The sequence below is a fragment of the Corynebacterium suedekumii genome, assembly GCF_030252185.1.
Lineage (GTDB): Bacteria > Actinomycetota > Actinomycetes > Mycobacteriales > Mycobacteriaceae > Corynebacterium > Corynebacterium suedekumii.
The window spans coordinates 740,977-796,708 of record NZ_CP126970.1 but is presented as its reverse complement, the minus strand read 5'-3'; the positions used below and the strand labels follow the sequence as shown (position 1 = coordinate 796,708).

54 protein-coding genes, 1 pseudogene and 1 riboswitch (2 of these 56 running past the window's edge) are annotated in these 55,732 nt (G+C 68.9%); of the genes and pseudogenes, 22 read left to right on the top strand and 33 right to left on the bottom strand.

Annotated elements, in window-relative coordinates; all coding sequences use genetic code 11:
* The 3 genes in view from QP029_RS03885 to QP029_RS03875 are tightly spaced (at most 14 nt apart) and all read left to right on the top strand, a layout consistent with a single transcriptional unit that may run on beyond the window.
* Positions 1-738, top strand: the 3' portion of a protein-coding gene (locus tag QP029_RS03885) for a ParA family protein (RefSeq protein WP_284875549.1). It extends 228 nt beyond the left edge of the window; only the last 738 of its 966 coding nucleotides appear in the window; the start codon falls outside the window, past its left edge; the stop codon is at positions 736-738.
* Positions 735-1,889 carry a ParB/RepB/Spo0J family partition protein gene (locus QP029_RS03880; protein WP_284875548.1) on the top strand — a complete coding sequence of 385 codons (1,155 nt, stop codon included), beginning with the start codon at positions 735-737 and terminating at the stop codon, positions 1,887-1,889. The genes QP029_RS03885 and QP029_RS03880 overlap by 4 nt, the downstream gene beginning before the upstream one ends.
* 14 nt (positions 1,890-1,903) lie before the next feature.
* Positions 1,904-2,566, top strand: coding sequence for a hypothetical protein (locus QP029_RS03875; protein ID WP_284875547.1), 663 nt, complete (start codon positions 1,904-1,906; stop codon positions 2,564-2,566).
* Here QP029_RS03875 and QP029_RS03870 read toward each other — a convergent pair whose 3' ends face one another.
* From QP029_RS03870 to QP029_RS03840, 7 genes are all read right to left on the bottom strand, one after another.
* Positions 2,567-3,748 (bottom strand): N-acetylmuramoyl-L-alanine amidase, encoded by a 1,182-nt coding sequence (locus QP029_RS03870; RefSeq protein ID WP_284875546.1) that lies wholly within the window; start codon positions 3,746-3,748, stop codon positions 2,567-2,569.
* A 96-nt stretch (positions 3,749-3,844) separates the two neighbouring features.
* A complete protein-coding gene (trxA, locus tag QP029_RS03865; RefSeq protein WP_284875545.1) occupies positions 3,845-4,174 on the bottom strand; it encodes a thioredoxin in 330 nt (109 codons plus the stop codon).
* A 16-nt stretch (positions 4,175-4,190) separates the two neighbouring features.
* Positions 4,191-5,126: a thioredoxin-disulfide reductase gene (gene trxB, locus QP029_RS03860; RefSeq protein ID WP_284875544.1), complete on the bottom strand. Its 936-nt coding sequence runs from the start codon at positions 5,124-5,126 to the stop codon at positions 4,191-4,193.
* A gap of 117 nt (positions 5,127-5,243) precedes the next feature.
* The gene (locus tag QP029_RS03855; RefSeq protein WP_284875543.1) at positions 5,244-5,801 is read right to left on the bottom strand and encodes a sigma-70 family RNA polymerase sigma factor; all 558 of its coding nucleotides are present in this window, start codon (positions 5,799-5,801) and stop codon (positions 5,244-5,246) included.
* 109 nt (positions 5,802-5,910) lie between these two features.
* On the bottom strand, positions 5,911-9,186 hold the full coding sequence (gene murJ, locus QP029_RS03850) for a murein biosynthesis integral membrane protein MurJ (RefSeq protein ID WP_284875542.1): 3,276 nt from the start codon (positions 9,184-9,186) through the stop codon (positions 5,911-5,913).
* 35 nt (positions 9,187-9,221) lie between these two features.
* Positions 9,222-9,650 carry a DUF6049 family protein gene (locus QP029_RS03845; RefSeq protein WP_489886007.1) on the bottom strand — a complete coding sequence of 143 codons (429 nt, stop codon included), beginning with the start codon at positions 9,648-9,650 and terminating at the stop codon, positions 9,222-9,224.
* 2,113 nt (positions 9,651-11,763) lie between these two features.
* Positions 11,764-12,573, bottom strand: coding sequence for an NUDIX hydrolase (locus QP029_RS03840; protein ID WP_284875540.1), 810 nt, complete (start codon positions 12,571-12,573; stop codon positions 11,764-11,766).
* Between the two features lie 75 nt (positions 12,574-12,648).
* Here QP029_RS03840 and QP029_RS03835 point away from each other — a divergent pair, with 75 nt between their 5' ends.
* From QP029_RS03835 to QP029_RS03820, 4 genes are all read left to right on the top strand, one after another.
* Positions 12,649-14,142: a CCA tRNA nucleotidyltransferase gene (locus tag QP029_RS03835; RefSeq protein ID WP_284875539.1), complete on the top strand. Its 1,494-nt coding sequence runs from the start codon at positions 12,649-12,651 to the stop codon at positions 14,140-14,142.
* Positions 14,143-14,224: 82 nt separating this feature from the next.
* A complete protein-coding gene (locus QP029_RS03830) occupies positions 14,225-14,767 on the top strand; it encodes a YqgE/AlgH family protein (protein ID WP_284876142.1) in 543 nt (180 codons plus the stop codon).
* A complete protein-coding gene (locus QP029_RS03825; RefSeq protein ID WP_284875538.1) occupies positions 14,767-15,471 on the top strand; it encodes an AzlC family ABC transporter permease in 705 nt (234 codons plus the stop codon). Before QP029_RS03830 ends, QP029_RS03825 begins: the two co-directional genes overlap by 1 nt.
* Positions 15,468-15,815, top strand: coding sequence for a branched-chain amino acid transporter permease (locus tag QP029_RS03820; protein ID WP_284875537.1), 348 nt, complete (start codon positions 15,468-15,470; stop codon positions 15,813-15,815). Before QP029_RS03825 ends, QP029_RS03820 begins: the two co-directional genes overlap by 4 nt.
* On the opposite strand, the gene QP029_RS03815 is transcribed toward QP029_RS03820, so the two are convergent.
* Positions 15,812-16,132 carry a hypothetical protein gene (locus QP029_RS03815; RefSeq protein WP_284875536.1) on the bottom strand — a complete coding sequence of 107 codons (321 nt, stop codon included), beginning with the start codon at positions 16,130-16,132 and terminating at the stop codon, positions 15,812-15,814. The genes QP029_RS03820 and QP029_RS03815 overlap by 4 nt on opposite strands.
* Before the next feature lie 34 nt (positions 16,133-16,166).
* Entirely contained in the window at positions 16,167-17,126 is a 960-nt protein-coding gene (locus QP029_RS03810) for a bile acid:sodium symporter family protein (RefSeq protein WP_284875535.1), read from the bottom strand.
* A 41-nt stretch (positions 17,127-17,167) separates the two neighbouring features.
* Between QP029_RS03810 and QP029_RS03805 the strand changes: the two are divergent.
* Positions 17,168-18,263, top strand: a pseudogene (locus QP029_RS03805) (NADH:flavin oxidoreductase/NADH oxidase).
* Here the strand turns inward: QP029_RS03805 and QP029_RS03800 are convergent.
* The 12 genes from QP029_RS03800 to QP029_RS03745 all read right to left on the bottom strand — a co-directional run bounded on the left by QP029_RS03800 (position 18,260) and on the right by QP029_RS03745 (position 30,269).
* Positions 18,260-18,604 (bottom strand): Rieske (2Fe-2S) protein, encoded by a 345-nt coding sequence (locus QP029_RS03800; RefSeq protein ID WP_284876141.1) that lies wholly within the window; start codon positions 18,602-18,604, stop codon positions 18,260-18,262. The pseudogene QP029_RS03805 and the gene QP029_RS03800 sit on opposite strands and share 4 nt — an antisense overlap.
* Positions 18,605-18,797: 193 nt before the next feature.
* Positions 18,798-19,352, bottom strand: coding sequence for a hypothetical protein (locus QP029_RS03795; RefSeq protein ID WP_284875534.1), 555 nt, complete (start codon positions 19,350-19,352; stop codon positions 18,798-18,800).
* Positions 19,353-19,377: 25 nt separating this feature from the next.
* A complete protein-coding gene (locus QP029_RS03790; RefSeq protein WP_284875533.1) occupies positions 19,378-20,952 on the bottom strand; it encodes a hypothetical protein in 1,575 nt (524 codons plus the stop codon).
* Entirely contained in the window at positions 20,949-21,839 is an 891-nt protein-coding gene (locus tag QP029_RS03785; RefSeq protein ID WP_284875532.1) for an ABC transporter ATP-binding protein, read from the bottom strand. Before QP029_RS03785 ends, QP029_RS03790 begins: the two co-directional genes overlap by 4 nt.
* Entirely contained in the window at positions 21,836-22,681 is an 846-nt protein-coding gene (locus QP029_RS03780; protein WP_284875531.1) for a MerR family transcriptional regulator, read from the bottom strand. Before QP029_RS03780 ends, QP029_RS03785 begins: the two co-directional genes overlap by 4 nt.
* A gap of 186 nt (positions 22,682-22,867) precedes the next feature.
* A complete protein-coding gene (trpA, locus tag QP029_RS03775) occupies positions 22,868-23,713 on the bottom strand; it encodes a tryptophan synthase subunit alpha (RefSeq protein WP_284875530.1) in 846 nt (281 codons plus the stop codon).
* A 2-nt stretch (positions 23,714-23,715) separates the two neighbouring features.
* Entirely contained in the window at positions 23,716-24,951 is a 1,236-nt protein-coding gene (trpB, locus tag QP029_RS03770; RefSeq protein ID WP_284875529.1) for a tryptophan synthase subunit beta, read from the bottom strand.
* Entirely contained in the window at positions 24,948-26,393 is a 1,446-nt protein-coding gene (gene trpCF, locus QP029_RS03765; RefSeq protein ID WP_284876140.1) for a bifunctional indole-3-glycerol-phosphate synthase TrpC/phosphoribosylanthranilate isomerase TrpF, read from the bottom strand. Before trpCF ends, trpB begins: the two co-directional genes overlap by 4 nt.
* A complete protein-coding gene (gene trpD, locus QP029_RS03760; protein WP_284875528.1) occupies positions 26,380-27,408 on the bottom strand; it encodes an anthranilate phosphoribosyltransferase in 1,029 nt (342 codons plus the stop codon). The genes trpCF and trpD overlap by 14 nt, the downstream gene beginning before the upstream one ends.
* Positions 27,409-28,056, bottom strand: coding sequence for an anthranilate synthase component II (locus tag QP029_RS03755; RefSeq protein WP_284875527.1), 648 nt, complete (start codon positions 28,054-28,056; stop codon positions 27,409-27,411).
* Entirely contained in the window at positions 28,053-29,609 is a 1,557-nt protein-coding gene (locus tag QP029_RS03750) for an anthranilate synthase component 1 (RefSeq protein ID WP_284875526.1), read from the bottom strand. The genes QP029_RS03755 and QP029_RS03750 overlap by 4 nt, the downstream gene beginning before the upstream one ends.
* 204 nt (positions 29,610-29,813) lie before the next feature.
* Positions 29,814-30,269, bottom strand: a complete 456-nt coding sequence (locus QP029_RS03745; protein WP_284875525.1) for an SdpI family protein — start codon at positions 30,267-30,269, stop codon at positions 29,814-29,816.
* Between the two features lie 104 nt (positions 30,270-30,373).
* Here QP029_RS03745 and QP029_RS03740 point away from each other — a divergent pair, with 104 nt between their 5' ends.
* Both QP029_RS03740 and QP029_RS03735 read left to right on the top strand, forming a co-directional pair.
* Positions 30,374-31,612, top strand: a complete 1,239-nt coding sequence (locus tag QP029_RS03740) for a dicarboxylate/amino acid:cation symporter (protein WP_284875524.1) — start codon at positions 30,374-30,376, stop codon at positions 31,610-31,612.
* 159 nt (positions 31,613-31,771) lie between these two features.
* The gene (locus QP029_RS03735; RefSeq protein WP_284875523.1) at positions 31,772-33,088 is read left to right on the top strand and encodes an HNH endonuclease signature motif containing protein; all 1,317 of its coding nucleotides are present in this window, start codon (positions 31,772-31,774) and stop codon (positions 33,086-33,088) included.
* On the opposite strand, the gene QP029_RS03730 is transcribed toward QP029_RS03735, so the two are convergent.
* Both QP029_RS03730 and QP029_RS03725 read right to left on the bottom strand, forming a co-directional pair.
* Entirely contained in the window at positions 33,085-33,459 is a 375-nt protein-coding gene (locus QP029_RS03730; RefSeq protein ID WP_284875522.1) for a hypothetical protein, read from the bottom strand. The genes QP029_RS03735 and QP029_RS03730 overlap by 4 nt on opposite strands.
* Before the next feature lie 21 nt (positions 33,460-33,480).
* Positions 33,481-33,600: riboswitch (SAM riboswitch) on the bottom strand.
* A gap of 36 nt (positions 33,601-33,636) precedes the next feature.
* Positions 33,637-34,977: an MFS transporter gene (locus QP029_RS03725; RefSeq protein ID WP_284875521.1), complete on the bottom strand. Its 1,341-nt coding sequence runs from the start codon at positions 34,975-34,977 to the stop codon at positions 33,637-33,639.
* Between the two features lie 91 nt (positions 34,978-35,068).
* Between QP029_RS03725 and QP029_RS03720 the strand changes: the two genes are divergently transcribed.
* A complete protein-coding gene (locus QP029_RS03720; protein ID WP_284875520.1) occupies positions 35,069-35,383 on the top strand; it encodes a Rieske (2Fe-2S) protein in 315 nt (104 codons plus the stop codon).
* On the opposite strand, the gene QP029_RS03715 is transcribed toward QP029_RS03720, so the two are convergent.
* Positions 35,367-35,723: a YbaN family protein gene (locus QP029_RS03715; protein ID WP_284875519.1), complete on the bottom strand. Its 357-nt coding sequence runs from the start codon at positions 35,721-35,723 to the stop codon at positions 35,367-35,369. The genes QP029_RS03720 and QP029_RS03715 overlap by 17 nt on opposite strands.
* A 20-nt stretch (positions 35,724-35,743) precedes the next feature.
* Positions 35,744-36,391 carry an MOSC domain-containing protein gene (locus QP029_RS03710; protein ID WP_284875518.1) on the bottom strand — a complete coding sequence of 216 codons (648 nt, stop codon included), beginning with the start codon at positions 36,389-36,391 and terminating at the stop codon, positions 35,744-35,746.
* Positions 36,392-36,469: 78 nt separating this feature from the next.
* On the opposite strand from QP029_RS03710, the gene QP029_RS03705 reads away from it, so the two are divergent.
* Genes QP029_RS03705 through QP029_RS03695 form a run of 3 tightly spaced genes read left to right on the top strand, consistent with a single transcriptional unit; the run spans position 36,470 to position 41,648 of the window.
* Positions 36,470-37,159, top strand: a complete 690-nt coding sequence (locus QP029_RS03705) for a DUF998 domain-containing protein (protein WP_284875517.1) — start codon at positions 36,470-36,472, stop codon at positions 37,157-37,159.
* Between the two features lie 48 nt (positions 37,160-37,207).
* Positions 37,208-40,045: a leucine--tRNA ligase gene (gene leuS / locus QP029_RS03700; RefSeq protein ID WP_284875516.1), complete on the top strand. Its 2,838-nt coding sequence runs from the start codon at positions 37,208-37,210 to the stop codon at positions 40,043-40,045.
* A gap of 4 nt (positions 40,046-40,049) precedes the next feature.
* Positions 40,050-41,648, top strand: a complete 1,599-nt coding sequence (locus tag QP029_RS03695; protein ID WP_284875515.1) for a thiamine pyrophosphate-binding protein — start codon at positions 40,050-40,052, stop codon at positions 41,646-41,648.
* Here QP029_RS03695 and QP029_RS03690 read toward each other — a convergent pair.
* Positions 41,617-42,105 (bottom strand): TspO/MBR family protein, encoded by a 489-nt coding sequence (locus QP029_RS03690; protein WP_284875514.1) that lies wholly within the window; start codon positions 42,103-42,105, stop codon positions 41,617-41,619. The genes QP029_RS03695 and QP029_RS03690 overlap by 32 nt on opposite strands.
* A gap of 42 nt (positions 42,106-42,147) precedes the next feature.
* Positions 42,148-43,152: an MDR family oxidoreductase gene (locus tag QP029_RS03685; RefSeq protein ID WP_284875513.1), complete on the bottom strand. Its 1,005-nt coding sequence runs from the start codon at positions 43,150-43,152 to the stop codon at positions 42,148-42,150.
* A gap of 44 nt (positions 43,153-43,196) precedes the next feature.
* On the opposite strand from QP029_RS03685, the gene QP029_RS03680 reads away from it, so the two are divergent.
* Entirely contained in the window at positions 43,197-43,742 is a 546-nt protein-coding gene (locus tag QP029_RS03680) for a VanZ family protein (RefSeq protein WP_284875512.1), read from the top strand.
* Positions 43,743-43,799: 57 nt separating this feature from the next.
* Positions 43,800-44,138 (top strand): cupin domain-containing protein, encoded by a 339-nt coding sequence (locus QP029_RS03675; protein ID WP_284875511.1) that lies wholly within the window; start codon positions 43,800-43,802, stop codon positions 44,136-44,138.
* Here the strand turns inward: QP029_RS03675 and QP029_RS03670 are convergent.
* From QP029_RS03670 to QP029_RS03660, 3 genes are read right to left on the bottom strand one after another with little or no spacing between them, the layout of a single operon-like run.
* Positions 44,135-45,085: an FAD-dependent oxidoreductase gene (locus tag QP029_RS03670; RefSeq protein ID WP_284875510.1), complete on the bottom strand. Its 951-nt coding sequence runs from the start codon at positions 45,083-45,085 to the stop codon at positions 44,135-44,137. The two genes, QP029_RS03675 and QP029_RS03670, sit on opposite strands and share 4 nt — an antisense overlap.
* 10 nt (positions 45,086-45,095) lie before the next feature.
* The gene (locus QP029_RS03665) at positions 45,096-45,626 is read right to left on the bottom strand and encodes a response regulator transcription factor (protein ID WP_284875509.1); all 531 of its coding nucleotides are present in this window, start codon (positions 45,624-45,626) and stop codon (positions 45,096-45,098) included.
* Positions 45,623-46,822 (bottom strand): sensor histidine kinase, encoded by a 1,200-nt coding sequence (locus tag QP029_RS03660; protein WP_284875508.1) that lies wholly within the window; start codon positions 46,820-46,822, stop codon positions 45,623-45,625. The genes QP029_RS03665 and QP029_RS03660 overlap by 4 nt, the downstream gene beginning before the upstream one ends.
* Positions 46,823-46,957: 135 nt before the next feature.
* On the opposite strand from QP029_RS03660, the gene QP029_RS03655 reads away from it, so the two are divergent.
* Entirely contained in the window at positions 46,958-47,965 is a 1,008-nt protein-coding gene (locus QP029_RS03655; protein WP_284875507.1) for an ABC transporter permease, read from the top strand.
* Positions 47,965-48,636, top strand: coding sequence for an ABC transporter ATP-binding protein (locus tag QP029_RS03650; protein ID WP_284875506.1), 672 nt, complete (start codon positions 47,965-47,967; stop codon positions 48,634-48,636). The genes QP029_RS03655 and QP029_RS03650 overlap by 1 nt, the downstream gene beginning before the upstream one ends.
* Here the strand turns inward: QP029_RS03650 and QP029_RS03645 are convergent.
* Positions 48,633-49,355: an SDR family NAD(P)-dependent oxidoreductase gene (locus QP029_RS03645; RefSeq protein ID WP_284875505.1), complete on the bottom strand. Its 723-nt coding sequence runs from the start codon at positions 49,353-49,355 to the stop codon at positions 48,633-48,635. The two genes, QP029_RS03650 and QP029_RS03645, sit on opposite strands and share 4 nt — an antisense overlap.
* Before the next feature lie 143 nt (positions 49,356-49,498).
* Between QP029_RS03645 and QP029_RS03640 the strand changes: the two genes are divergently transcribed.
* A complete protein-coding gene (locus QP029_RS03640; protein WP_284875504.1) occupies positions 49,499-50,464 on the top strand; it encodes a winged helix DNA-binding domain-containing protein in 966 nt (321 codons plus the stop codon).
* Between the two features lie 284 nt (positions 50,465-50,748).
* Here the strand turns inward: QP029_RS03640 and QP029_RS03635 are convergent, their stop codons facing one another.
* Positions 50,749-52,470, bottom strand: a complete 1,722-nt coding sequence (locus QP029_RS03635) for a bifunctional ADP-dependent NAD(P)H-hydrate dehydratase/NAD(P)H-hydrate epimerase (RefSeq protein WP_284875503.1) — start codon at positions 52,468-52,470, stop codon at positions 50,749-50,751.
* Between the two features lie 42 nt (positions 52,471-52,512).
* Here QP029_RS03635 and QP029_RS03630 point away from each other — a divergent pair, with 42 nt between their 5' ends.
* On the top strand, positions 52,513-53,232 hold the full coding sequence (locus QP029_RS03630; protein WP_284875502.1) for a YwaF family protein: 720 nt from the start codon (positions 52,513-52,515) through the stop codon (positions 53,230-53,232).
* Here the strand turns inward: QP029_RS03630 and QP029_RS03625 are convergent.
* Complete coding sequence (locus tag QP029_RS03625) at positions 53,171-53,983, bottom strand: Fpg/Nei family DNA glycosylase (protein WP_284875501.1); 813 nt, start codon at positions 53,981-53,983, stop codon at positions 53,171-53,173. The two genes, QP029_RS03630 and QP029_RS03625, sit on opposite strands and share 62 nt — an antisense overlap.
* Before the next feature lie 101 nt (positions 53,984-54,084).
* Between QP029_RS03625 and QP029_RS03620 the strand changes: the two genes are divergently transcribed.
* Complete coding sequence (locus QP029_RS03620) at positions 54,085-55,578, top strand: DUF1846 domain-containing protein (protein ID WP_284875500.1); 1,494 nt, start codon at positions 54,085-54,087, stop codon at positions 55,576-55,578.
* 72 nt (positions 55,579-55,650) lie between these two features.
* A protein-coding gene (locus tag QP029_RS03615) for an RNA/DNA-binding domain-containing protein (protein ID WP_284875499.1) crosses the window boundary here: on the top strand, positions 55,651-55,732 show its beginning. Its footprint extends 1,679 nt past the window's final position; the window shows 82 of its 1,761 coding nt (coding positions 1-82); the start codon lies at positions 55,651-55,653; its stop codon lies off the right edge, out of view.

Below are 55,732 nucleotides of genomic sequence, written 5' to 3'. Positions count from 1 at the left end.
GAACACCGGGCCGGAACGACCTCGAGCTACGAGATGCTCATCGGTGAGGCGACCGCCGATGAGGCGCTGCAGCAGTCGCCGTTCAACGAGAACCTCTACTGCGTCCCCGCCACCATCGATCTCGCCGGTGCGGAGATCGAACTGGTCAGCCTGGTCCGCCGCGAGTACCGGCTCCATGATGCACTCCGGGGGAAGTTCATCGAGACCCACGGATTCGACTACGTCATCATTGACTGCCCGCCCTCCCTCGGCCTGCTCACCATCAACGCCATGACCGCCGTCGACGAGGTGCTCATCCCCATCCAGTGCGAGTACTACGCACTCGAGGGCGTGGGCCAGCTGCTCAACAACATCTCGATGATCCGGCAGCACCTCAACACCAATCTGCACATCTCGGCGATCCTGCTGACCATGTACGACGCCCGCACGAAGCTCTCCGAGCAGGTGGCCACCGAGGTCAAGGACCACTTCGGCGACGTGGTGCTCACCAACGTCATCCCCCGGTCGGTCAAGGTCTCCGAGGCGCCCGGCTACGGCCAGACGGTCATCGAGTACGACCCCTCCTCCCGCGGCGCGCTGGCCTACCTCGACGCCGCGCGCGAGTTCGCCAGCCGCGGTGACTACCAGCCGGTCGAGTCCACCGGCCCCATCGGCGTCAGCCCCACCACCGCCGCCCGACTCATCGCGGAAGCGACGGCGGAGGCAGAAGAACCACAGGAAGAGACGGAGGAGCAATGAACCAGGAAACTCGCAAGGGTGGCCTCGGCCGGGGTCTCGCCGCCCTCATCCCCTCCGGTCCCTCCAACGGCTCACCCCGTCTCGGTGACGGCGCGGCCGACGTCATCCTCGGCGGCACCAAGGGTGCCAAGGGTGCCCGGGACACCGCCGCCGAGCGCGTCCCCGGTGCCCCGAAGCCGGGCCTGCCGGGCACCGGTCCGACACCGGAGACGGTGAAGGAATCCGCGAAGGAGCCGGGCAAGAGCAAGCCGAAGAAGAAGCAGAGGCAGGCGGCGGAGAAGGGGCCGGAGAAAGGGGCGGACCACGGCGGCGTCGATACGCCTGCGGCGGTCGAGTTCGGGGCCACCTACCGCGAGATTCCCCTCGGTGACATCGTCCCCAACCCGCAGCAGCCACGCACCACCTTCGACGAGGAACCGCTCGAGGAGCTGGTCCACTCCATCCGTGAGTTCGGGCTCATGCAGCCGATCGTGGTGCGCCGGTCCCCCACCGGCACCGGCTTCGAGCTCATCATGGGTGAGCGCCGCTGGCGGGCGTCCGCGAAGGCGGGACTGGAGTCCATCCCGGCGATCGTCCGGGAGACGGAGGACGGCGCCATGCTGCGCGACGCCCTCCTGGAGAACATCCACCGCGTCCAGCTCAACCCGCTGGAAGAGGCCAGCGCCTACCAGCAGCTGCTCGAGGAGTTCGGTGTCACCCAGGGCGAGCTTGCCGACCGGATCGGCCGTTCGCGCCCGGTGATCACCAACGCGCTGCGCCTGCTCGCACTGCCCGTCCCGGTGCAGCGTCGGGTGGCGGCGAACGTGCTCACCGCCGGACACGCCCGGGCACTCGCCGGCGTGAAACTCGGTGAGGACACCGCGGCCGCGCAGGAGCAGCTCGCCGACCGCGTCGTCGCCGAGGGGATGAGCGTGCGTGCCACCGAGGAGGCTGTCACCCTGCTCAACCGCTCCGGCCTGCCCGAGGCGAAGAAACCCACCGCCCCGGCCCCGCAGGCCGAGGTGTTCACCCGCGCGGCCGACCGCCTGGCCGATGAGTGGGACACCCGCGTCACCGTCACCATGGGCCGTCGCAAGGGCCGCATGGTCGTCGAATTCGGGGACGAGGAGGACTTCCAGCGCATCCTCGGCCTCATCGAGGGTCGGGACTAGGGACGGGGCCGGCGGTGTACACGTCACTCGTCCCCCTGAGCCAGGACACCCTCGGGCAGATCCACGCCCAGGCCGCGCGCAGCATCTTCTGGGAACTCGACGCGGACACCGCCACCACCGTGCTCAGCACCGGCGATCCTGCCTTCGAGAAGGAGGCCTGGCTCGCCCGGATCCTCATGGACTACGGCTGCTGCGGTTTCTCCCTGGTCCGCACCGAAACCCGCCACACCATCGCGACGATCCTCTACTGCTCGCGTACCGACGCCCCCGGTGCCAATCAGCTGCCCACCGCCCCCGTCTCCGACGACGCCGAGCTCCTCACCTCCCTCTACATCGATCCCGGCTTCGCCGGCATCGGCCTGGAGAGCGTGCTTCTCGACGCCGCGATCATGGAACTGACCGACAAGGACGCCTCCGCCGTGGAGGCGTTCGGCTGGCGCAGTGACTTCTTCGCCCGCACCGACGTGGACAGCCTCCTGTGCGGCCCCGTCGGCGACCTGCTGCGTTCCGCCCCGGAGATCGGCCTCATGTCCGTCCCCGTGCTGGAGGCCGCCGGATTCCGCGTCGTCGCCGACCATCCGGTCCTGCCCCGCCTGCGACTCGACCTGCCCCCGCAGCACGACCTGCTCAGCGCGGCCGACGTGGAGGAACTGCTCACCCGGGCGAGCGTGTGCTGACTACAGGCCGTTCTCGGCCTTGAGCAGCTCCGCGAACTTGAAGGTGCCGGTCGGCTGATCGTCCTCGTCGAGCAGGTACAGGCGCTTGACCGCCACGACCATGGCCTCGGCGATGGCGTCACGCACCGACGGGTCGGTGAGCTTCTCCACGTCCCCGGGGTTGGTGAGATAGCCGGCGACGACCTCGATGGTGGGCATCTGCGTCAGACGCAGCAGCTCCCACGTGCGGGCATGGTTACCGCAGTTGAGGAACTCCGTGCGGGCGACGATCTCGCGCTGCACGTACCCGGACAGCGTCTCCCCGGTCAGGGAGCTCGCCCCGAACTCGGAGCCGAAGTAGAAGGTGGCCACACCCTCCGCCAGCTCGTTCTGGTAGCTGTCGCACTGCAGGCAGATCATGAGATCCGCGCCGAAGGCGTTGGCGATCTCCGCCCGCGCCTTCGGGGACGGCGAATCCATCCGGGGCCGGGAGATGATGGTCTCCATGCCGGCGGCGATCATGCGACCCTCGATCCGGGAGGCCAGATCCCACAGGATCTCCTCCTCGGAGATGGCACCGTGCATGCCGGTGACGGTGCGGCCCTTGTCGGCGCCACCGAGCGCCGGGTCGATGACCACGCGCTTGCCCGCCAAACGGGGACCGGCACTGCGGACGTGCTCCCGCTCCCGGATCGCCTGGGGGTTGCCGCCGGTGATACGGCGGCCCAGGAGGTTGAGGGCGCGGATCGTGTCCGGACCGCACATTCCGTCATCTTGCAGGCCCGAGTTGAGCTGGAACTCCACCAGGGCGGCGTGCGTGGCCTCACCGAAGTGGCCGTCGATGCGGTGGGCGTAGAAGCCGAGCTCCTGCAGCTGCTGCTGCAGCTGGGAGACGTCATCACCGACGAACTCATTGCCCGGCTGGAAGGCCAGCACGCGGGCGCCGAGTTTGTAGGAGGCCAGGCGCAGCTCCCGCAGGGTCAGCTCGTCGATGTCGCCGCTGGGGACGATGCCCCGGGACTGCTGGAAGGCCTTGAGAACCTCAGCCAGGTGCTCGTCGAAGAGCTTGTCATCCTCCGAGTACTTCTGGGAGTTCCAGTCCGTGAGATCGTCCTGGAAATCGGGCAGAAGGCCGAGCCTGGCCAGGGTGGAGCGAGCCTCTGCCACTCGGGGGCTGCGGTCGCCGACATGAAATGTCTTCACTACGACACTCCTTCCCTGGGTCAGATGCCACAGATCTTATCCCAGCCGTCAGGAGTCGGCCGGTGCTGCTCGTTTGTCGTCTGTTCAGGCTACCAGTTACAGATGTGACTCCAGCTTTGCCACGATCTCCTTCTTCGGACGCAGCCCGACGAACTCGTCGACCTTCTCCCCGTCCTTGAAGATGAGCACAGAAGGAATGGACATGATCTGGAACATCGCACCCAGGGTGCGCTCGGAGTCGACGTCGACCTTGGCCACGGTGACCTGGTCACCCATCTCCGCGGCGATGTCCTCGATGATGGGGCTGAGCTTCTTGCAGGGACCGCACCATTCGGCCCAGAAGTCGACGATGACGGGCTTGTCGGACTCGATGACGACGGACTTGAAGGTGTCCTGGGTGACGTCGACGACGTTGTTCGTGCTCATGGCGGTGTGCCTTTCTCTAGAGGGCGGCGAGGAAGTGTTCGGCGTCGATGGCGGCGCGGCAACCGGAACCGGCCGCGGTGATGGCCTGCTGGTAATGGTCGTCGACCAGGTCACCGCAGGCGAACACGCCGCGGACGCTGGTGGCGGTGGACGGCTCGGCGACCTCCACGTAGCCGCCCTCCTTGAGCGCCACCTGGCCCTCGAGGAACGCGGAGCGCGGATCGTGGCCAATGGCGACGAACATGGCGGCGACCGGCAGCTCGGAGACCTCGCCGGTGACGGTGTCGCGCAGCATGATGCCACCGACCTTGCCGCCGTCGTCGATGACGTGGTCGACGACCTTGTTGAGGGCGAACTCGATCTTGTCGTTGTCCTTCGCGCGCTCGAGCATGATGGCGGAGGCGCGGAACTCCTCACGGCGGTGGACGATGGTCACCTTGTCGGCGAACTTGGTGAGGAAGGTGGCCTCCTCCATGGCGGAGTCACCGCCGCCGATGACGGCGATCTCCCTGCCCTTGAAGAAGAAACCGTCGCAGGTCGCGCAGGTGGACACGCCGCGGCCCATGAGGGTGTCCTCGCCCTCGACACCGAGCAGGCGGGGGGCGGCACCGGTGGCCAGGATGACGGTGCGGGCCTCGTGGACCTCGTCGCCGACATGGATGCGCTTGACGTCGCCGGCCAGCTCCACGCTGTCCACCAGTTCCATGCGCAGGTCAGCGCCGAAACGCTCGGCCTGGGCACGCATCTCCTCCATGAGCTCCGGGCCCATGATGCCCTTCTGGAAACCCGGGAAGTTCTCCACCTCGGTGGTGGTCATCAGGGAGCCGCCGTACTCGTACCCCTCGAAGACGATGGGCTTGAGCTCCGCACGCGCCGCGTAGAGGGCGGCGGTGTAACCGGCGGGGCCGGATCCGATGATGGCCACGTCGTGGATGGTGGCAGGTGCCGTCATGGTGGGGTTCTCCTGGGTTGATGTCATTCTTCGTCCGGGGGCAAGTCTAACGGCTCACCGCCCGGCTCCTCCCACTGCAACCCTGCCCGCCCCGGGAACATTCCGTCACCCGTGCGTTCACACCGCCTGGGCGGCGGCGCCCCACATGTCCTCCCGCAGCGCGGTCCGGGCCCGGGCCCGACGGGACTTGATCGTGCCCGGTGGCACGCCCTCCTGCTCGGCGACGTGGGCGACGGAATATCCCACGACGTCGATGAGCCACAGCGCGGTGCGCTGGTCCGGGCGCAGCCGGTCGAGGGCCTCCCGCAGCTGGAGGATCACCTCGCGCTGACGGATCGGGTCGATGGACAGCCGGAGGTTGATCTCATGCGGCACCGCCTCCTCGTCGAGGGTGGTCGTCTCCACCTGGCGGCGGTGGTTGCGGAAGTCCCAGCCGGTGTTCATCACCAGGCGGTGCAGCCAGGTGCTCAGGCTCGACTCGTGCCGGTAGGTGTGGAGCTTGCGGCTGGCGCGGAGCAGGGCCTCCTGGACGATGTCCTGGGCATCATCCTCATTGTGACCATATTTCCGGGCGACCCACAGCAGTCGTGTCCGGTGACGCTCCACGATCTCGCTGAATGCCCGCATGTCACCTGCGACATAGGCGTCGACCAGTTCGCCGTCTGGTTGTGTCATTATTTCCCCCCGGAAATGGTGCGTCCGCACCTCGACCCAATTTCAACCCACGCCCGGGGTCCCCGCCACCCGAGGGGATATGACGCCCACCACAGTGGGCGCATGAGGGTCAGTCGAAGCCGATGACCTGTGCGTCGTCGACGGTGACGGGGTCACCGGTCGCGGGTCCACCGGTGACCCAGAGGAGGACGCCGGGGACGTCGGCGGCGTCGACAAGCTCGATGCTGTTGGTGCCCGGGATGAAGGTGCCGGCGGCCAGCTCCGGCAGGGACGCGGTGTCGACGGTGGCCGGGTCGGTGCCGGCGGGAAGCTCGTAGACGTGGAATGTGGCGCCCGGGGAGTCGGTCTCCACGACGAGGTGCTGCAGGTCTGCCGGGGATTCCAGGGTGAGGCTCACGCCGGCGGGGACGGTGTCGCTGCGCCAGCCGGTGGTGGGGTCGTCGTCGACGAGTTCGGGGCTGCTCGAACCGGCCAGCGGGAGGATGACCGGCAGGGCGCGTGGGGCGGTCTCCGTCCGGGAGCCCTGGATCGACTCGGGGTTGACGGGGCCGTCGTCGGAGGTGCTGAACAGGCTGGCCACGTAGGTGGTCAGGACGGCGACGAGCACGACGGCGGTGATGGCGAGCACCGCGATGACCGCGGTCATCTTCCCGGAGTAGGACTTGGAGCCGAAGCCGGGGCGCTCGGAGGGCTTCGGGGCGGAATCCTCGGTGACCACGAGGATCTCCCCGGTGCTCTCCGCGTCCGCCTCCGTCGGCGGGACGGACTCTTCCTCGACCCCACCGAAGGCGCGGAGACGGGTGGCGAGGGTGGACATGTCGGTGTCCTCGTCGCGGGCGGTCTCGACCAGCTCATCGAGGCCGGTGCTCGATGAGGCGAGCAGGGTCAGGGCCGAGGCGATGGCCGCACGGTCGCGGTCGCGCGAGGAGTCGGCGAGCACGGCCGGGAAGGCCAGGACGGCCGAACCGGCGGTGGAGATGCGGATACGGGCGCGGTTGTCCAGGCCGAGCGGAGTGTTGCGGGCGTGGGCCTCGGCGGCGGCGTCGGCCAGCGGGGCCAGGGCCAGGGCGACGGCCTGCGGGTCGAGGCGGTCATCGGCCTCGGCGACGGCCTTGAGGGCGGAGCCGGGCACCCAGTCGGCGACGACGAGGCAGCCGGAACGGTAGGCCAGGACCTCGATGTCGGCGGCCACGCCGTCGATCTCGGTGAGTTTGCGGGTGCGGCGGGAGACCTCGGCGGCGACGCCGGCGGCCGCGGCGGGGCTGGCGGGGGCGAGTGGGGCGTTGCCGGTGGTGTCCACGAAGGTCAGCGCGACGGTCCGGCCGGTGGCCAGCTCCTTGGCCTGCCAGAAGCGGGCGCCGGGCACGGAGCCGTGGTCGGCGAGGAGCCGGAAACGGCCGTCGGAGACCGGTGCACCGGGCACCAGGCGAGGGCCCCGGACGACGCCGGCGGACATCGGCGGCGGGACGGGCGAGGAGTTGAAGGCGTCCATGGCCAGCAGCTGGGCGGAGCGCTCCGTGGCACTGGGGGCCTCGACCTCGATGGCCAGGCTGGTGTCGGGGCGGACGAAGCGGGACAGGCCGGGGATCCGGGCCAGGGCGCGACCGAGGTTCTGCACCTCCGGCAGCCCGGAGAAGGACAGGGCGATGCCGGTGGCGATGAGGAAGATGACGCCGTCGACACCGATCCGGAGGAGGAAGCCGACGGAGCCCAGCGGCTCGAGGATGCCGCCGGCGAGCAGCAGGAGGAGGAAGTCGGTGACCAGGGCGACGGCGATGCCGATGAGGGACGCGGCGGCGGCCCACAGGGTGGTGCGCAGCAGGGAGCGGGTGCCCAGGTGCCCGAGCTTGCGGCGCAGCAGCAGGGCGCCGATGACCGCGCCGGCGACGAAGCCGAAGCCGTTGGCGGCACCGAGGAGGATGACCACCCGGGACGGGGAGGTGGCCACGAGCGGGGCGAGCATGGACAGCAGGATCTTCGTGGCGGTGATGCCGGCGATGATGAAGGTCGGGGTCCACGCCTCCTCGCGGGCGTAGAACACACGCAGGTGCAGCAGGACCAGCGCGTAGGGGATGAGGGTGAAGGCGGAGAAGCTGAGGGTGAGGCCGAGCAGGGTGGCGGATTCGGTGTCGAACTTGCCGTAGGCGAACAGCGCGTTGCCGATCTGCGGGCCGAAGGCGGTGAAGAACACCACGACCGGGATGAGGGCGATGAAGGTGAGCTTGCTGGCCAGGTTGAGGTCGCCGACCACGGCGGCGTCGTCACCGTCGGCGGCGTTGCGCGACAGCCGCGGCATGATCGCGGTGAGCAGGGTGACGCCGATGATGCCGTAGGGCACCTGGAGCAGCAGCCACGCCTGCTGGTAGATGTTCGGGGCGGCCGCGTCCGAGATGGAGGCGATGCGGGTGGTCACCAGGTAGCCGGCCTGGGAGACGGCGACGTAGACGACGATGGCCAGGGCCATGCCGCCGAACTGCTTGAGCCGGTCATCCAGCCCCCACAGCGGCCGCAGATCCACGCCGGCCTTCTTCAGGTACGGCAGCATGATCAGGGCCTGGACCACCACGCCGAGGGTGGTGCCCAGGCCGAGGAGCAGAACGTGCGGGTCACTCAGGCCGGAGGGGGCGGCGGGGTTGAGGGAGCCGGGGATCGTCCAGTAGAGGACGAGGACGGTGATGGAGACGACGTTGTTCGCCACCGGCGCCCAGGCACCCGGTTTGAAGATGCCCTTGGTGTTGAGCACCGCCATGAACAGAGAGAAGATGCCGTAGAAGAAGATCTGCGGCAGCAGCAGGAAGGCGAAGGACGTCGACTGGATGACGTTGACCTGGCCGTCCTCGTCGAGGGCCAGCCGGGTGAGGAAGGGCGCGGCGAAGGTGGCCAGCAGCGTGACCACGATGAGCAGCGTCGCCGAGAGGGTGAACAGTCGGCGGAAGAAGGCGGCACCCCGGTCGGGGTCCTCCTTCTCCGCGCGGACGAGCACCGGCACCACCAGGGAGGTGAGGACGGCGCCGAGGACGATCTCGGTGATGAGGTTGGGCAGCGTGTTGGCGGTGTTGAACGCCGACGCGATCGCCGAGCCGAGCGCGGCACCGATGAGCAGGTTGCGCAGGAACCCGGTGATGCGGGAGATGAGGGTCGCCACCGCCATGGAGCCACCGGCGCGGACGACGTCGGCGTCGGAGGCGACCTGCGTCTCCACGACGGCGTTGTCCGCCACCGCCGGGACGTCCATCCCGGGGGCGGTGGTCAGCGTCGAGCGGTCCTGGTCCGCCGCCGGTGTCACCGCTCCGGTGGTGCGGGCCTCGGGGACCGGGGCCGGCGGGGAGGGCTCGACGAAGCGCGACCGGTGGCCGGCGGCGGGGGCGTTGTCGGTGGGGGTCACTGCGTCACCATTCTCAGGGGTGTCCAATCCGTGGGTCAGCCACGTCTGCGGCGGTGCTGCCGGTGTTGTCTCTGCTGTTTACGGCGGCGGCCGACCCGGAACAACAGTGCCAGGGACAGCCCCACGACCAGCAGCAGGCCGATTCCGTACGTGCCGACGATACCGGCCCGCGTCTGCACGGTGATATCCACCGGTGTGGAGATCGGTGAGCCGTCGAGTGTGGCCAGCCACAGGGTCAGCTGTGTCTGGTCCCGGGCGGTGGGCAGGTCGGCGGTCATCTGCACGGTGATCGAGCCGTGGGCGGGGATGTGGACCCGCTCGGGCACGGAGATCCGCGCGCCGTCCGGCCCGGAGTACGCCAGCTCGGCCTCGACGGGCAGTGGCAGGCCGTTCTCGGCGACGATGAGCAGCGGTGAACTCTCCGACACCCGGGTGTAGACGTTGCCCGGCGGGATGAGCGCCACCGACCCGCGCAGCTCCTGCAGCGTGCGCCGGTTGCCGTCGAGCCGGGCGTCGGTGCGCTCCACCGCGTCCTCGTGGGTGCCGAGGAGCTTCTCGACGTCGCCGTCAACGATGTCAGCACGTCCCGGCGCAGGGGCAGCGTGAAACCGTAGCGGGACAGGGAGATGGCGGGATCGTTGACCGCCATGCGGGTGAGGTCATCGATGTAGCGGGCCTGCTGGCCGGCGCGCAGGGTCTCCGCGTCGGTGACCACGGCCGGATCGGGGTAGGGCGAGCCGAAGCGGGCACTGCCCGGCGTCGGCGGGACCGGTTGCTGGGCGTCGAGGTCGGCCTGCTGCGTCGGGGACGGGGTGACGGCCTCGGTGAGGGGGACGGGGCGGGCGCGGTCGTCGGCAAGCAGCTCGGCGGCGGTGTCGAGCAGTACCGCCCCGGTCTCCGGGTCCAGGTGGGTGGGTGGCACGGCGAGGACGGGCTCGGGGCTCTCGGCCCAGTCACCGGGCAGGGTCTGCCGGTCCACGGCCAGGCGCAGCGCGGCCCCGGCGGTGACGGCCCGCGCCGTGGTGGAGTCCGCACGGTAGTCGATGCGGCTGTCCGGGTTGGAGTAACCGGTGGTCACCGGGGCGGGACCGGTGGCGGCCAGGACGGCGCCGAGGGCACCCGGGTAGGTGACCGCCGTGATGCCCGGCGCCAGGCTGGCGAACGGGCCGGCCTGCGGGGCCGACCACACGGTGTTGTCGGCGACGAGCACCCGCACCGGCTCCTCCGGGGCGGGCGGGCCGGCCGGGGACGGGGTGGGCACGTCGGTGGACTCGAGGGCGGAGTCGTCGTCACCGCCCGGGTCGCGGGGGGTGAGGCGGGCGACGGACTCCTCCCACGCCTGCTGCATGCCCGTGGTGAGGATGTCGGAGGAGCTCTGGTCCGCCCACGCCAGCCGCGGGGCCGCCTGCTCGGTGACGTATCCGGGGCCGGGGACCACGATGTTGCCCTCGGGCACCACCCCGAGCACCGACTGCAGGGTCGCCGGCCCGCGTTGGACGGCCTCCCGGAACAGCCATTCGTCACCGGTGGCGGCCACGGCGTTGAGGTCCGCGTTGCCCCACGGCAGGGCGACGGTGCAGCCGGTGGCGGCGGTCTCGGCGAGATCGCTCAACCACCGGTCGGCGTCGGCGGCCCCCCGGCCGGGCTGTCCGACCTCGGTGCCCTGCTCCGTGAACCAGCTGTCGCGCAGGCGCTGCGGCTCGGTCACCAGCGCGGGCCGGGTGTCGGAGACGGTGTAACCCTCGGCCATCCGGGCGACGGTGTCCACCAGCGCCGGGTCGAGGGCGAGGCAGGAACTGGACCGCACCTCGTCGGTGGTCGTGCGCCAGTCCGCGAGCAGTTCGCTCAGTCGTCCGCCGGGCGAGAGCTGGCCAGCCAGTTGGTCGGAGGCGAGGATCAACGGGGGGTCCTCGGGTGCCGTGCCCGTCTCACCGGGGACGATGTCCACCTCGGCGGTGAGCGGATAGATCAGGCTCAGGCCGGGAATCTGCTCCGGCGGGGTGTCCACGTCCTCGGCCGGGGCCTGTTCCCCCACGGTGACCAGGAGCCGTTCGGTGCCCAGCTGCTGCAGTCCCTCGCCGGTGGACCCGGACAGGGAGAACATCACCGGGTAGGTCGCCCCCGGGGTCAGTGAGAGCTCACGGGCGGGGACGGTGAAGGAGATCTCGCGCCGCTCGCCCGCCGCCAGCGGATCCGACAGGTCCAGGTCGGGCCCGAAGTAGGGGTAGGCCTCCCGGGACAGGCTGAGGATCCGGCGGGCCTCCCCCACCGACGGGGACGCGTCGGCGCGGCGGGCGACGATGGAGAGGTCGGTGACCTCCTCATCCGAGTTGTTGAACACCGAGAGGGTCACCCGGAGCGGTTGATCGGGCGACAGCTGCGCCGCACCGAGAGCGGGGGCGTCGATGACGCGCAGGCCGATCTGGGCGGATTCATCGGCTCGGGCGGCGGGGTTGACCCACTGCTCCGCCACGGAGGGGTCCGACGGGGACACCGGGGCGGGAAGTGCCACGGCGAGGGGGGCGGCCGTCGACAAGCACACGCCCGCCACGGTCGCGGCGGAGAGGACGCGCCACCTCACCGCGGGGTGGTCCTTCCGGCCGCCTTCTCCTCCCGCGCGAGGTCCGGCAGGAGGTCATGCGCGGTGCGCGCCAGTTTGCGCTCATCCGCGTACGCGAGATGCTCGATGAGTTCGGCGACCGGGATCCAGGCGACCTCGGTGACCTCCGGATCCTCGTCATTGAGGTCCCCGTCGACGAAACGCAGCAGGTGGTGGTGCACCGTCTTGTGGATGCGCACCCCCTCGGAGACGAACCAGTAGTCGATGACACCCAGGTCGGCGAACGCCTCGCCGTAGACGCCGGTCTCCTCCCACACCTCGCGCTCGGCGGTGGCGCGACGGTCCTCGCCCGGCTCCACATGCCCCTTCGGCATGGACCACAGCAGTCGCCCACGCCGGTCCAGCCGGCCGATGAGTGCGACATACACCCTGGTCAGATCGACATCGCCGGCATCGTTGACCGCCTCGGCCAGGCCGGAGACGACGAGCCCACCCGCGGACGTCTCATCCCGGGTGACCATCCGGCTGTTGCTCTGATTCCGTCGCTTCTGCGGCTGCCGCCCTCGCTGCGTCTGCTGCGGCGAGCGGCGGCGGTTACGGCCCCCCGCTTTGCGACGCCCCCGGTTCCCGCCCTTGCGGGACTCCTCACCCTCGGCGGGCTGGGACTTCTGCTGTGCCTTCTGGCCGGACTTCTGCTGCTGACCCTGCTCCCCCTGGGCACGACGACGTGGCCGACGGCGACGCCGGCGCTTCGGGCCCTGGGAATCCGACCCGGAGGATGAGCCGGAGGATCCGGATCCCGCCTGGGGTCGTTCATTGTCAGTCATTCCCCTGATCGTAACCCGTGGTGCGGCTGTTTCGAATTCCCGGACCTCCGTGTCTCCCCGGTAGACTCGGACGATGTGATTGACGAGGACCCCACCGAGACTGCTGACGCATCCACTCCCCTGCCCCCGCTCGCCCTCCTGGCGCGGGCGGAGCAGACCATCGTCGGCCTCGCCCCCGTCCTCACCGACCTCGTCGCCGAGTTCACCCGCCGCGAGCTCCCCCTCTACCTCGTCGGTGGCTCCGTCCGCGACGCCATCCTCGGCCGCCTGGGCAACGACCTCGACTTCACCACCCCGGCCCGCCCCGACACCGTCCACGAGATCCTCGACGCCTGGGCCGAGACCGTCTGGGACACCGGCATCGAGTTCGGCACCGTCTCCGCCGTGAAGTCCGGCCAGCAGATCGAGATCACCACCTTCCGCTCCGACACCTACGACGGCGACTCCCGCAACCCCGAGGTCGTCTTCGGCGACACCCTCGAGGGCGACCTCGTCCGCCGCGACTTCCGCGTCAACGCCATGGCCGTCGAACTGCTCCTGTCGGACGGGGAGCTGGCCGCTCGCTTCCACGACCCCGTCGGCGGCCTCGACGACCTCGCCCGCCGGCGCCTGGACACCCCGGCCGCCCCGGAGATCTCCTTCCACGACGACCCGCTGCGCATGCTCCGGGCTGCCCGCTTCGTCTCCCAGCTCGGCTTCGGTGTCGCCGACCGGGTGAAGGCGGCGATGACGGACATGGCCACCGAGATCAACCGGATCACCGTCGAACGTATCCAGGTCGAACTGGACAAGCTCATGCTCGGCGACGCCCCCTGGGCCGGCATGAACCTCCTGGTCATCACCGGTATCGCCGAGCACGTGTTCCCCGAGATCCCCGCCATGCGGCTCACCCAGGACGAACACCGCCAGCACAAGGACGTCTACGCCCACTCCATGCAGGTCCTGCGCCAGGCCATGGACCAGGAGGAGGACGGCCCCGACCTCGTCCTCCGCTGGGCCGCCCTGCTCCACGACTCCGGCAAGCCCGCCACCCGCGACTTCTCCGAGGACGGCCGCGTCTCCTTCCACCACCACGAGGTCGTCGGCTCCAAACTCGTGCGCAAACGCCTCCGGGCGCTCAAGTACCCCAAGCACGTCACCAACGACGTCAGTCAACTCGTCTACCTCCACATGCGCTTCCACGGCTTCGGCGAGGGCCAGTGGACCGACTCCGCGGTGCGCCGCTACGTCAACGACGCCGGGGAACTCCTGCCCCGCCTGCACAAGCTCGTGCGCGCCGACTGCACCACCCGCAACAAGAAGAAGGCCGCCCGCCTCCAGCGCACCTACGACCACCTGGAGGAGCGTATCGACGACCTCGCCGCCCGGGAGGACCTCGCCCGCGTGCGCCCCGACCTCGACGGCAACGAGATCATGACCATCCTCGGCCTGCGCCCCGGCCCCGACGTCGGCCGGGCCTGGGCCTTCCTCAAGGAGCTGCGCCTCGAACGGGGACCGCTCGACCGGGACGACGCAATTGCGGAACTCCGGGCATGGTGGGAAGCTGAACAGTCACAGGAGACCAACTAAAGGAGGGCGCCGCGTGTCCACGCCAGACTTCTACGCCGACCGTCTGTTCAACGCCCTCGAGCGCAACGACCCGGAACCCGGCATGCTGCTCGTCGCCGCCCCGGGCATGATGTCGGACGAGTTCAACCGCAGCGTCGTGCTCATCATCGAGCACAACGAACACCTCACCTTCGGCGTCAACCTCGCCTCGCGGAGCGACGTCGCAGTGTTCAACGTCATGCCCGAATGGCTCCCCGCCGTGGCCAAACCCCAGGCCCTCTACATCGGCGGCCCGCTCAACCAGCAGTCCGTCGTCGGCCTTGCCATGACCAAGGCGGGCGTGGACCCGAAGCAGTCCCCCCAGCTCAACCGACTGGCCAACCGCCTCGCTCACGTCGACCTGCGGGCCGAGCCCGAGGAGATCGTCGACCTCGTGGAGGGCATCCGCCTGTTCGCCGGCTACGCCGAATGGGAGCCCGGTCAGCTGGCCGAGGAGATCGAGCGCGGCGACTGGTTCGTCGCCCCCGCCCTGCCCACCGACGTCATCGCCCCCGGCCGAGCCGACCTCTGGGGAGATGTCATGCGCCGCCAGCAGATGCCCCTGCCACTGTTCTCCACCTTCCCCGCGGAGCTGGTGGACAACTGATGAGCGGATCCGCCCTCCCGGAGATCCGCGGAGGGATCCGCGAGGCCTGGGCCGTGGCCCTCGGACTCATCCCGCTGGGCCTGGCCTTCGGCCTGCTCATGACCCAGGTGGGATTCGCCTGGTGGTGGACGCCGATCTTCTCCATCGTCATCTACGCCGGCTCCATGGAGTTCCTGGCCATCAACCTCGTCACCGCCGGCGTCGGCCCCGTCTCCGCGGCGATCACCGGCCTGATGGTCAACTTCCGGCACATCTTCTACGGGCTCACCTTCCCCCGGGACGCCATCTCCTCCCCCGCGGGCAGGGCGTACTCGACGTATTCCCTGACGGACGAGTCCTACGCCATCGCCTCGGCCCGACCGCCGGGAAGAATCTCCGGGCCCCGCTTGCTGACCATCCAGCTGTTCTGTCAGACCATGTGGGTGGTGCCGGGCATCGTCGGTGCCCTGGTCGGTGAGATCATCCCGGCCGGTATCCAGGGCATGGAGTTCGCCCTCGTCGCCCTGTTCGTCGTCCTCGCGTGGGAGACGTTCCAGAACAACCGGGATCTTTCGCTGGTCCTCATCGCGGGGGCGCTGGCCATCGTCGCGGGTCTGCTGGTACCCGGCCAGCTGCTCATGGTCGCACTGAGCGCCTACTTCCTCATCCTCATCGCCCGCTACCTCTCACCGCGACTGGACCGCGTCCTGGAATGGCGGGTGTGATGGACTACGGACTGCCCGACGGCGTCACCCTCTCGCAGACCCTTGCCGTGCTCATCCCCATCGCCGTGATCACCGTGGCTCTGCGATGGCTGCCCTTCGCCTTCGTCCGTGCGCTCAAGGGCAATCAGTTCTTCGCCCTGCTGGGCCTCATGATGCCGGTGGGGGTCATGGCCGTGCTCGTGGTCTACACACTGTTCGGGCAGGCATCAGCTCCCGGGGGCGTGCCGGCTGCGCTCAGCGGGGTGGCGGTCACCCTCGGGCTGCACGCCTGGAAGCGGGATTCGGGCCTGTCCATCCTCGGCGGCACTGTCGCCTACATGGCCCTGGTGAACCTGGTCTTCTAGAGCTCCGGGAACGCCGTGGTGGCCTCCGCCCACAGCCCCTCGAACTCCTCGGCATCGATGGGGCGGGACTCGATGTCCGGGAAATCCGTGTAGGAGTCCGGATGCGGGACGACGTCATTCGGCTTGTTCGCCATGCCGGCAACGGTGCTTTGCGTGGCGGCACCCCGGATCGTCTCCGCCGGGTCGAGCTCGATGATGCGGACCATCCGGCAGGTGGCCTCGTCGATCTCGGCGAGTTCGGCCAGATGGATGACGGAGCCGGCGCCGGGGATGGTCATGTCGATGCGGACGTAGATGTGTGGTTTCACGTGAAACATCGTGCGCGGTTTCGGCCGGAAGGGCAAACGACGGTCAGGCGGCAGGCTCGCGGGCGTAGCGTGCGGCAAGCCAGGAACAGATCATCAGCTGGATCTGGTGGAAGATCATCAACGGCAGAATGAGCAGGCCGAGGCTGGCGCCGCCGAAGATGACCGAGGCCATCGGCAGACCCGTCGCCAGCGACTTCTTCGTGCCACAGAACTGGATGGCCTTCATGTCCGCGTCGTTGAAGCCCAGCCGCAGCGCGGTGAAACGGGTGAGCCAGAGCATGACCACGACGAAGATGGTGGAGAACACGACGAGGAAGATGATCTCCCCCACCGTCACCTGACCCCACACGCCGTCCACCATGCCCGCCGAGAACGCCGAGTACACGACCATGGTGATCGACCCGCGGTCCACCACCTTCGTCGCCTTGTTCGCCGCGATCCCCTTGACCCACCGGCGCAGCAGCTGCCCCAGGACGAACGGCAGGAGAAGGAGCAGCGCAATGTCGATGAACACCTGGGCGTCTACGTGAACGCCGTCACCGGCGGACATGAACAGCAGCACCAGCAACGGCGTGAGGAACACACCCGCCAGGTTCGACGCACTCGCCGCCACGATCGACCCCGCCACGTTGCCCTTGGCGATGGACGTGAACGCCACCGATGACTGCACCGTCGACGGCACCAGGGTGAGATAGAGAATGCCCAGGTAGAGCCCCTCCGAGATGACCAGCGTCAAGGGCTGCAACGCCCATCCCAGCAGGGGGAACACCACGAACGTGAACACCAGGATGGTCAGGTGCAGCTTCCAGTGCAGTAGACCGTTGAGCGCCTCCCGCGTCGAGAGACGGGCACCGTAGAGGAAGAACAGCAGCGCGATGGCCAGGTTCGTGGCCACCGCGAACCATTCCGCGAACTCCCCCCGGGCCGGGGCGATGATGGCGACGATGACCGCCAGGATGATGAGGACGATGAGCGGGTCAGTCCGCTTGAGACGGGACAGCATGCCTAGCAGTCTACGACCCGTTCCGTCCTACCATGGGCACCATGACCTCCCTCATCGAACCGATCACGCTCCGCGACCTGACCATCCGCAACCGGATGTGGTTACCGCCCATGTGCCAGTACCACTGCTTCGACTCCGACGGGACACCCGAGGACTGGCACCTCGTCCACTACGGTGCCCGGGCGGCCGGCGGGTTCGGGCTCATCATCGCCGAGTCGACCGGCGTGAGCGCCGAGGGTCGCATCTCCCCGTTGTGCACGGGACTGTGGAACGACCGGCAGGAGGAGGCGTGGGCGCGCATCGTCCGTTTCGTGCACTCCCAGGGGGCGTCGATGGGCATCCAGCTCAACCATGCCGGCCGGAAATCCTCCACTGTGCCCGCCCGTCCGGGACAGGAGCCGGTCGACGACACGGACACCATTCCGCCGGGGCACGGCGGCTGGATTCCCGTGGGCCCCTCCGCCGTGGCCAATGACGGCCTCGCGGTGCCGAGGGAGATGACGGTCGAGGAGATCGAGGCGGTCCCGGGCGAGTTCGCGGCGTCGGCGGAGCGGGCGGTCCGCGCCGGCTTCGACACCGTCGAGCTCCACGGCGCCCACGGCTACCTTCTCCACCAGTTCCTCACTCCCCTGGCGAACCACCGCACCGATGAGTGGGGAGGGTCCCTCGACAACCGCACCCGCCTCATCCGACGAGTGGTCGACGCGGTCCGGGCGGTCATCCCCGAAGGCATGCCCCTGCTCGTGCGCCTCTCTGCCACCGACTGGGTGGACGGCGCCTGGGATCTTGACCAGACCGTCGAACTGGCCGCACTACTGCGGCAACAGGGCGTCGACCTCATCGACGTGACCACCGGTGGCGCCTCCCACGCAGACATCCCGGTCGGACCCGGCTATCAGGTCGAGTTCGCCGCCGAGATACGCCGGCGGGCCGACATCCCGACGGCCGCGGTGGGCATGATCACCGAACCTGCACAGGCCGAGAAGATTCTTGACGACGCCGCCGCAGACGCCGTCCTGCTCGGCCGTGCCGCACTGCGGGATCTCGGCCTGGCCCTTCCGGGCCGCCCACGAACTCGGTGTGCCCCGGGAGGAGATCCCCTACCCCGGTTCCTACGCCCGGGGCGCCTGGCGTTAACCCACGGTCAGAGTGTCGCCGTTCTGCACCACCGGCTTGGTGGTGAGGGAATCCCGGGCGACACCCGAGACGACCGAGCCGTCCTTGATGCTGAACACCGAGTCATGATGGGTGCACCGGACGGTGTCCCCCTCAACCTCGGTGATGGGGTTGTTCTGGTGGGGGCAGGTCGTCGAGTACGCGACGAAAGTGCCCTCGGTCGGCTGGGCAATGATGAAGTCATCGATGATGACGGCGCTGCCGACGGGCACCTCGGTGGCGGCGACCTCTGCGGTGGGGGCCGAGCCGCAGGCGGCGAGGAAGGCACCGGCGAAGGTGGTGGCGGTGCCGAGCAGGAACATGCGACGGTTACAGGTCATGGTGTCAGTATGCCTGCTGTCGACCGGTCGACGCACCGCCGGGGGTAGGGACGTTACCGGGGTAACCCTATCGTTGGCGTGGCCAGTCATGGGCGTACGGTCATTAATAGCGACGTGACTAATGGGTGACGTTTTGCGCTGGGCCCGGGCGAGTCGGCATTACGTCACTGTGACGTCAGAGGGAATCCGCGAATGACGCCAGGACATGCTTCCAGTGGGCTTTCACGGAGTCGCGTTGATCCATCGCCGGGATCTTGTCGTGCTTCATGCTCAACCGGGTTTTCCTCCTGTCACCCGTGGGGGCGTCCGAGCAGTCGAGTGTCGCGGACGACCCGTCGGCGAACGTCGCCCGCCAGTAACGCCATTTCTCCGTCGCGGACGTCGAGGGCTCACCGTCGAGCTCCACCGGAAGCACCTCCTCTCCGCCTTCGGCCATGAAGGTGGCGAACTTCTCGAAGACCTCCCGCCACTCCCCCGGCACGGTCTTGCTCGCACCCGCGTTGACGGAACCCGTCACCGTCTGGCCGACCTGTCGGCGCCCGATGATCCTCTCGATCTCCACGGCGATGCCCTGCGCCCACCATTCCGAGGCGCCGCCATCGACGGCGAGGACAGCCATCTGCTGATGCGTGAGCTTGTGCAGATCCTCCGCTCCCTTGTCATGGGAACGGAGATACTCCATCCATTCCTCGATGTCTCGGCCCGTACCCGTCGTGAACTTGTCAGTCATTACCCCATTGTTTCACGTGAAACCGTCAGTGAACTTCGCGGTGTTGTGCCCCGTAGAGACCGATGAGGATGAGGGCGATTGCTGCAGCGACCATCGCACCGTGCACGCCCCAGGATCCCTCATCCGGCCGCACGACATACTCGAACGGTGACAGGTCGATCATCCACTGGGGTGCCTTGAACAGGGGCCCGAAGAGGGTGAGAAGGGTGGCTGCGGCGACCGGTGCCCACGCCATCTGAGCCAGGCGGGGTGCCAGTCCCACGAGGGCGACCGCGATGCCGGTGAGGAGCAGAGCGGGCCCGGCCTGGGACCAGGCCGCCGGGACCGCGGTGTCGAAGTCCTGGGCCACCGTGCTGTCCTGGGTGACCAAACCCAGCCAGGAGCCGGCCCACAGGCCGACGGTGGCGAGGAGGACACCGACGCAGGCCACCAGGGTGTACGAGCCGTACGGCGCCCACCGTCGGATACCCGTGGACCGAAGCAGGTCAACGGTCCCGTCCTTTTCGCCGGAGTGGAACGACACCACGGTCTGGATGCCGGTGGTCGCCACGAGAATGCCGAGGAGCTTGGCCACGTAGACGATGAACTCCGTCTTCATGTCGCCGGAACCGAACATCTCATCAAAGACCTGGCCGATGCTCTCGTCCGCTTCCATCCACCCGCTCAACGACCCGGTGAGGGCCACCAGGAACGCCGCCAGCCCGAAGATGACGATCACCCAGGTGAGGATGCTCGCCCAGCTGAGGATCGTCGCCAGGTGAGCCATACCGTTGATGCGCCGAGGACGATGGCGGGTCCGGTGAGGCACGTGGATCATGGCCGTGTCGTTGTCCCGGGTGCGTTCGGCCCCGAGAACCACGGCACCGGCGGCCAGGCACACGAGCGCCAGGAGCGCCGCCGATCCGAGATCGTCGTCGAGGTAGGGGGCGATCACCGTCTTCCACCCGAGCGGGGACAACCAGTTGAGCCATCCCAGTTCCTGTGCGTCGGCGACCGCACGAATGAGGAAGGACAGTGCGACGGTGAGCAGCCCGACACGTCCGACGGAGTGAGCGTTGCTGACGAAGAGCATGGCTATCTGAGCGAGCAGGGCCGAGCCGACCATGGCCAGGGTGGTGGTCACTCCGAAGGCCACGGCTCCTGATGTCGTCATCTCCGGTACCCACAGCTGGCTGGCCCAGAGGGTGATGCCGCATCCCAGCCCCATAATCACGGCAGCGATGGTGGTTGCGGCCAGCGCCGCGCCGGCCGGTGCGAGTCGGCTGATCCCGGTGGACAGCTGGAGTTCGGTGTACCCGAGGTGCTCGGACTTCCGGTGCAGTCCCGTCACCATGAGGACGGCCATGACGGCACCGAGGATGAGGAGGAGTCCGCCGGCCTCCCAGGCGACGAGTTGGCCCAGGGATGCCGGTGCCTCCAGGGGGCCGTAGACGGCCGACATTCCCGCGTTGGCCTGCATGCCGGCGAGGAATGTCTCCCGTGATTCCGGGGTGGGATAGTAGGACTCGTAGGCGGGTGGGAACACGGTGAGCAGGCCCCAGAGACAGAGACACCAGATGATGATGAAGCGCCTGCGCAGCCGCAGGTTGAGGCGGATCATGACGCCACCGCCTCGTCATCGCCGTAGTGGCTGAGGAACATCTTCTCGAGGCTGGCCGGGGTGGTGGTGATGTCCTCTCCCCCGGCATCCAGGATCATCCGGAGGACGGTGGGGACCTGTTCCCGGGTGGCGGTGACGTGGAGGCGGTGGCCGTCCACGGTGGCGTCGGCAAGCATGCGGAGCTCCCGGGTGAGGGTCGGGACGGTGGCGGAGACCTCATGCGCGGAGAGATGCCGGAGCTCGGCGATGGTGCCCGTCTCCACCGCCCGGCCGGCCTTGATGACGGTGACCGCGTCACAGAGCTTCTCCACCTCGCTCATGATGTGGCTGGACAGCAGGATGGTGGCGCCGCGGTGGCGTTCGCGGAGTGCCTGTTCAATGAAGACGTTCTCCATGAGGGGATCGAGCCCGGCGGTGGGTTCGTCGAGGATGAGGACGTCGGCGCCCGAGGACAGGGCGGCGACGAGGCTGACCTTGCGCCGGTTGCCGGTGGAGTAGTCGCGGGTTCTCTTGTCGGGATCCAGCTTGAATGCGTCGATGAGTTCCTCCTCCCTCCCCCGGTCCACGGGCCGGCCGCGCAGTGACTCGAGGGCGCGGAGGACCTCCCGGCCGGTGAGGGACGGCCACAGGGCGACGTCACCGGGCACGTACCCGACGCGCCGGAGCACGGCGGGCGTGCGACGGGGATCCTCCCCCAGTACCCGGGCCGTGCCTGCCGTGGCGTGCAGTACCCCGAGGAGGATGCGGATCGTGGTCGATTTTCCGGAACCGTTGGGGCCGAGGAATCCGTGGATGCTCCCCTCGTCGACCTCGAGGGTGAAACCGTTGAGGGCGGTGAAGGAACCGAACTTCTTCACCAGATCGGTGGTCTTGATGACGGTGGTCACAAGGGATCAACTCCTGATGTTTCACGTGAAACCTGGTCGGGGTGTCTGTGGCATTGCATAATCTCTGCCGCTTCCGAAAGGACAAGCCGGATGAACAACTGGTGGTTGGGGTGCGGGTAGGTGTGGCGGTGCAGACTGAGGACGCCGGGTGCGAGAAGGGTGGCCTGGATGGAGGTCGACCACGCCGACTTCCGGAATCCCCAGTTCGGGCCGAAGAGACTCCGGAACGCGGCCAGCTGCCCCCGGATGGCCTCCTCCGTCTCCGCGGCAGGCATGTCCGGGACACGTGCGAAGAGCTCGTAGATGGCGACGGTGGCGTCGATGCGTTCGGGAGAGAAATCCTGGAGCCAGTCCTCCAGGAGACGGGCCAGGGGAGGGTAACGGAAGAACACCTCCATCGCCCGGCGTTCCTGCTCGAACAGCGGCAGGGCCGCGTCCGGCAAACGTGGCCCCACCTGTTCGTAGAACCAGGCGATCCTCGACGGGACCGGGATGACGTCTGCGAGAGGGTCCGACCCCGTGCCCGGGTCGGCCTGGTCCCGGAGCTGCCGGAGCCGCTTCTTCTGGCGGGCGAGTGCCACCATCTCTTTATCGATGGCCTCCTCCGCCACGGCGAGCTCATCCGCCAGGCTCATCGACGGGTCATCAACCACTCCCCTGATGGCTGACAGTGAGAGGCCGGATTCGGTGAGATGGCGGATGCAGACCAGTCGGACGGCGTGGTCGAGTCCGTAGTCCCGCACCCCATCACCCGGCGGCACGGGCAGCAAACCCTCGTGGTGGTAGTGGCGGATGGTCCGGGGGGTCACGCCGACCAGATCCGCGAGTTCCTTGATTCTCATGCCCTCAGTGAACACCGTGACGTAGCGTCACAGGCAAGCCGAATCCAAAGCGTTATGGGACTGGCAGGGAACCTCTGGCGGGGCGGGAGTGTTTCGTCACGGTGACGATCGGCAGGGGCGGTGTTTCACGTGAAACATCGAACGCCCCGACCGAAGTCGGGGCGTTCGATGAGCGGGACGAAGCAATCAGGCCTTCTTCGTCGCGTCCTTCATGGCGGAGACGAACGCAATCAGCTCCTTCTTCAGGGCGTCCATGTCGGTGACGCGACCGGGGTTCGGGTGTTCCCCCTCCACGTGCTTGTCGATGATCTTCGTGATCGCCGACCCGGAGATCGCGCCGGCGGCACCGGCCGCCACGGCATCGCGGACGTGATCGGGCGAGGAAATGCCGAACCCGAGGAGGATCGGTGGACCCCCGAAACGCTTCACGTTGTTCACCACGTCCTCGAGACCGGTGATGGAGGACTCACGCTCGGTGCCGGTGACACCGTCACGGGAGACGGCGTAGATGTAACCCTTGGAGCTCGCGGCGACCCCCTCGAGCGTCTCCTCGGTGGCCTGTGCCGGCGCGATGAAGATCGGATGGATGTCAGCGGCCTCCGCGGCCTCGGCGAAGGGCTGACCCTCGCGCACGGGGACATCGGGAAGCAGGACGGAGTCCGCACCAGCCTCGGCGAACTCACGGTAGAACTTGTCCACCCCGCGGGTGAAGGGGACGTTGCCGTAGATGAGCATGCCGATGGGCAGATCGGGGAACTCCGACCGGATGGTGCGGATCTGGTCGATCGCGTCATTGACCGTCACTCCCCCATCGAGTGCCCGGATGTGCGACTTCTGGATGGTGGGGCCGTCGGCCACCGGGTCGGAGAAGGGGACGCCGAGCTCGAGGGCGTCGGCACCCGCGTTGACGGCGGTGCGGATGATCTCCAGGGCGTCGGCCGGCGTGGGGTCACCGAGCATGATGAAGGGGACGAAGGCACCCTCGTTCTTCTCGGCGAGGTCGGCGAAGAGCTTCTCATAGCGGGTGGTCATGGCTAGTTGTCCTCCTTGAGCTTGAGCTCGGGGTTCTCGTCGAGGGTGCGGCGGACGTGATCGACGTCCTTGTCGCCGCGGCCGGAGAGGGAGACGAGGATGGTGATGTCCCTGCCCTCCTCCTCCGCCAGGGCCGCCCGCTTAAGGGCGTAGGCCATGGCGTGGGAGGACTCGAGGGCGGGGATGATGCCCTCGTGGAGGGAGAGCAGCTGGAAGGCCTCGAGGGCCTCCGCATCGGTGATGCCCACGTAGGTGGCGCGGCCGGACTCGTGGAGATGGGCGTGCTGGGGGCCGACACCCGGGTAGTCCAGGCCGGCGGAGATGGAGTAGGACTCCTCCACCTGACCGTCGGAGTTGCGCATGAGGTAGCTGCGGGCGCCGTGGAGGATGCCGATCTGGCCGTTGTTGATCGTCGCACCGTGCTTTCCGGAGTCGATGCCCTGGCCGGCGGGTTCGGTGCCCACCAGCTCGACGCTGTCGTCGTCGAGGAAGTCGGCGAACATGCCGATGGCGTTGGAGCCGCCGCCGACGCAGGCCACGACGACGTCGGGAAGCGCGCCGACGCGGTCGAGCATCTGCGCCTTCGCCTCCTCCGAGATGACCTTGTGGAACTCGCGGACGATAGTCGGGAACGGGTGCGGGCCGGCCGCGGTGCCGAGCAGGTAGTGGGATTCGTGGAAGGTGGCGGTCCAGTCCCGCAGCGCCTCGTTGACGGCGTCCTTGAGGGTGCCGGACCCGGCGTCGACCGGGATGACCTGCGCGCCCATGAGCTTCATGCGGTACACGTTGGGCTGCTGGCGCTCGACATCCTTGGCGCCCATGTAGATGACGCACTCGAGGCCGAGCAGCGAGCAGGCCAGGGCGGTGGCGGTGCCGTGCTGGCCGGCGCCGGTCTCGGCGATGATGCGGGTCTTGCCCATCCGCTTGGCCAGCAGGGCCTGGCCGATGACCTGGTTGGTCTTGTGGGCGCCACCGTGGACGAGGTCCTCGCGCTTGAGGAAGATGCGGGCGTGTCCCTTCCCCTTTCCCTCAACGGGGAGGTTGGAGCATTCCGTCAGCGGGGTGGGCCGACCGAGGTAGTCGCGGAAGTAGTCGGCCAGTTCGGCGCGGAACTCGGGGTCGTTCTGCGCGTCGATGAACGCCTGCTCGAGCTGGTCGAGGGCGGGAATGAGCGATTCGGGGACGAACTGGCCACCGAACTCGCCGAAGTAGGCGGGGAGCTTGGTTGTGTCGGTCATGAGGGGTCCTTGGGGGTTGCGAATCGGCGGATGGTCTCGAAGGCGCGGCGCAGGGCCCCGGCGTCCTTACGGCCGGCCTGGCCGGGGTACTCCACCCCGGAGTTGAGGTCGAGGCCGTTGCATCCGATCGCGAGGGCGGCGGGAAGGTTGTCGGGGGTCAGTCCACCGGCGAGGAAGCTGATGTCCTTGACGTCGTCGGGGATGCCGGACCAGTCGAAGCTGGTGCCGGTGCCGCCGTCGCCGGCGTCGAGGACGAGAGCGTCGACGGAGTCGGATTCGACGAGTGCCCGGGCGAGGGCCGCGCCGTCGTGGTCACCGGTCATGGAGACGGCGCGCCAGACCTGGACGTTCTCGGGGACGTTGTCGGTGACGGCGTCGAGAAGCGCGATCTCGGCGTCGGTGGAGCCCTGGTACGGGGCATGGACCTGCACCACGCCGATGCCCTCCTGGATGAGATCGGCGTAGCCGTCGGTACGGCGGGAGACGGCGACGTAGGTCAGGTCGGGTTCGTGCGCGATGATCTCGGCGGCGGTTTCACGTGAAACATTGCGTGGGGAGGCGTCCTCGAAGACGAGTCCGCCGTACAGTGCACCGGCGGCGCGGGCAGCCTGGGCCGCGGTCGGCGTGGTGAGGCCGCATACCTTGTTCACGCCGTACACCAGCTCGCGGGCGGCGCGGTCGATGTCCGGCTGCGAGGTGAGCTGGGAGCCCACGAGGAAGGCGTTGGAGTGCCCGGCGAGCTCACGCACGGTGGCATTGTCCCGGATACCCGACTCGGAGACCACGACCGCGTCGGCTGGCAGCAGGGCGGAGAGACGGGCGGATCGACCCAGGTCAATGGACAGATCGTGGAGGTTGCGGTGGTTGATGCCGATGATCTTCGCACCCAGGGCCACGGCGCGGGCCACCTCGTCCTCGTCGATGACCTCGGTGAGGATGTCCAGGCTGTACCGTTCCGCCACCGCGGCCAGGGACGCGTACTCCTCGTCGGTGAGCACGGAGAGCATGAGCAGGATCGCGTCGGCGCCGAAGTAGCGGGCGGCGTGGATCTGCACCTCGTCGACGATGAAGTCCTTGCACAGCACCGGCAGATGCGTCGAGGAGGCGACGGTGGCCAGATGGTCGTAGTCGCCGCCGAACTTGTCTGGCTCACAGAGCACGGAGATTCCGGAGGCGTAGCGCGAGTAGATGCGGGCGATGGCGCCGGGCTCGTAGTGCTCCCGGATCATCCCCAGTGACGGGGAGGAGGACTTGCACTCCATGATGAACGCGGGGGCGGCCTCTCCCCTCCCCCGGCCGCGGAGGCCGTCGTAGAGCGAACGGGTGGAGGCCGGCAGAGCGGAGACGTCGACGTGACTGATGCGCTCCCGGATCTCCGGGAGGTGACCGCGGCGTCCCTCGACGATGCCCTCGAGGACGGTGGGAAGCTTAGACACCGTAATCAGTCCCCTCGTGGCGGGCGAGCCAGTCGCGCACCGTGCCGTCTTCGAGCAGGGAGAGGGCGAGTTCGGTGCCATCGCGGAGGCTGTCCACGCGGGAGTTGAGGTAGAACATGCCGGCCGCGTTGACGGCGACGGCGTCGCGGTGGGCCTGCGGGCCGGTGCCGTCAAAGATGGCGCGCATGTGGGTGGCGTTCTCCTCACCGTCGCCACCGACGAGATCGGACAGCGCCCATTCGGACACGCCCAGGTCAGCCGGGGTGATCTCGTACTTCTCGATGGTCCCGTCCTCATGAAGCTCCCAGATGGTGGTGGGGCCGTGGACGGCGATCTCGTCCGTGCCGGAGCCGTGGGCCACGAGGGCACGGGAACGACCGAGCTCGCGGAATACTTCAGCGATCATCTGTCCCTGCTCCGGGTTGGCCACGCCCATGATCTGGAACTCGGGGCGGACCGGGGAGAGCAGCGGGCCGAGGACGTTGAAGAGGGTGGGCACCTTGAGGGCCTTGCGCACCGGCTGGACGTGGGCGACGGCCGGGTTGTAGGCCGGGGCGAAGAGGAAGGTGAAGCTGGAGGACTCGAACTGGCGGACGGCGCGGTCCGGGTCGAGGTCGAGGGGGATGTTGAGTGCCTCGAGCACGTCCGCGGAACCCGACTTGGAGGAGACGGAGCGGTTGCCGTGCTTGATCACCTTGAGGCCGCCGGCGGCGGCGACCAGGGAGGCGCCGGTGGTGATGTTGATGGTGTTGGCGCCGTCGCCACCGGTGCCGGCGGTGTCGAGGACACCCTCGCCGTCGACGGGGAAGGGCCGACCGGCGTTGAGGAAGGCCTTGGCGGCACCGGCGATGTCCTCGAAGGTCTCGCCGCGGGTGCGGATGGTGGCCAGCAGGGCGGCGATGTGGACGTCGTCGTACTCGCCGACGGTGAGCGGGGTGAAGGCCTCGACGGCCTCCTCGACGGTCGGGGTGGGGTTGTCCAGGTAGGAGATGAGGGTCTGGAGTGTCTTGTCGCTGGTCATTTAGTGGGAACCTTCCTTTATTGCACTATTCAACAAATGGTCGACGCTACGGGTGAGCATGATCGGGCCGGACGGACTGAGCACGCTCTCGGGGTGGAACTGCAGTCCCAGGGCGGTGCCGTCGGTGGTCTCCGCGGCCATGACCACGTCCCCGATCCCCGTCTCCGTCACCGCCAGCGGCCGCAGCCCCTCGGGGGCGCTCATGCAGCCGAGGGAGTGGTAGCGGGCCACCGGCACGAGGTGGCCGACCACCCCGGGCAGGTCGGGGCCGGCGTCGACAGCCAGGCCCTCGAACACGGGATGGGTCACCCCCTCCTCGGTCAGCCGCATGGGTACGGAGACGCCGTGGACGGGGCCGCAGGGTTCGACGGTGCCGCCGAGGTGCTCGAGCAGCGCCTGGAATCCCAGGCAGATGCCCAGCAGCGGGATCTCGCCGATCACCCGCTCGATGAGCGTCATCATCATGCCGGCGTCCCCCGGGTAACCGGGTCCGGGGGACAGGCAGATGAGATCGGGTCCGGCGGCGAGGACATCCTCCACCGACACCGTGTTGCGGAACACGGTGCAGCGGTAGCCGGCCTCGGCGAAGGCGTCGACGAGGTTGTAGACGAAGCTGTCGTGGTTGTCGATCAGCACAATGTGCGTCATCGGATGACCTCCAGGGTGGAGCCCGCGGCGAGCGCGATGGCGTTGAGCACGGCGTAGGCCTTGTGCAGGGTCTCGTCGGCCTCGGACTGGGGATTCGAGTCACGGACGACGCCGGCGCCGGCCTGCACGTGGGCGGTGCGGTCACGGACGAAGGCGGAGCGGATGACGATGCAGTTGTCCATCGTCCCGTCCCCCCGGAGGTAGCCGATGGCACCGCCGTAGGACCCGCGGCGCTGCTTCTCGACGCCGCGCAGCAGCTCCATCGCGCGGATCTTCGGCGCCCCGGACAGCGTGCCCATGTTCATGCACGCGCGGTAGGCGTCCAGGGCGTCGAGCGACGGGTCGAGGGTGGCCGTCACCCGGGAGACCAGGTGCATGACCCGGGAGTAGCGGTCCACCTGCAGCAGGTCGGCGACCCGCCGGGTGGCGGGGACGGCGACGCGGGCGAGGTCGTTGCGGGCCAGGTCGACGAGCATCGTGTGTTCGGCGATCTCCTTGGCGTCGGTCCGCAGCTCCAGTTCCATGCGGATGTCCAGCTCGTCGTTGATCGTCCCGTCCGGGTTCATGCCACGGGGACGGGTACCGGCGATGGGGTAGAGCTGCACCTCCCGGTCGGCCGGGTTGAACTTGAGGTTGGACTCCGGGGAGGCGCCGAAGAGTTCGTAGGCGGTGCCGGTCTCGTCGATGCCGCGCTGGTAGAACATGTACGGGCTGGGGTTGGTCTCCCGCAGCTGGCGGTAGGCGGCGAAGGCGTCGAGACAGGGCGCCGAGAACGTCCGGGCCGGCACCACCTGGTAGATGTCGCCGTTGTGGATGTTGTCCTTGAGGTCACCGACCCAGGAGCAGTACTTGTCGTCGGCGATGTCGGCCTCGACGCGGAGAACATCCGAAGGATGTTCGGTCACCTCGTAGGCGTGCTCGGCGGAGGGTTCGGCGGCGTCGATAAGCGCGACGAGGTCCTCGATGCGCTCCGCCACGCCCTCGTCCCCGAAGGACACGCCGGTCAGGGATGCGGTCTGCGACTCATGGTTGATGGTGAGGACGATCTCGGCGAGCACGAACTGGTAGTCCGGGTAGGTGTTCGGGCCGTCGGCGACGGCGGGCAGCTCCTCGAAGGTGGCCAGGAAGTCGAAGGCGATGCCGCCGGCGAGCATGGGCAGCGTCTCATCCTGGTACCCCGCGTCCCGCGTCAACGCCCGCAGCGGCTCGACCGGGCTGACGGCCTGCAGCCGCTCCCGCTCATCCACCGCGTCGGTGGCGGGGAAGGTGTAGCGGTGGGCACCGTCCGCGTACGCGGCCAGCTGGGCATCCAGCTTATCGACGACCACCTGCCCCGACGCCGTCAGCGGCACCGCCGTCACCGTGTTCCTGACGCAGGTCAACCGCACCGACGCGGCGATGACCGCGACGGAGGAGATGCCGGAGCGGGTGGTGATGTCGGCGGATTCCAACAGCACGGAGTCATCCGCGGTGGTGCCGCCGATGTGGGCGAACAGGCCGGAGGCGTCGGCGTGATACCGCACTTCACGGGTGATGACGGTCGGGGAGCTCATACGGACCTTTCGGTTGTGCGCCGCCGGCCGACCATGAGAAAAGGCCCGCGACGCTTCGGAGGGAAGCTGGCGGGCCCTGATTGCTGCAACATACGTGGCACGCCGACTACGCGCGCCACCACCAGTTGGTGCTTCGGAAGGAAGAGATGTTGTTCACACTGTGAAACGTTAATCCCGCACGACGGGAAGTGCAACTTTTATTCCCTAGCGCTCATCGGCGGCGTTCGCGGCCCGCCGCAGCGCATCCAGATCCACCTGTGCAGGCTCCGCATGGCCCCCGGAACCGCAGTTGCAGTTCTCCCCGCACCCCTCGTCCGACGACGCAGCCTGCTGATCGAAGAGCACGGCCATCCGTGCGCCCGTGTTCGCCCCGACACTGACGATGAGCACCGCCACCAGGACCGCCAGCACCGGCAGCACCCAGAACCAGCCGGACGCCACGAAGGAGATGAGCGCACCGAACAGCATGGTCACACCCGCCAGCACCCAGAACGGCCCCGCCACGGCATGGGCCGCATCCCACGCCTCCTGCGACTTCCGGACCTCCGGGACGCGCAGGCCCACGGTGGAGTTGCCGGGGAGCTTCCGGGTCCAGGCGAGGGCGCCGACCACGAGGAGAATGAGGGCAGGGACGAGCAGGATAACGCCGATCACGGTCATGGCTGCAGTCTATCCCCCCGAAATCCGCAGGCGAATCCGGCCCTGACCAGGGTGCGGGAGTAACGTCATGCTCGACCTTGTCCTGCTCACCTGAAAGAGGCCTCATGGACCTCCGGCGTCTGACGTCCTCGCTGCTGTTCCGAGTGATCATCGCGATCATCCTGGGCATCATCTGCAGCTTCTTCTTCCCGGACTGGCTGGCCCGCGTGTTCGTCACGTTCAACGGCCTGTTCGGCGGTTTCCTGGGATTCTTCGTCCCCGTCCTCATCTTCGCGCTCATCACCCCGGCCATCGCCGGCCTCGGTCGCGGCGCCGGCAAGTGGCTGGGCATCACCACCGGCATCGCCTACGTGTCCACGATCGTCTCCGGCTTCATCGCCTACGGCGTCTCCCAGGCCGTGTATCCGTGGCTGCTCGCCGACCAGCAGGCCGTCGAGGCCGTGGACATCGACGAAGGGGCACTGGCCCCCTTCTTCAGCATCGAGATGTCCCCGCCCTTCGAGGTGATGACCGCCCTGCTGCTCGCCTTCGCCGTCGGCCTGGCCATGACCACCGTCAAGTCGGACACCCTGTACAAGGGCTCCCGCGACCTCGAGCGCGTGGTGATGAAGGTGATCACCGCCTTCATCATCCCCCTGTTGCCGATCTACATCTTCGGAATGTTCCTGTCCCTGGGCATGAACGGCAACCTCGCCGACACCCTCGTCGCCTTCGGCAAGGTCCTGCTCCTGTCCGTGGGCATGACCTTCGTCTACCTCGCCCTGCAGTACGGCATCGCCGGTGCCGTCACCGGCCGGAACCCGTTCGTTGCCTTCAAGAACATGCTGCCGGCCTACGCCACCGCGCTGGGTACCTCCTCCTCCGCGGCGACCATCCCGGTCACCTACTCCTCCACCCTGAAGAACGACGTGGAGGTCAACGTCGCCGGTTTCGTCGTCCCGCTGTGCGCCACCATCCACCTCGCCGGCTCGATGATGAAGATCGGGCTCTACGCCTTCGCCATCGTCTACATGGCCAACATCGAGGTCTCCGTCGGCCTGGCCATCGGCTTCATCCTCCTGCTCGGTATCACCATGATCGCCGCCCCGGGCGTGCCGGGCGGAGCCATCATGGCCGCCGTCGGCCTGCTGGCCTCCATGCTCGGATTCGACGACTCCCAGGTCGCCCTCATGATCGCCGCCTACATCGCCGTCGACTCCTTCGGCACCGCCGCCAACGTCACCGGCGACGGCGCGATCGCCATGATCGTGAACAAGTACGCCAAGGGTCGGATTCCCGCCGCCGTCGCGGAGGACGACGAGGATCGTGAGGACCTCGACGCCGCCATCGGAGGCGAGAAGTAACCTCCGGAATCAGTGAGGCGCGACCCTGGATCGGGGTCGCGCCTCACACGTGTTCAGGGACACTGTTTCGGCAGGTCAACGTACATGTCTGGAGCATGGCCTAACGTGGGGTTCGAACACCTGAACGACACCGACCCGTCAGGAGGTGAACCCACCGACATGACCACCGCCACCTTCACCGTCACCAATCCCACCGATCCCGTCGCCGCTGCCCACCACCAGGCCCGCATCGCGGAGTACGCCGCCTGGCGTGCCTGCCTCCCGGCAGATCATGAGCCCGGCCCCGACCCGGTGGACTGGACCACCCACGCCGCCACTCTCACCCGCTCCACCGGCCACTCCCCCGGCTTCATCGCCGCCAACCTCGACGCCCTGCACACCCTCGACCAGCTCCCCCGCCTCAGGGCACTGGTCGAGGACCTCCATCACCTGGAGATGCGCCACCTGCGTGCCATCGACACCGCCCTGACCGCCACACCCGCGGCGCTGGTCGGAGACGAGGAATTCCAGGCACTGATCGACCGGGAGCTCGTCGAACTGCTCTCCCCCACCCGGCCGCACCAGCTCCGCCCCTCCATCAGGGCGATCACCCGGCTGATCGCCGATGCCACCCGCCCCTACCTCGACGAGGACATCACCGACGAGGAGGTCGCCGAGGCCGCGGACCAGCCACCAGCTGAGCGTGGCACCTACACCACCCATCCACGCACCGGCGGTGACATCGGTTTCGACATCACCCTCGACCAGGCCACCGGGCTGCTCGTCGACGAGGCCGTCAAGGCCCATGCCACCACCACCGGGATGACCCGGGCCGCCGCATTCGCGGACCTGGTCCTGGGCCAGGTGCACGTGTCGGTGGCCATGAACCTCTACCGGGCCACCGATGTACCGGACGCCCCGACCTTCAGCCTCATCGCCGGGGCTCTGACCAGGGCCGCTGCGGCGAGTCTGTCCGGGAAAATCACCCTCACCCGGGACATGGGCACCGCCGCGAAGCTGACCGTGGACTCCTACCGCACTCCGGAGGGCGTCCGGGTCTATCTCGACGGACGCGACCTGGTGTGCCGGTGGCCGGGCTGCAACCGGCCGGCCGTGACCACTCAGAAGGATCACCGCATCAACCACGAGGACGGTGGGGAGACCACGGCCGACAACCTGGTGTCGCTGTGCCAGCACCACCACAACCGGAAGACGGACCGGCAGGTGTTCTACCAGTTCGACGAGGCCACCGGGGACGTCTACTGGCTTTTAGCCGACGGGACCTGGTGTGTGGACCGGGCCGAGGGGCCGCTGGCCCCCCGGCAACGGACGTGGGTGCAGACTCTGGCGCAACGCCGCCTCCGTCGCGCGGAGCGGGCCCGCCTGCGGGAACGGGGCCGGGTCGTGGAGGAGAAGGTTCACCACCTGCTCGAGGACCTGGATCTCCACAACGCACGCACCACCGGGGAAGAGGCGGACACTTCCCCGCCGTTCTAGGGCTCCCGGTTCAGGAAGGTGGTGGTCTCGTGCTGTGAGCACTCGGTGTGCCCGTCCCACCCGGCATACATCAACAGGTTGCTCCTCCCGGAACGCACGGAGAACAACCGCACGGACGTGAAGTAGAGCGGGACCTGTCCGGTGTGCGGCGTCGCCCGGAGGGCGACCGCAGCGTCGTAGATGTCGCGCACCCTGTCGGGGTCGTGGTTCCACGCGCGGTGAATCTCGCCGTCCATCTCGAGGGTGAGCCAGTTGCCGTCGTGGGCGAGGGCGTCGAACTTCTTGATCTCGCCGGGTTGGCGGTGCGCCAGTCCCGCCTGGACGAAGTGGACGTTGTGCCCGGGGGCATAGGAGGTGCAGGTGGGGTGCATGAGAATCACTCCTGAAAAGATCTCGCGGATTTCCCGCCGCCGGATTCGGTGCGGGCCGATCTTCCCCTGAGGGCACCGTTGTGCGAGACACGGTTGCCAGTCAGCCGGTCAAGGGACCTTCGTGGGCTGAGCTTCTGGATCGTGGTGCCGAGAATAACACCTCACAGACCAAGCTGTCTACTTCACCAGGGTGAAGTGGCCTCGTGCCTGCTCGGCCTCATGCTCCGGGCCCAGCGGGATGCCGGTCCGGTCACGTAGGGCGGCCATGGCGAGGAATCCGACGGCGGTGGCCACGAGGAGGTAGACGGTCACGCCGGTGGTGGAGCCGGTGGCCTGGACGACGGCGGCGGCGATGGTCGGGGCGAAGGCACCACCGATGATGGACCCCAGCGCGTAGGTGATGGAGGTGCCGGACCCGCGCACGGAGGCTGGGAACAGCTCGGCGTACATGGCGGCCTGCTGCCCGTAGGTCACTCCCAGGCCCAGCCCCAGCAGGAGCATGGCCACCCACAGCCACTGCAGCTGTCCGGTGTTGACCAGGGGGAACAGGGCGAAGGCGGCGACAGCCTGGATGAGGAAGCCGCCCAGGTACATCCGGCGCCGTCCGATGAGGTCGGAGATCCGGCCGGCCACCACCGTCGACAGCAGCCACGTGATCGCGGCACCGGCCACCGCCCACAGGACGGCCCCGCGCTCGAGCCCCAGTTCGGTGACGGCGTAGCTCTGCACGTAGCCGCCGGCGATCATGTACCCGACGACGCCGTTGCCGGCGAACACGAGGGCGCCCACAAAGACCACCGGGGTGAAGTTGCGGAACAGTGCGCCCAGGGGGTTGCGGGTGCCGGTCTCCTTCCGTTCGGCGATCTCCTCGAACACGGGTGATTCGTCGACGCCCCGGCGGATCCAGTAGCCGATGCCCACCAACACGATGGACAGCAGGAACGGGACGCGCCAGCCCCAGTCGAGGAAGGCGTCACCGGGGGCGATGATGTTCATCAGGGCGAGCATGCCGGAGCTGAGCAGCAGGCCGGCGGGGGCGCCCGCCTGGGGGCCGGCGCCGAAGAGGCCACGCTGGGAGACGGGGGCGTGTTCGACGGAGAGCAGGACGGCGGAGCCCCATTCGCCACCGGCGGAGATGCCCTGGATGATGCGGAAGAGGACCAGCAGGATCGGGGCCGCGACCCCGATGGTGTCGTAGGTGGGGACGAGTCCGATGAGGGTGGTGGCCCCACCCATGGCCAGGAGGGTGACCATGAGGACGACGCGGCGGCCGAAGCGGTCGGCGAAGTGTCCGGCAAGGACAGCCCCGAGGGGGCGGAACAGGAAGGACAGCCCGACGGAGAGGAAACTGACGATGAGCGCGAGGCCGGCGTCCAGGTCGCCGAACATCACCTGGTTGAACACCAGGCCCGCCACGGAGGCGTAGAGGAAGAAGTCGTACCACTCGATGGCGGTACCGATGGTGGTGGCGGCGACGACGCGGCGTCGTTCCGCCGATGTGGCGGTGGTTCTGGGCATGTCGGGGTCTCCCGGGATGGTCCGATAACGGCCCGTTGGATGGTACCCAACCCGGCCCACCGGCACCCGGCTTCCCGCTAACGTGTCGGTCATGGGTGACATTGCGTGTGCCGTCGATGATCTCTCTCCCGGTGAGAGCCTGGTGATCACGATCGACGGTCGGAAGGTGACGGTGGTCCGCGATCTGGAGGGTGGGTTCCACGCGATCGATGACGCGTGCCCGCATGTGGGGTGGCCACTGAATAAGGGCAGTGTGCACCCGGACGCGGTCATCGAGTGCTCGCTGCACCACGGATTGTGGTGCCTGCGTACCGGTGAGCCGCGGCGGTATCCGGCGCGGACGCCCGCCACGGTGCACGCTGTTGAGGTCCGGGATGGTCAGGTGTGGGTCAGCCTCGGGGACTGAGCCGCAGGATGTGGATGGTCACCGCGAGGGCGATGAGGGGCAGGATGATCGCGGGGATGGGCTCGCCGATGAGCCACACCGACAACCCGATGCCCACCCACAGGACGGTGAGGGTGCGCGCCTTGTCTTTCCGGGTCATCGCCTTCTCGTAGTAGTTGGAGATGTAGGTGCCCAGCACCCTGTGGCCCACCAGGTAGTCATGCAACCGGCCGGAGCTGCGCGCGAAGCAGGCGGCCGCGAGCAGCAGGAACGGGGTGGTCGGCACCAGGGGCAGCACGATCCCCACGACGCCGAGGGCGAGGCTGATCGACCCGACGGCGATGAGCAGGGGGCGGAGCATGGCTCCACCCTAGGCCCCGCTCACCGCAGCAGCGCCACCAGGCGCCGGTGGTACATCTCCGGCAGGCAGCCGGCGTCGACGACGCGGCGGGCCGCGGCCTTGTCACCCTGTGCGGCGCGGAAGGCGGTGAGGATGTCGATGTCGTGGGCGGGGGCGTCGACAAGCGTGAGCTCGTCGCCGGGCGTGATGCGGCCGGGGACGGTGACCCGGAGGTAGGTGCCGCAGCGGCCGCGGTCGGAGAAGCGGCGCACCCAGCCGCGTTCACCGAGCCAGGCCGCGAACGTGCGGCAGGGGTGGCGGACGACGGAGACCTCGAGCTCGGCCGTGCCGACGCGGATGCGTTGGTTGACCAGCAGGCGTTCCAGGTCGATGCCGGTGGTGGTGAGGTTCTCGCCGAAGGTGCCGTCGGGCAGGCCGCGGTGGAGGTCATGCTCCCAGAAGTCGAGCTCCTCGCGGGAGAACGCGTAGACGGCCTTCTGCGCGCCGCCGTGATGTGCGTCATCCCCGACGGTGTCGTCGGCGACGCCAGATCCGTCGCCGTAGTCCGGTCCCGGGGCGCTGACCTCGATGAACGGTGCGGGTTGCTTGTCGATGCCGCTGATCCGGTCCGCCCCACCGGGGTCGGTCCGGGGGACGGCGACGTTGGTCGAGGACACAATCTGACTCATACGCCCGAGATTAGTGCGGGAATGGCGTAGGGTATGCGAAAATTGATTTGTTATACAAACAACTAAGGCCGGACTCATATGAAATGGACAGGTGGGCGGATCGCCCTCTGCTGCTTCTCGCTGATCCTCACCCTGGTCATCGGTGGTGAGTTCATCGCCGCTGCGCAGTTCAGCCCGCCCTATGACTGGGTACACAACACGATCGGCGCCCTCGGCGCCACGACGTGCACCTCGCTGGTCTATCCCGTCGGCATCTTCGACGTGTGCTCCCCCGCTCACGTGTGGGTCAACACCGCCCTGGTGCTCGCGGGCCTGGCCATGCTCGGGATCTCCGTCGCCGGCCGCCGCATCGCCGGATTCACCGGCTGGGCCGGACTCATGTGGGTGATCACCGGTGTGAGCACCACCCTGTCGGGTCTCATCCCCATCGATGTCAGCCGCGAGTGGCACAGCTTCGTCACCCTGCCGCTGTTCATCACGTGGCCGGTGGCCGTGCTCGTCGGCTCCGGCCAGCTGCGGGGGTGGGTGGCCCGGCTGGGTTTCGTCATCGGGGCCGTCGGGCTGACCGCGGGCGTGTGGTTCACCATGTCGCTCGGCGCCCGCGAGTTCGGTGGCCTGCTGGAACGGCTGGTCATCTGGCCGTCCGTGTTGTGGGTGATCCTCGCCGCCTTCTTCGGCGTCGCCCGGATCCGTGCCTGCCTCAATGATCTGTACAACCCCTATGTCCGGGAGAGTGCGGAGGAACGCCCGCAACCGTCCGGCGCGTGACGCGCCTGACCCGCGTGCGCGGGACAGCGCCTACTACACTGCGTAACCATGACGAACCCGAGCGACTCCACTCCCGCGTTCCGGTATACGCCGCAGCTCGCGAACCAGATCGAGCAGGCCTGGCAGCAGTACTGGACCGACAACGGCACCTTCAATGCGCCGAACCCCGTCGGCGATCTCGCCCCGGCGGACGGCGAGAAGCTGCCGGAGGACAAGCTCTTCGTCCAGGACATGTTCCCCTACCCCTCGGGCGCGGGCCTGCACGTCGGCCACCCGCTGGGCTACATCGCCACCGACGTCTACGCCCGCTACAACCGCATGCTGGGCAAGAACGTGCTGCACACCCTGGGGTATGACGCATTCGGTCTGCCGGCGGAGCAGTACGCCATCCAGACGGGCACGCACCCGCGGACGACGACAATGGCCAACATCGAGAACATGCGTCGTCAGCTCGGCGCACTCGGCCTGGGCCATGACCAGCGCCGTTCCGTGGCCACCACGGATCCGGAGTACTACCGCTGGACGCAGTGGATCTTCCTGCAGATCTACAACTCCTGGTTCGACACGCAGCAGCAGAAGGCCCGCCCCATCGCGGAGCTCATTCCCCTGCTCGAGTCCGGTGAACTGCCGACGCCGGACGGGCGTGCCTACGGGGAGCTCGGGGACGTCGAGAAGCAGCAGGCGGTGGACGAGTACCGCCTGGTGTACCGCTCGAACTCCATGGTCAACTGGTGCCCCGGCCTGGGCACGGTGCTGGCGAACGAGGAGGTCACCGCCGACGGGCGTTCCGAGCGCGGCAACTTCCCGGTGTTCCGTAAGCAGCTGTCGCAGTGGATGATGCGGATCACCGCCTACTCCGACCGCCTCATCGACGATCTGGACCTGCTGGACTGGCCGGAGAAGGTCAAGTCGATGCAGCGCAACTGGATCGGTCGTTCCCGCGGCGCGGAGGTCGACTTCAACGCGCAGGGCCATGACATCCGCGTGTTCACCACCCGCCCCGACACCCTGTTCGGCGCCACCTACATGGTGCTGGCGCCGGAGCACGAGCTTGTCGACACCCTCGTGGCCGACGCCTACCCCGCCGGCACCGATGAGCGGTGGACCAACGGGCAGGCCACCCCGGCCGAGGCCGTCGCCGCCTACCGTGCCGCCATCGCCGCGAAGTCCGACCTGGAGCGCCAGGAGAACAAGGACAAGACCGGCGTCTTCCTCGGTACCTGGGCCACCAACCCGGTCAACGGCGCGCAGATCCCGGTCTTCATCGCCGACTACGTCCTCACCGGCTACGGCACCGGCGCCATCATGGCCGTCCCGGCGCACGACACCCGCGACCACGAGTTCGCCACCGCCTTCGGCCTGCCCATTGTCGAGGTCGTCTCCGGCGGCAACATCGCCGAGGAGGCGTGGACCGGTGACGGGGTGCTGGTCAACTCCGCCAGCGGGCAGGGCCTGGACATCAACGGCCTGAACAAGGCCGAGGCCATCGAGAAGACCATCGCCTGGCTCACCGCCGAAGGTAAGGGCGAGGAGAAGATCCAGTACAAGCTGCGCGACTGGCTGTTCGCCCGCCAGCGCTACTGGGGCGAGCCCTTCCCCGTCGTCTACGACGCCGACGGCCTGGCGCACGCGCTGCCCGAGTCGATGCTGCCCATCGAGCTGCCCGAGGTGGAGGACTACAAGCCCGTCTCCTTCGACCCGGACGACGCCGACTCCGAGCCGCAGCCCCCACTGGCCAAGGCCCGCGAGTGGGTGGAGGTCGAACTCGACCTGGGTGACGGCCCGAAGAAGTACACCCGCGACACCAACGTCATGCCGCAGTGGGCCGGTTCCTCCTGGTACCAGCTGCGCTACATCGACCCAACCAACGATGACGCGCTCGTGGACATCGAGAACGAGCGCTACTGGACGGGCCCGCAGTTCGACGGCGACTGCGGCGGCGTCGACCTCTACGTCGGCGGCGTCGAGCACGCCGTGCTGCACCTGCTCTACTCCCGGTTCTGGCACAAGGTCCTCTTCGACCTCGGCCACGTCACCTCCGTCGAGCCCTACCGTCGCCTGTACAACCAGGGCTACATCCAGGCCTACGCCTACACCGACGCCCGCGGCGTGTACGTCCCGGCGGAGGAGGTCGAGGAGCGCGACGGCCGGTTCTTCCACGGCGACGAGGAGGTCACCCAGGAGTACGGCAAGATGGGCAAGTCCCTGAAGAACGCCGTCGCCCCGGACGACATCTGCGACAACTACGGCGCTGACACCCTCCGCGTCTACGAGATGTCCATGGGCCCGCTCGACACCTCCCGCCCCTGGGCGACGAAGGACGTCGTCGGCGCGCAGCGTTTCCTTCAGCGAATGTGGCGTCTCATCGTCGACGAATCCACCGGCGACGTGCTCACCACCGACGCCGCCCTTACTGACGAGGACAAGAAGCAGCTGCACCGCACCATCGACGGCGTGCGCGACGACTACACCCACCTGCGGGTCAACACCGTCGTGGCCAAGCTCATCGAGTACGTCAACTACCTGACCAAGACCTACCCGGACACCATCCCCGCCGCGGCCGTCGAGCCGCTGGTGGTCATGGTCGCCCCGGTCGCCCCGCACATCGCGGAGGAGCTGTGGAAGCGGCTCGGCCACACCGACACCGTCGCGTTCGTCGACTTCCCGGTCGCCGAGGAGCAGTGGCTGGTCGACGACGAGGTCGAGCTGCCCGTCCAGATCAACGGCAAGGTCCGCGCGCGCGTCATGGTCCCGGCCGACGCCGCCCAGGACGCCGTCCTGGACAAGGTCCTCGCCGAGTCGGCCGTCCAGTCCCACCTCGAGGGCAAGAACCTGGTCAAGCAGATCGTCGTCCCGGGCCGCATGGTGAACCTGGTGGTGAAGTAGCCCCATGCCGGGGTCGGTGTCCCGGGTCGTCGCCACGATGCTGGGCACCCGGGTGGACACCGCCTTCGCCCTCATGGGCAACGGCAATGCCTGGCTTATCGACGCCCTCCCCACCGCCGGCATCGCCGTGGTCCCCGTCCGCCACGAGGCCGCGACCGTCGCCGCCGCGGACGCCTACGGTCGCGCCTCCCGGCGCCTCGCCGTGGCCACCACCACCTACGGCCCCGGCTTCACCAACGCCCTGACCCCGCTGGCCGAGGCCGCCCTGGCGCGCACTCCCCTGCTGCTCGTCGCCGGTGGCCCGCCCACCTCCGGGCTCCGTGACTTCGACGTCGACCAGATGGGAATGGCCCGGGCCTGCGGCGCGCAGGTGTTCGCGGCCACCGCCGCCGATGCCGCGACGGTGACCCGGCAGGCCCTGGACGCCGTGGCGGACGGCCCCGTGGTGCTGTTGCTCCCCGACGACCAGGCGGAGCTGCCCACCGTGTCGTCGGAGGAGCCGGCGCCCGCCCCGGAGGATCATCCGGGGCCGGACGTGCGCGAGGCCGCCCGGCTGCTCGCGCAGGCGGAGTCCCCACTCGTGCTCGCCGGCCGGGGTGCGGATGATTCGCTGACTGCTCTTGCGCGACGTCTCGGTGCCGACGTGGCCACCACCGCCCCGGCCACCGGGTTCTTCCGCGGGGTCGATGGAGTCCGTGACCTGGGAATCTGCGGTGGCTTCGCCTCCCCCGGCGGGGCGGCGGCGATTGCGGCGGCGGACGTCGTCCTCGTCGCCGGGGCGGGCCTCAACGACTTCACCATGGCCCACGGGGCGGCCTTCGGCCGACACGCCCGCGTCATCCAGGTCGACCGCCGTGACGGGCCGACGCACCCGCGGGTCGATCTGTTCCTGCGCGGTGATGCCGGGGTGGTGTGCCGGGCGCTGCTGTCGGCGCTGGCGGGGGTCGACCGGGATCCCACCCCCGAACCGGTGGTGGGCCACCCGGCCGGAGATCCGCTCGCCCCGGACGGGCGACTCGACCCGCGCAGCCTGTTCACCCGGCTGGACGCGCTGCTGCCGCCGGACCGTATCGTGGTCACCGACGGCGGCCACTTCCTCGCCTGGCCCTGCACTTACCTGTCGGTACCCGGGCCCGAGCACCTCATCCTCGTGGGCACGGCGTTCCGCTCCATCGGCCTGGGATTCCCCTCCGCCGTCGGCGTCGCGGCAGCGGCGGCGGGGTGCACCACCGTGCTGGTCACCGGCGACGGCGGTGGCCTCATGGGGCTCGCGGACGCGGAGAGCCTCCTCCGGGTGGTCCGGGACACGGGCGGGCGGTGCGTCATCGTGGTGGTCAACGACGCCGCCTACGGCGCCGAGATCCACCAGTACGCCACCCGCGGGGTGGACCCGGCGGCGATGCTCATCCCCGAGGTCGACTTCGCCGCCCTGCTCGGGTCACTGGGGGCGCGGTCGCAGGTGGTCCGCACCCTCGATGACCTGGAGAGTCTGCGTGATCACCGGGACGGCACCCTCGTGCTCGACTGCCGCGTCTCCCGGGAGGTGGTGGCGCCGTTCCTGCGCCGGGTGGCTAACGATTCTGCCACCAGATCGCGCCGGTGAGAACGGTGGCGAAGGCGGTCCAGGCCGCGTAGGGCGCCAGCCAGGTGCCCCGATTCCGGTTGACCGCCCGGCTGCGACGGACCAGGTCGGCGGTGGAGGCGGCGAGCGCCCCGGCCTCGAGGGTGGCCAGGCCGGGCTTCTTCCCCCGGAAGAACAGCGCACTCCAGCCGGCGTTGAGCATGATGTTGATGCCGAGGGCCTTCTTCAGCGCCTCGTACTCCTCCGTGTCACCCCGTTCGTCGAGGTCGGCCAGGCTCTGGCCGACCACTGCGGCGGTGTCCACGTAGAGCAGCGTCCACGCGGCCGGGAACACCCACGTGGGTGGTTGGATGGCGGGCTTCTTCAGGGTGCGGTACCACCAGGAGGAGGTGTCGGTGGCCAGGGTGCCCACGACCGCGTTGCCGAGGACGGCCGCGGACGTCGCACCGATGATGCGGGAGCGATTCTGTGAGGTCATGCCACCCAGCCTAGGCAGGTCCGGCCAATCATGCAGGCCGGGTTATCGGTCGCCCAGTTCCACGACGGTCCGTCCGCTGCGGTTGCCGGTCAGCTGTTCACGGCCGGCGTCTATCACCTCGTCGAGGGTGATGGTGCTGGTCAGCCGGTCGAGGACGGAGCGGTCAACGTGCTCGTCGAGGTCGCGCCAGCGGTCGATGCGCTCGGAGAGGTCCGCGTCGACGGAGTTGATGCCCACGAGGTTGACCGCGCGGAGGATGAACGGCAGGACGGTGCCCGGCAGGTCCGGTCCCTGGGCCAGGCCGTAGCTGGTGATCACGCCGCAGCGCCGGGTCATCGCGATGGCGTTGACCAGGGTGTGGGAGCCGAGGCCGTCGACGACGCCATCGAAACGCGTCTTCTGCAGCGGTTTACCGGGGCTGGACAGTTCCGCCCGGTCGATGACCTCCCAGGCGCCGAGCCGACGGAGGTTGTCGCCGAACTCCTCGACCCGCCCGGTCGCGGCGGTGACGCGGTACCCGGCCTGGGAGAGCAGGTGGATGGCGATGGACCCGACCCCGCCCGTCGACCCGGTGACCAGGATGTCCTCCCCGGGATGGATGCCGTACTTCCCCAGCGCCGCCACCGCGAGAGAGGCGGTGAACCCGGCGGTGCCCAGGGCGGCGGCGTGCCGGGAGCTCATGGAGTCGGGCAGGACGATGGTGGAGGCGGCGTCGACCCGCAGGCGGGTGGCGCAGCCGCCGTGGCGGAACTCGCCGAGGCCGGCCCCGTTGACGATGACCCGGTCGCCCGGGGCGAAGCGTTCGGAGTCGGACTCGACGACGACCCCCACGGCGTCGATACCCGGGACCAGCGGGAAGGTGCGTGCCACCCCGGGGTCGCCGGCCAGCGCCATGGCGTCCTTGTAGTTGATGCTGGAGTGGGTGACGTCGATGAGGACATCACCGTCGCCGAGCAAGTCCTCGGATCCGGTGACGATGCGGGCGTGCGTGCCGTCGTCGGTCTTCTCCACGATGAGGGCACGGTGGGCGGGGTGCGGCGTGGTCATGCGCCCCAGCCTAGCGACGCCCGCCCGTCGGTATCGTGGTCCGCATGTTCCGCCCCTCCCGAGCCCTCACCGTGGCCGCCCTGCTGATCTACAGCGCCGTCATGATCACCCTGACGACGTTGAAGTCCTTCTACCGCATCGGCTACCTGTGGGACCCGGAGGTCCACCGCCGCCGCGAACTGCGGCTGACCCCCTTCGGGGAGATCGGGGACACGACGAACTGGTTCATCCCCGTCTTCGGTTACCTGGGTAACCTGGCGTTCTTCGTCCCCTTCGGCCTGGTCGTCTACGTGCTGCTGTTCCGCACCTCCCGACCGCTGCTCTTCACCACCCTCGCGGGCCTCGGCTTCAGCGTGGCCATCGAATGCGCCCAGTTCCTCTTCGCGCTGGGCTACACCGACATTGACGACGTCCTCATGAACACCCTCGGCGGCTTCCTCGGCGCGTGGATCGCCCGCCTCTTCGGCCCCCGGTTCCACGGCGTGTGGGTGCGCCTGGCCCTGGTGGTCGGCGCGATCTTCGCGGTGCTCGTCGGCCTCGGCGAACGCCTCGGGGACCCGGCGAAGATCGTGGAGAACCAGCAATTGTGACACGTGCCACTGATTCGCTGGGTAGGCTCGGGGTAACCGAACCGACGAGGAGAACCCATGTCCATTGTTGATGAGAAGGTCCGCCAACTACTCGAGAAAGCCCAGGGGGCCGACAACGGCCGCGCCGCGAAACTGCTGGTCAACGACGGCCCGCTTCGCCAGACGGTCATCGCCCTGAAGTCGGGGACGAAGCTCCAGGAGCACAACTCCCCACCCGCGGCCTCGCTGTTCGTCTTCCGCGGCAAGGTGACGGTCTCAGGGCAGGACGTCGTCGACGTCGGGGAAGGTGAGCTCGTGGCACTGACCCATCAGCGTCACTCCGTCACCGCCGAGGAGGACGCCGTCTTCCTGCTCACCACCGTCACCGGCATCGAGGGCACCGACTCCCACTCCTAGGCGCCCGTGATCCGCCGCGCCGCCTCCTTCGCGTACGGGCCCACCCCGGTGATCGTCGCCGACCCCGGGCCCGTCCAGTCGCCGTAGCCGACCAGGTGGACGTCGGGGTGGTCGAGGAGCCCGCGCACCGGCCCCAATGCCGGGCGGAAGCCGGTGCACCAGATGAGGTGGTCGGCGTCGACCTCGTCGAGCGAGGTGAACATCGGGGTGGCCCGCAGCCGGCCGGAGTCCCGGGCAGCACGCACCTCCGGCACCATGACGATGTCCCCGAGCCTGGAATCCGCGCCGGGATCCGGCTCGCCGCGCAGGATCGCCAGGGCACGCTGCCGGTTGCGGCGGAACAGCACCCGGCCGTCGACGTCGTCGGGCATCCACCGCGGCTGCCCGCGGGTGTACCAGGTGACGTCCGCAACTTGCGTGAGTTCCGCGGCGATCTGGGCGCCCGAGTTCGCCCCGCCGACCACCGCGACTGTCTTGCCCCGGAACGTCTCCGGCCCGGGGTAGTTCGCCGCGTGCCAGAATCCGCCGATCCTCGACCCCGGGTAGGAGGGGACGAAGGGCGCGGCCCACGTGCCCGTCGCCGCGACGACGTGGGTGGCCCGCCACTCCCGCTCCCCCGCCCGGACCACGAAACCGTCACCCTCGGGCTCGACGGTGTCCACGGTGACCGGGCGTTCGACGGGGAGGTCGTAGCGCTGTTCATAGCGGGTGAGGTAGTCCACCACGTGGGAGGCCGGCGGGAAACCGTTGTACGGGGGCATGGGCCATCCGGGCAGGTGGGAGAACTCGTGGGTGGAGAAGAGGGTGAGCGACGGCCACATCTGCTGCCAGGACCCGCCCGGGGCGACCTGGTTGTCCAGGAGCAGGAAGTCCGCCCCCGCCTTGCGCAGGTAATACGCGGTGGCCAGGCCCGCCTGGCCGGCCCCGATGATGATCGCGTCGAGCATGCGGTCCAGCCTAGATCAGCCGCCGGTCCCGTGCGGTGGTGATGGCGGCGGTGCGGTTGTCCACCCCGAGCTTCTGGTAGATGTGCACCAGGTGCGTCTTCACGGTCGCCTCGGAGATGAACAACTGCCGGGCCAGCTCCCGGTTGCCCGCCCCGGACTCCAGGGCGCGGAGGATCTCGATCTCCCGAGTCGTGAGCGCCACCTGGGGCCGTCCGATGCGCTCGGCGAGGGCGGCGGCGACCTCGGGTGCCAGGGTGCGGCGACCGGCGACGATGTCGGCCTGGGTGTCGTAGGTGGTGAGAATGAGCACCGGTGGGCCGCCGAGCTCGCGGAGGCGGCGGGTGGTGGTGATGCCGTCGAGACCGGGCATCTGGATGTCACAGACCACCACATCCACCCCGTCGAGCGCCCCCTCGGCCAGGGCCGCGGAACCGTCCGACCCCTCCCCGACCACGGTGATGTCGTCGAAGCCGTCGAGGATGGCGCGGAGCCCGGCGCCGACGACGGGGTGGTCGTCGAGCAGCATCACACGGATGGTCATGGGTGTCCTGTCAGGGGAAGTCGTACGGTCAGGGTGGTGCCGGGACTGCCGTCCCCGCTGTCGATGTCGAGGGTGCCGTCCAGCGCCGCGACCCGGTCGGACAGGCCGCGCAGGCCGTAGCTGCGGTCGCCGCTGGTACCGCGGCCGTCATCGACCACGTCGAGGCTGACTTCCCCGTCCCACACGGTGAGGGTGACCACGGCCGTCTGTGCCCGGGCGTGGCGCAGCACGTTGGCCACCGCCTCCTGCGCGGCCCGCAGCACGGTCCGGCGCACCGGTTCAGCCAGGGGTCGCTCGGCGTCGCCGGCGACCTGGAGGGAGAGATCGACCGGCTCGCCGAGGGCGTCCTGCCGGGCCCGGGCCTGGTCGATGATGCGCTGCAGGCTGTCGGGCAGGGACCCGGCCAACACCGGGGAGGCGAGGTCGCGCACGAAACGGCGGGCCTCGGCGAGGTTGTCGGTCGCCTGCTCCTCGATGGTGGCCAACTGACCGGCCACCGCCGCAGTGTCGCCCCGGCGCAGGCTGCCCCGGGCGGCACGGGACACCAGCAGGATGGAGCTGAGTCCCTGGGCGACGGTGTCGTGGATCTCCCGGGACAGCCGTTCGCGTTCCTCCAGCTGGCCCGCCTGGTGCTCGGAGGCGGCGAGCTGGTCCTGCGCCGCACGCAGCGCCTGGGCCACCGCCCGGTGGTGGTCCGCCTCCCGGTGCAGGGCGAGGTAGGTGTAGTAGATCGCCACCGCCAGCACCGTGCCGATCGCCGGCCCCAGCACCGACCCGGCCGACCAGTCCGCCGGGTGCAGCGCCGCGGGGACGAAGGCGGCAATGGCCCACAGCACCACCACCGCGACCAGGCCGGCGGCCCGTGGCAGGAGGTGGAGAAACAGCAGGACCAGCGGGAACAGCAGCCACACGAAGTCGAGCGAGAGGGCCACCAGCCCGAACCAGAGTGCCGTCACCACCGCCAGCCAACCGAGCATCACCGGATAGCGGGACTCGACGACCGTGCCGGCCAGGTACACCCCGGCCAGTGCGGCGACGAGGACAAGCACCGGGGTGGTGCGCGCCCGGTCCGGGTCGGCGGTGAGGAACCGGGCCGCGCCGACAGTGAGCAGGAAGACGAAAAGCACGTGCAGCCCCACCCGGAGGGTCGCCAGGACCCGGGACAGCGGGGTCGGCGGGGGCAGTTCGGTGCTCACCCGCCCGAACTTAGTCGCCCGCCGGTGGAGGCGGCATCAACCAACCGGTTGAGACGAGGTTCAGTGCCTCAGCCGATGGATCCCGCGCCGGGTCGCAGCAGGATCGGTGGGGACACCTGCAGAGAAAGGACCCGCATGTTCCTCGGAATCCGGGACATCACCCACGCGTGGGGCCGCTTCACGCTCATCGGCACCGTCGTCGGCCTCATCACCCTGCTGCTGGTCATGCTCACCGGGCTGACCGGCGGCCTGGGTGCCCAGAACACCTCCGCCCTGAGCGGACTGGACCCCGACCGTTACGTCTTCTCCCCCACCGTCTCCTTCACCGAATCGACCATGACCGGGGAGGACGTCGACGCGTGGAACGACATCGACGGCGTCAGCGCCGTGCCCGTCGGGGTGGGCATGACCCGCCTCGAGACGGCCGACGGCGTCACCTCGGTCGCCGTCATCGGCCGCCCCGGCGGGTCGGCGGTGGCCTCCGCTTCGCTTCTCGACGCCCCCGCCACCGTCACCCTCGGCGGCGTCCCCGTCGACATCGTCGACACGGCACCCGACGAGTACTACTCCCACGCTCCGGTGGTGTGGGTGGACACCGACACCTGGCGACGGGTCACCCACTCCCCCGACGACGTCGTGGGCACGGTGCTCGCCGCGGACGGGGAACTGGACGCGGCGGGGTGGGAGGCGGCGTCGACACGCACCGGCACCACCGCCGTCACCGTCCGTGATGCCTTCGCCGGTCTGCCCGCCTACCGGTCTGAACAGGGTTCCCTGCTCACCATGCAGGGCTTCCTCTACGCCATCTCTGCCCTGGTCACGGTGTCCTTCCTCACCGTGTGGACCATCCAGCGCACCCGAGACCTGTCCATCCTCCGGGCCCTCGGTGCCTCCGCCCGCTACCTGGTCACCGACGCCCTCGGGCAGGCCGGGCTCATCCTCGCCGTCGGCGTCGGTGCCGGCGCCCTCACCGGCTGGGCGCTCGGTTCGCTCGCTGGACAGGTCCTGCCCTTCCTGCTCACCCCCACCACCGTGCTCGCGCCCGCCCTCGGCATCTGGGGGCTCGGCATCCTCGGCGCACTGGTGGCCACCCGGCGGGTCGCCGCCGCCGATCCCCTCGACGCCCTCGGAGGACACGCCTGATGACCACCCTCGAACTCACCGATGTCAGCCTGACCTACCCCGACGGTGACAGCCGGGTCACCGCCCTCGACCACGTGACCATGACAGCCACCGCCGGGCGGATGACGGCCGTTGTCGGCGAATCCGGGTCCGGGAAGTCGTCTCTGCTCTCCGTCGCCGCCGGACTCATCTCCCCCACCACCGGCGAGGCCCGCGTCGACGGCGTGGTGGTCACCGATGATGTCCGCCGGGAGAGGGTCGGCATGATCTTCCAGCAGGCCAACCTGCTCGCCTCCCTCACGGTTCGGGATCAGCTGCTGGTCACCGACCACATCCGGGGTCTGCGGGGGCGGGCCCTCCGGGAACGGGCCGGGCGGGCCGACGAGCTGCTCGACCGGGTCGGCCTGGCCGGTCTCGGCGACCGACGCATGGGCCAGCTGTCCGGCGGGCAGCGCCAGCGCGTCAACATTGCACGCGCCCTCATGGGGCAGCCCGTGCTGCTGCTCGCCGACGAGCCCACCGCCGCGCTCGACGCCCGCCTGTCCCGGGACATCGTCACCCTGCTGCGCGGGCTCACCGACGACACCGGGGTCGCCACCGTCATGGTCACCCACGACCGTTCCCTGCTCGATGCCGTCGATGAGGTGGTGACGGTCGCCGACGGCCGGGTCGTCGCCGAGGTGGCGAATTAGCGGCCGACGTAGCCGGCGTCGGCGTGGATGGTGGTTCCCGTGATGTAGGAGGAGGCGTCCGAGGCCAGCCACAGCGAGGCCTCGGCGATCTCCCGGGACTCGCCGAAGCGGTCGAGCAGGGACAGCTGCGGGGCGTATGCGACCGGGTCGATGCCGGCCTCCTTGAGCGCACCTTCGAGCATCGGGGTGTTGATCGCACCCGGCGCCACCGAGTTGACCCGGATGTTCTGGGAGCCGTACTCCATGGCGGCGACCTTGGTCATGCCCACGACGCCGTGCTTGGCGGCGACGTAGGCGATGTTGTTCGGCTGCGGGCGGAACCCGGAGACCGAGGAGATGTTGATGATGGAACCGCCCTTGCCCTGCCGGATCAGCTGCTGCAGCTCGTACTTCATGCACAGTGCGGTGCCCTTGAGATCCACGGCGATGAGACGGTCGAAGTACTCCTCGTCGAACTCGGCGGACGGGGCCTGGTCCGGGGTCAGCGCCGCGTTGTTCACGGCCACGTTGAGCTCACCGAACTTCTCGACGGTCGCGGTCACCATCTCCTGCACCTGCGCCGAGTCCGAGATGTCCACCTTGTGGAAGATCACCTCCGCCCCGGTGTCGGCGGCGATGGCCTCGGCGGTGGCCCGGCCCTTCTCCTCGTTGAAGTCGGCGACGACGACATGGGCGCCGGCCTCGGCGAACAGGCGGGCGGTGGCCTCACCCATGCCCATGGCGGCTCCGGTGACGATGGCGGTCTTACCCTCGAGAACGGGGTAAGGTCATGATCTCTCTCCTCAGGTTGTGTGGGGTGTGTGTTCCGGGGCCCAGCCTATGTCCGGTTCGAGGATTCTGCCCGGCGCGTATAACGGAGCACATGGACCCCGTCTCCGAGCTGCGCGCCCGCCGACTCATCGCTCAGGGCCTGTCCCCCTCGGCCGCCGCCCCGACACTGGACTCCCCAGCCGCCGTCACCCGCCACCTGCTGGCGCTGCAGGGACAGACCTACCCCGCCGGTATCCGCGCCATCGCGCTGCGCTGTTCGGGTGATGACGCCGCCGTGCTCGCCGCCGTCGACCGCCACGAGGTGGTGCGCGGTTGGCCACAGCGCGGCACCCTGCACTTCCTGTCCGCCGAGGACGTGCGGTGGATGATGCGTCTGTGCAGCCCGCGGATCGCCCGGTCCGCCGCGGGGCACTGGGCCGGCCTGGGGCTGGACGCCGACCTCGTCGCCACCGCCCGCCGGGCCTTCCACGACGAGCTGCGGGCCCGTGACCTGCACGATCCTCTCCCCCGCCCCGTCGCCTACGAGGTCTTCGCCGCCGCTGGCGTCGACCCCACCGAGGGCCGCGGTCCACACCTGCTGCGACTGTTCGGCGGCGAGGGCGAGGTGGTCCAGGGCCCGAAGATCGGGGCGAAGGAGACTTTTCTCCATGTCGATCAGCTGCCCGTGCCACAGCTGAAGATCACCGGCGATGAGGCGCTGGCGGAGCTGGCCACCCGATACATCCGCTCCCACGGCCCGGTGTCCATGAAGGACCTGGTGTGGTGGTCGGCGCTGACGGTGGCGCAGGCGAAGAAGGCGTTCGGGTTGGCCCAGGGCGTGATCGGGTTCGGCGACGAGCACCTCATGGCCGACTGGCAGGCCGACGTCACCCCGGCGGAACTCCGGGCGGCCCTCGACCGGGACTATGAGCTTCCCGCCTTCGACGAGATCCTCCTCGGCTACGGCGACAAATCCCTCATCCTGCCGGACGAGCATCGTCCCCGGGTGCTCACGAAGAACGGCTTGAGCTGGCCGTTCCGGATGTCAGGCGGCATGGTGGTCGGCCGGGTGGAATAGAAGAAACCACGTCAGGCGGTGCCTGACGTGGTTTCCGGGGTGGGGACCCGAGGGGTCTCCCCTGCTACTAGAGGATGAAGATCAGCAGGGCGATGATCAGCAGGATGCCCACGATGGTCCAGATAAGTCCGCTTCCGCGCATGTCAGTGTCCTTTCATAGTAACTTTCGTTGTCAAGGACACAATTATAACAGTCATGTATGCACTGCTGGCAATACGGGATTGCCACTTTTTAACCCGTATCCCACCCACGGTTGGCGGATTCCATGATTGTCTGTTCCCGTCCTACCTGCTCAGGCGGGCGATGGCGCGGGGGATCGCTTCAGCGATGGGTAGGGCCGACGTCGGTCCCGGGCCGTCCGGAGTCTGTGCCGCCAGCCACGCAGCCATCCCGTGGACGGTGACAGCCTCGAAGGTGGAGACCAGCGACAGGGGGAGATTCGGATCATCGTCGAGCCCGGGATACCGGGACCGGAAGGCATCCGTGTCGGCGACCGTCGAGGCGGTCCACGCTCCGATCAGGCCGGCGAGCACGTCCCCGGAGCCGGGGGTGGCCGCCCACGAGGACCCGGCGTCGACGGTGACGATGTCCGTCCCCGACCCGCGGGTGACCATCACCGTGTGCCGCCCCTTGAGCAGCACCCCGCAGTCGAGGGCCCCGGACAGGGCGAGCACCGCGCCGATCCGGTCGTCGGCGGGGTCGGGGACGGGGGAGTCGAGGGTCGCGGACAGCCGCCGGAACTCCCCGAGATGCGGGGTGAGTAGCACGGCGGGGTCCCGCTGTCGGAGTTGTTCCCGCAGGTCAGCATCCTCGGCGAGGAGGGTGAGCGCGTCGGCGTCGATGATCAGTGCCTCCGGGCGGGCCAGCAGCTCCGCCAGCTCGGTCCGGGCGGTGTCGTCGGTGCCGCGGCCGGGTCCGACGACCCAGGCCTGGACGCGGCCGGTGTCGGCGACGGTGGCGGAGGCGACCACCTCCGGCAGCGCCCGGACCACCTCCTGGCGTTGTGATCCGACGTAGCGCACCATCGCACTGGTCGCCCGGACCGCCGCGGTGGTGGTGAGGACGGCCGCGCCGGGGTAGCGGGCACTGCCCGCGCAGATGCCGACCACCCCGCCGGAGTACTTGTCGTCGTCGACGCCGGGCTCCGGGGTGGGGACGTGGGTGGTGCTCAGGGTGCTCAGCGGCTCCGGCCACGGGGCCTGCTCGGGGTGGACCGCCCGCCACGCCAGCACGCTGCCCCCGTCAACGACACGCCGGTGCAGTTCCTCCCGGAGGGACAGGTCGTGGATGCCGATGTCCGCGTAGACCACCTCGCCGCACGCCGGGCTGACGGCGTGGGCCCGGCGCAGCTGGCCGAAGGTGACGGTGGCGTCCGCGGTGACGTGCTGGGGGAGTCGACGCCCCAGAAAGTCGGCGGGATCGACGTCCGTATCAGGGGCGGGCAGGCCCGGGTGTAGGTCCATCCGGGTCGTCTCCACGGGTTCGGGCAGGGCGCCGGTGTCCGCGGCCACGCCCGAGGGCACGTCGACCGCGAGGATGGGGGTGGACATCTGCCGTGCCAGCTCCAGCCACAGGGCCAGGTCCTCGCCCAGGCCGCCGACACCGCCGATACCGAGGATCCCGTCGACGATCAGGCGGTAGACCCTCAGGTCACGGGGCAGTTCCGGCAGGACGGTGCCGCCGGCGTCGGTGAAGGCTGCCAGGGCACGTTCATGCACCCGGCCGTCGCGGCCGAGCAGGACCGCGTCCACTCCTCGGGAGCGCAGCAGTTCCGTACCGGCGTAGAGGGCGTCCCCGCCGTTGCCGCCCGCGCCGACGAGCAGGAGGATCCGGTCATCGGTGGCCTGGACCTGCTGGACCGGGGACATCTCCCACCCGCACATCGCCTCGGCGGTGAGGGCGACGAGGTGCGCGGCCTGCCGCATGAGCTCATCGGGGGAGGACTCGGCCCGCAGGAGGACCTGCTCGGCCGCGCGGATCTGGTCGACGGTGAACACGTAGCTCATGGCCCCAGGCTAGCCACGTTCCGGCCGGTAGTCTGTGGAGGCATGATGCAGCACTACAGTGCCGAACACTGGGCGGCGCTGACCACCACAGTGGTGGTCACCGCCGTGCTGCTCACCTATGTGCGCCGGGGTGGGCGGGAGCGGCAGGTCACCGCCGCCGGCTGGGTCCTCCTCCTGGTGTCCTCGGCGTGGGCGCTGTGGGACATGCACCCGGCGCTTTTCGACGTCCAGCGTTCCCTCCCGCTGCAGCTCTCCGACCTCGCCCGGCTCACCGCCTCCCTCGCGCTGATCACCCGGCACCGGATTTTCATCGCCCCCACCTACTACTGGGGCCTGACGCTGAACACGCAGTCCATCCTCACCCCGGACCTGGGCTACTTCATCCACCCGCCGCTCGAGTTCACCATGTACTGGTTCCTCCACATCGCGGTGCTCGCCGCCCCGATCGTCATCGTCTGGGGGATGGGCCACCGGCCACGCTGGAGCTGGCTGCGGGTCACCGCCGGCTGGTCCGCCGGGTGGATCGGTGTGACCATGCTGGTCAACGCGGTCACGGGCAGCAACTACGGCTACCTCAACGGCCTTCCGCCCGGCCCCTCCCTTCTCGACCACCTGGGCCCGTGGCCCTGGTACCTGGTCACCGGACTGGGCCTCCTCGGGGTGGTGTGGGCCGGGGTGATGACCTGGCCGTGGGAACGGCTCAGCCGGGCTGACACGTCGGGCACCAGAAGAGGTTGCGTCCCTCCATCACCTGCTCGCTGATCGGGGTGCCGCAGACGTGGCAGGGCTGGCCGGCCCGGCGGTAGACGTAGACCTCGCCACCGTGGTCGTCCTTGCGGGGTTCACGCCCCATCGCCTCCGGGGTGTGGTCGGGGCGGACGGTGTCGATCCGCCCGTCGCGGACCCCGTCCGCCATGAGGCCGACGAGGTCGAGCCAGATGCTGTCGAGCTCGTTGCGGTCGAGCTGCGCGCCGGGCAGGAAAGGGGAGATGCCCAGGCGGAAGAGGGTCTCGGCGCGGTAGATGTTGCCCACCCCGGCGAACAGCTTCTGGTCCATGAGCAGGGAGCCGATGCTCCGCCGCGAGCGGGAGACGCGGGCCCAGAGGGCATCGGGGTCGGCGTCGTCACGGAGGGGATCCTCACCCAGCTTCGCGACGGCCGCGTCATACTCCGCGTCCGTGATCAGGCGGCACCACTGCGGCCCTCGCAGGTTCGCCGCCTGCTCACCGTTGTCGATGCGCAGTCGGATCTGCCCCCACACGTCCTCGACGGGCTCGAAACGCAGCTGGCCGATGAGGCCGAGGTGGATGTAGACGATGTGCTCGGGGTGGTCGGTGGCGAAGTCGATGAACAGATGCTTGCCGATGGCCTCCGCATGGTGGATCCGGGCGGCGTCGATAAGCGACGCCTCCGCGCTGAACCTCCCCTGCGGGGAGGAGACCTGCAGGTCACGGCCCGTGAAACGCGCGTTGAGCTCGCGGGCGAGACGGTGGATCACATGACCTTCGGGCATGGCGACAGTGTAGACGCCGCGGATTGGCCCACGCGGTAGAGTCGGACCGGTAAGTTTCAGGCCTCACACAGTCTCACTCAGTCTCACCAGGGGATGCACGCATGCCGCACCAGATCGGCTTTGACCGCGAGAAGTACATCGAGATGCAGTCGGAGCACATCAACGCCCGACGCCGGGAGATCGGCGGCAAGCTCTACCTGGAGATGGGCGGCAAACTCTTCGACGACATGCACGCCTCCCGCGTCCTGCCCGGGTTCACCCCGGACAACAAGATCGCCATGCTCGAGCGCATCCGGGACGACCTGGAGATCGTCGTCTGCCTCAACGCCAAGGACCTCGAACGACAGAAGGTCCGCGCCGACCTCGGCATCCCCTACGAGGAGGACGCCCTGCGGCTCATCGACGTGTTCCGCGAGCGCGGTTTCCTCGTGGAGAACGTCGTCATGACCCAGCTGACCGACGACAACCCCATCGCCCAGGCCTTCATCGACCGGCTCGAACGCCTGGGCATCCGGGTCGCCCGCCACCGCATCATCCCCGGCTACCCGACGGACACCCGCCGGATCGTCTCCGAGGAGGGCTTCGGCGTCAACGAGTACGTGGAGACCTCCCGCGACGTGGTCGTCGTCACCGCCCCCGGCCCCGGTTCCGGCAAGCTGGCCACCTGCCTGTCGCAGGTCTACCACGAGTTCCAGCGCGGCATCACCGCCGGCTACGCGAAGTTCGAGACCTTCCCCATCTGGAACCTGCCGCTCGAGCACCCCGTCAACCTCGCCTATGAGGCGGCGACCGTCGACCTCGACGACATCAACGTCATCGACCCCTTCCACCTCGCCGCCTACGGCGAGCAGGTCACCAGCTACAACCGCGATGTTGAGGTGTTCCCGCTGCTCAAGACGCTGCTGGAGACCCTCGCCGGGTCCAGCCCCTACCTGTCGCCCACCGACATGGGCGTCAACATGGCCGGCTACTGCATCTCCGACGACGACGTGTGCCGCGAGGCCTCCCGCCAGGAGATCATCCGCCGCTACTTCAAGGCCCAGGTGGACGAGCGGCGTGACGAACTCGACGACACCCTCTCCTCCCGCGTCGCCATGGTCATGAGCAAGGCCGGCTGCCGTGTCGACGACCGCGCCGTCGTCGCCCCCGCCCTCGCCATCGCCGAGCAGACCGGCCTGCCCGGCGCCGCCCTCGAGCTCGCCGACGGCACCATCATCACCGGCAAGACCACCGAATTGCTCGGCTGCTCCGCCGGCATGCTGCTCAACGCGCTCAAGCAGCTGGCGGGCATCGACAAGGAGACCCACCTGCTCTCCCCGGAATCCATCGAACCGATCCAGACCCTCAAGACCGACCACCTCGGCTCCCGCAACCCCCGACTGCACACCGACGAGGTGCTCATCGCCCTGTCCGTCTCCGCCGCCCGCTCCGAGGAGGCCCGCCGCGCCCTGGCGCAGCTGAAGAACCTCGCCGGCTGCGAGGCCCACACCACCACCATCCTCGGTTCCGTCGACGAGGGCATCTTCCGCAACCTCGGCGTCCTGGTCACCTCCGAGCCGCAGTTCTGGCGCAAGTCGCTGTACCGGAAGCGATAGGAAAACATATATGAAACATGGATGGATGAATGCTTCCATGCATGTTCCATATATGTTAGCTATGTTGGGCGTATGCACAGCATCAATGTCCGGGCGCAGATAGAGTTTCTCCAGGAAACGGGCGGTGATACCTGGAATATAGAGGCAAAGAAGG

What these genes read in the sequence shown, in the direction of transcription:
- QP029_RS03880 (WP_284875548.1), top strand. Translation starts at nt 735, where the DNA reads ATGAACCAGGAAACTCGCAAGGGTGGCCTCGGCCGGGGTCTCGCCGCC.
- trxA (WP_284875545.1), bottom strand. Translation starts at nt 4,174, where the DNA reads ATGAGCACGAACAACGTCGTCGACGTCACCCAGGACACCTTCAAGTCC.
- trxB (WP_284875544.1), bottom strand. Translation starts at nt 5,126, where the DNA reads ATGACGGCACCTGCCACCATCCACGACGTGGCCATCATCGGATCCGGC.
- QP029_RS03855 (WP_284875543.1), bottom strand. Translation starts at nt 5,801, where the DNA reads ATGACACAACCAGACGGCGAACTGGTCGACGCCTATGTCGCAGGTGAC.
- QP029_RS03840 (WP_284875540.1), bottom strand. Translation starts at nt 12,573, where the DNA reads ATGACTGACAATGAACGACCCCAGGCGGGATCCGGATCCTCCGGCTCA.
- QP029_RS03830 (WP_284876142.1), top strand. Translation starts at nt 14,225, where the DNA reads ATGCTGCTCGTCGCCGCCCCGGGCATGATGTCGGACGAGTTCAACCGC.
- QP029_RS03825 (WP_284875538.1), top strand. Translation starts at nt 14,767, where the DNA reads ATGAGCGGATCCGCCCTCCCGGAGATCCGCGGAGGGATCCGCGAGGCC.
- QP029_RS03815 (WP_284875536.1), bottom strand. Translation starts at nt 16,132, where the DNA reads ATGTTTCACGTGAAACCACACATCTACGTCCGCATCGACATGACCATC.
- QP029_RS03810 (WP_284875535.1), bottom strand. Translation starts at nt 17,126, where the DNA reads ATGCTGTCCCGTCTCAAGCGGACTGACCCGCTCATCGTCCTCATCATC.
- QP029_RS03800 (WP_284876141.1), bottom strand. Translation starts at nt 18,604, where the DNA reads ATGTTCCTGCTCGGCACCGCCACCACCTTCGCCGGTGCCTTCCTCGCC.
- QP029_RS03795 (WP_284875534.1), bottom strand. Translation starts at nt 19,352, where the DNA reads ATGACTGACAAGTTCACGACGGGTACGGGCCGAGACATCGAGGAATGG.
- QP029_RS03790 (WP_284875533.1), bottom strand. Translation starts at nt 20,952, where the DNA reads ATGATCCGCCTCAACCTGCGGCTGCGCAGGCGCTTCATCATCATCTGG.
- QP029_RS03780 (WP_284875531.1), bottom strand. Translation starts at nt 22,681, where the DNA reads ATGAGAATCAAGGAACTCGCGGATCTGGTCGGCGTGACCCCCCGGACC.
- trpA (WP_284875530.1), bottom strand. Translation starts at nt 23,713, where the DNA reads ATGACCACCCGCTATGAGAAGCTCTTCGCCGACCTCGCCGAGAAGAAC.
- trpB (WP_284875529.1), bottom strand. Translation starts at nt 24,951, where the DNA reads ATGACCGACACAACCAAGCTCCCCGCCTACTTCGGCGAGTTCGGTGGC.
- trpD (WP_284875528.1), bottom strand. Translation starts at nt 27,408, where the DNA reads ATGACCAGCGACAAGACACTCCAGACCCTCATCTCCTACCTGGACAAC.
- QP029_RS03755 (WP_284875527.1), bottom strand. Translation starts at nt 28,056, where the DNA reads ATGACGCACATTGTGCTGATCGACAACCACGACAGCTTCGTCTACAAC.
- QP029_RS03750 (WP_284875526.1), bottom strand. Translation starts at nt 29,609, where the DNA reads ATGAGCTCCCCGACCGTCATCACCCGTGAAGTGCGGTATCACGCCGAC.
- QP029_RS03745 (WP_284875525.1), bottom strand. Translation starts at nt 30,269, where the DNA reads ATGACCGTGATCGGCGTTATCCTGCTCGTCCCTGCCCTCATTCTCCTC.
- QP029_RS03740 (WP_284875524.1), top strand. Translation starts at nt 30,374, where the DNA reads ATGGACCTCCGGCGTCTGACGTCCTCGCTGCTGTTCCGAGTGATCATC.
- QP029_RS03735 (WP_284875523.1), top strand. Translation starts at nt 31,772, where the DNA reads ATGACCACCGCCACCTTCACCGTCACCAATCCCACCGATCCCGTCGCC.
- QP029_RS03730 (WP_284875522.1), bottom strand. Translation starts at nt 33,459, where the DNA reads ATGCACCCCACCTGCACCTCCTATGCCCCCGGGCACAACGTCCACTTC.
- QP029_RS03725 (WP_284875521.1), bottom strand. Translation starts at nt 34,977, where the DNA reads ATGCCCAGAACCACCGCCACATCGGCGGAACGACGCCGCGTCGTCGCC.
- QP029_RS03720 (WP_284875520.1), top strand. Translation starts at nt 35,069, where the DNA reads ATGGGTGACATTGCGTGTGCCGTCGATGATCTCTCTCCCGGTGAGAGC.
- QP029_RS03715 (WP_284875519.1), bottom strand. Translation starts at nt 35,723, where the DNA reads ATGCTCCGCCCCCTGCTCATCGCCGTCGGGTCGATCAGCCTCGCCCTC.
- QP029_RS03710 (WP_284875518.1), bottom strand. Translation starts at nt 36,391, where the DNA reads ATGAGTCAGATTGTGTCCTCGACCAACGTCGCCGTCCCCCGGACCGAC.
- QP029_RS03705 (WP_284875517.1), top strand. Translation starts at nt 36,470, where the DNA reads ATGAAATGGACAGGTGGGCGGATCGCCCTCTGCTGCTTCTCGCTGATC.
- leuS (WP_284875516.1), top strand. Translation starts at nt 37,208, where the DNA reads ATGACGAACCCGAGCGACTCCACTCCCGCGTTCCGGTATACGCCGCAG.
- QP029_RS03695 (WP_284875515.1), top strand. Translation starts at nt 40,050, where the DNA reads ATGCCGGGGTCGGTGTCCCGGGTCGTCGCCACGATGCTGGGCACCCGG.
- QP029_RS03690 (WP_284875514.1), bottom strand. Translation starts at nt 42,105, where the DNA reads ATGACCTCACAGAATCGCTCCCGCATCATCGGTGCGACGTCCGCGGCC.
- QP029_RS03685 (WP_284875513.1), bottom strand. Translation starts at nt 43,152, where the DNA reads ATGACCACGCCGCACCCCGCCCACCGTGCCCTCATCGTGGAGAAGACC.
- QP029_RS03680 (WP_284875512.1), top strand. Translation starts at nt 43,197, where the DNA reads ATGTTCCGCCCCTCCCGAGCCCTCACCGTGGCCGCCCTGCTGATCTAC.
- QP029_RS03675 (WP_284875511.1), top strand. Translation starts at nt 43,800, where the DNA reads ATGTCCATTGTTGATGAGAAGGTCCGCCAACTACTCGAGAAAGCCCAG.
- QP029_RS03670 (WP_284875510.1), bottom strand. Translation starts at nt 45,085, where the DNA reads ATGCTCGACGCGATCATCATCGGGGCCGGCCAGGCGGGCCTGGCCACC.
- QP029_RS03665 (WP_284875509.1), bottom strand. Translation starts at nt 45,626, where the DNA reads ATGACCATCCGTGTGATGCTGCTCGACGACCACCCCGTCGTCGGCGCC.
- QP029_RS03655 (WP_284875507.1), top strand. Translation starts at nt 46,958, where the DNA reads ATGTTCCTCGGAATCCGGGACATCACCCACGCGTGGGGCCGCTTCACG.
- QP029_RS03650 (WP_284875506.1), top strand. Translation starts at nt 47,965, where the DNA reads ATGACCACCCTCGAACTCACCGATGTCAGCCTGACCTACCCCGACGGT.
- QP029_RS03645 (WP_284875505.1), bottom strand. Translation starts at nt 49,355, where the DNA reads ATGGGCATGGGTGAGGCCACCGCCCGCCTGTTCGCCGAGGCCGGCGCC.
- QP029_RS03640 (WP_284875504.1), top strand. Translation starts at nt 49,499, where the DNA reads ATGGACCCCGTCTCCGAGCTGCGCGCCCGCCGACTCATCGCTCAGGGC.
- QP029_RS03635 (WP_284875503.1), bottom strand. Translation starts at nt 52,470, where the DNA reads ATGAGCTACGTGTTCACCGTCGACCAGATCCGCGCGGCCGAGCAGGTC.
- QP029_RS03630 (WP_284875502.1), top strand. Translation starts at nt 52,513, where the DNA reads ATGATGCAGCACTACAGTGCCGAACACTGGGCGGCGCTGACCACCACA.
- QP029_RS03625 (WP_284875501.1), bottom strand. Translation starts at nt 53,983, where the DNA reads ATGCCCGAAGGTCATGTGATCCACCGTCTCGCCCGCGAGCTCAACGCG.
- QP029_RS03620 (WP_284875500.1), top strand. Translation starts at nt 54,085, where the DNA reads ATGCCGCACCAGATCGGCTTTGACCGCGAGAAGTACATCGAGATGCAG.